General features: G+C 60.9%; 46 protein-coding genes (2 of these 46 cut by a window edge). 22 read left to right on the top strand and 24 right to left on the bottom strand.

Going from position 1 to position 57,671, the window contains the following annotated elements; genetic code table 11:
• On the top strand, nt 1–602 hold the 3' portion of the coding sequence (locus ACILSI_RS07245) for a hypothetical protein (RefSeq protein ID WP_395721193.1). Its footprint begins 937 nt before the window's first position; 602 of the gene's 1,539 nt are visible here — the last part of the coding sequence; its start codon lies off the left edge, out of view; the stop codon is at nt 600–602.
• 37 nt (nt 603–639) lie between these two features.
• On the opposite strand, the gene ACILSI_RS07240 is transcribed toward ACILSI_RS07245, so the two are convergent.
• From ACILSI_RS07240 to ACILSI_RS07155, 18 genes are all read right to left on the bottom strand, one after another.
• The gene (locus ACILSI_RS07240) at nt 640–1,008 is read right to left on the bottom strand and encodes a hypothetical protein (protein WP_395721192.1); all 369 of its coding nucleotides are present in this window, start codon (nt 1,006–1,008) and stop codon (nt 640–642) included.
• Nucleotides 1,009–1,074: 66 nt separating this feature from the next.
• On the bottom strand, nt 1,075–2,634 hold the full coding sequence (locus ACILSI_RS07235) for a glucose-6-phosphate isomerase (RefSeq protein ID WP_395721191.1): 1,560 nt from the start codon (nt 2,632–2,634) through the stop codon (nt 1,075–1,077).
• A 149-nt stretch (nt 2,635–2,783) separates the two neighbouring features.
• Complete coding sequence (locus tag ACILSI_RS07230; protein ID WP_395721190.1) at nt 2,784–4,553, bottom strand: hypothetical protein; 1,770 nt, start codon at nt 4,551–4,553, stop codon at nt 2,784–2,786.
• Between the two features lie 18 nt (nt 4,554–4,571).
• A complete protein-coding gene (locus tag ACILSI_RS07225; RefSeq protein ID WP_395721189.1) occupies nt 4,572–16,001 on the bottom strand; it encodes a filamentous haemagglutinin family protein in 11,430 nt (3,809 codons plus the stop codon).
• Nucleotides 16,002–16,009: 8 nt separating this feature from the next.
• Nucleotides 16,010–16,912 carry a peptidylprolyl isomerase gene (locus tag ACILSI_RS07220; RefSeq protein WP_395721188.1) on the bottom strand — a complete coding sequence of 301 codons (903 nt, stop codon included), beginning with the start codon at nt 16,910–16,912 and terminating at the stop codon, nt 16,010–16,012.
• Between the two features lies 1 nt (nt 16,913).
• On the bottom strand, nt 16,914–17,609 hold the full coding sequence (locus ACILSI_RS07215) for a hypothetical protein (RefSeq protein WP_395721187.1): 696 nt from the start codon (nt 17,607–17,609) through the stop codon (nt 16,914–16,916).
• A gap of 2 nt (nt 17,610–17,611) precedes the next feature.
• The gene (locus ACILSI_RS07210) at nt 17,612–19,552 is read right to left on the bottom strand and encodes a putative porin (protein WP_395721186.1); all 1,941 of its coding nucleotides are present in this window, start codon (nt 19,550–19,552) and stop codon (nt 17,612–17,614) included.
• 19 nt (nt 19,553–19,571) lie between these two features.
• Nucleotides 19,572–20,282: a TonB C-terminal domain-containing protein gene (locus ACILSI_RS07205; protein WP_395721185.1), complete on the bottom strand. Its 711-nt coding sequence runs from the start codon at nt 20,280–20,282 to the stop codon at nt 19,572–19,574.
• A gap of 16 nt (nt 20,283–20,298) precedes the next feature.
• Nucleotides 20,299–20,700: an ExbD/TolR family protein gene (locus ACILSI_RS07200; RefSeq protein ID WP_395721184.1), complete on the bottom strand. Its 402-nt coding sequence runs from the start codon at nt 20,698–20,700 to the stop codon at nt 20,299–20,301.
• Between the two features lie 9 nt (nt 20,701–20,709).
• Nucleotides 20,710–22,578 carry a DUF2341 domain-containing protein gene (locus tag ACILSI_RS07195; RefSeq protein WP_395721183.1) on the bottom strand — a complete coding sequence of 623 codons (1,869 nt, stop codon included), beginning with the start codon at nt 22,576–22,578 and terminating at the stop codon, nt 20,710–20,712.
• An 18-nt stretch (nt 22,579–22,596) separates the two neighbouring features.
• A complete protein-coding gene (locus tag ACILSI_RS07190; protein WP_395721182.1) occupies nt 22,597–24,273 on the bottom strand; it encodes a ShlB/FhaC/HecB family hemolysin secretion/activation protein in 1,677 nt (558 codons plus the stop codon).
• Nucleotides 24,274–24,459: 186 nt separating this feature from the next.
• Entirely contained in the window at nt 24,460–25,347 is an 888-nt protein-coding gene (locus ACILSI_RS07185; protein ID WP_395721181.1) for a hypothetical protein, read from the bottom strand.
• A gap of 91 nt (nt 25,348–25,438) precedes the next feature.
• Entirely contained in the window at nt 25,439–26,671 is a 1,233-nt protein-coding gene (locus ACILSI_RS07180) for a hypothetical protein (protein ID WP_395721180.1), read from the bottom strand.
• A gap of 62 nt (nt 26,672–26,733) precedes the next feature.
• Complete coding sequence (locus tag ACILSI_RS07175; RefSeq protein WP_395721179.1) at nt 26,734–27,582, bottom strand: PEP-CTERM sorting domain-containing protein; 849 nt, start codon at nt 27,580–27,582, stop codon at nt 26,734–26,736.
• 340 nt (nt 27,583–27,922) lie between these two features.
• A complete protein-coding gene (locus ACILSI_RS07170; RefSeq protein ID WP_395721178.1) occupies nt 27,923–28,435 on the bottom strand; it encodes a peroxiredoxin family protein in 513 nt (170 codons plus the stop codon).
• Between the two features lie 150 nt (nt 28,436–28,585).
• Complete coding sequence (locus tag ACILSI_RS07165) at nt 28,586–29,221, bottom strand: response regulator transcription factor (protein WP_395721177.1); 636 nt, start codon at nt 29,219–29,221, stop codon at nt 28,586–28,588.
• Nucleotides 29,218–31,425 carry an ATP-binding protein gene (locus ACILSI_RS07160; RefSeq protein ID WP_395721176.1) on the bottom strand — a complete coding sequence of 736 codons (2,208 nt, stop codon included), beginning with the start codon at nt 31,423–31,425 and terminating at the stop codon, nt 29,218–29,220. Before ACILSI_RS07160 ends, ACILSI_RS07165 begins: the two co-directional genes overlap by 4 nt.
• Nucleotides 31,426–31,531: 106 nt before the next feature.
• A complete protein-coding gene (locus ACILSI_RS07155) occupies nt 31,532–32,818 on the bottom strand; it encodes a sulfatase (RefSeq protein WP_395721175.1) in 1,287 nt (428 codons plus the stop codon).
• 69 nt (nt 32,819–32,887) lie between these two features.
• Between ACILSI_RS07155 and ACILSI_RS07150 the strand changes: the two genes are divergently transcribed.
• The 6 genes from ACILSI_RS07150 to ACILSI_RS07125 all read left to right on the top strand — a co-directional run bounded on the left by ACILSI_RS07150 (nt 32,888) and on the right by ACILSI_RS07125 (nt 38,063).
• A complete protein-coding gene (locus ACILSI_RS07150) occupies nt 32,888–33,193 on the top strand; it encodes a hypothetical protein (RefSeq protein WP_395721174.1) in 306 nt (101 codons plus the stop codon).
• Nucleotides 33,194–33,272: 79 nt separating this feature from the next.
• Entirely contained in the window at nt 33,273–33,581 is a 309-nt protein-coding gene (locus tag ACILSI_RS07145) for a hypothetical protein (RefSeq protein ID WP_395721173.1), read from the top strand.
• Nucleotides 33,578–34,921, top strand: coding sequence for a radical SAM protein (locus ACILSI_RS07140; protein ID WP_395721172.1), 1,344 nt, complete (start codon nt 33,578–33,580; stop codon nt 34,919–34,921). The genes ACILSI_RS07145 and ACILSI_RS07140 overlap by 4 nt, the downstream gene beginning before the upstream one ends.
• On the top strand, nt 34,918–35,658 hold the full coding sequence (locus tag ACILSI_RS07135) for a prolipoprotein diacylglyceryl transferase (protein ID WP_395721171.1): 741 nt from the start codon (nt 34,918–34,920) through the stop codon (nt 35,656–35,658). The genes ACILSI_RS07140 and ACILSI_RS07135 overlap by 4 nt, the downstream gene beginning before the upstream one ends.
• Nucleotides 35,659–35,661: 3 nt before the next feature.
• Complete coding sequence (locus tag ACILSI_RS07130; protein WP_395721170.1) at nt 35,662–36,453, top strand: hypothetical protein; 792 nt, start codon at nt 35,662–35,664, stop codon at nt 36,451–36,453.
• A 149-nt stretch (nt 36,454–36,602) separates the two neighbouring features.
• Nucleotides 36,603–38,063, top strand: a complete 1,461-nt coding sequence (locus ACILSI_RS07125) for a DUF1501 domain-containing protein (RefSeq protein WP_395721169.1) — start codon at nt 36,603–36,605, stop codon at nt 38,061–38,063.
• A 26-nt stretch (nt 38,064–38,089) separates the two neighbouring features.
• Here ACILSI_RS07125 and ACILSI_RS07120 read toward each other — a convergent pair whose 3' ends face one another.
• The gene (locus ACILSI_RS07120) at nt 38,090–38,965 is read right to left on the bottom strand and encodes an endonuclease/exonuclease/phosphatase family protein (RefSeq protein ID WP_395721168.1); all 876 of its coding nucleotides are present in this window, start codon (nt 38,963–38,965) and stop codon (nt 38,090–38,092) included.
• Between the two features lie 87 nt (nt 38,966–39,052).
• The gene (locus ACILSI_RS07115; protein ID WP_395721167.1) at nt 39,053–40,039 is read right to left on the bottom strand and encodes an endonuclease/exonuclease/phosphatase family protein; all 987 of its coding nucleotides are present in this window, start codon (nt 40,037–40,039) and stop codon (nt 39,053–39,055) included.
• Between the two features lie 83 nt (nt 40,040–40,122).
• Here ACILSI_RS07115 and fabG point away from each other — a divergent pair, with 83 nt between their 5' ends.
• Both fabG and ACILSI_RS07105 read left to right on the top strand, forming a co-directional pair.
• Nucleotides 40,123–40,869 carry a 3-oxoacyl-[acyl-carrier-protein] reductase gene (gene fabG, locus ACILSI_RS07110; protein WP_395721166.1) on the top strand — a complete coding sequence of 249 codons (747 nt, stop codon included), beginning with the start codon at nt 40,123–40,125 and terminating at the stop codon, nt 40,867–40,869.
• A gap of 42 nt (nt 40,870–40,911) precedes the next feature.
• Entirely contained in the window at nt 40,912–41,451 is a 540-nt protein-coding gene (locus ACILSI_RS07105) for a hypothetical protein (protein ID WP_395721165.1), read from the top strand.
• A 22-nt stretch (nt 41,452–41,473) separates the two neighbouring features.
• On the opposite strand, the gene ACILSI_RS07100 is transcribed toward ACILSI_RS07105, so the two are convergent.
• From ACILSI_RS07100 to ACILSI_RS07090, 3 genes are read right to left on the bottom strand one after another with little or no spacing between them, the layout of a single operon-like run.
• Nucleotides 41,474–42,133 (bottom strand): N-(5'-phosphoribosyl)anthranilate isomerase, encoded by a 660-nt coding sequence (locus ACILSI_RS07100; RefSeq protein ID WP_395721164.1) that lies wholly within the window; start codon nt 42,131–42,133, stop codon nt 41,474–41,476.
• The gene (locus tag ACILSI_RS07095) at nt 42,123–42,572 is read right to left on the bottom strand and encodes a hypothetical protein (RefSeq protein ID WP_395721163.1); all 450 of its coding nucleotides are present in this window, start codon (nt 42,570–42,572) and stop codon (nt 42,123–42,125) included. The genes ACILSI_RS07100 and ACILSI_RS07095 overlap by 11 nt, the downstream gene beginning before the upstream one ends.
• Before the next feature lie 10 nt (nt 42,573–42,582).
• Nucleotides 42,583–43,116: a hypothetical protein gene (locus ACILSI_RS07090; RefSeq protein WP_395721162.1), complete on the bottom strand. Its 534-nt coding sequence runs from the start codon at nt 43,114–43,116 to the stop codon at nt 42,583–42,585.
• Between the two features lie 760 nt (nt 43,117–43,876).
• On the opposite strand from ACILSI_RS07090, the gene ACILSI_RS07085 reads away from it, so the two are divergent.
• The 11 genes from ACILSI_RS07085 to ACILSI_RS07035 all read left to right on the top strand — a co-directional run bounded on the left by ACILSI_RS07085 (nt 43,877) and on the right by ACILSI_RS07035 (nt 52,931).
• Nucleotides 43,877–44,887 carry an NAD(P)-dependent alcohol dehydrogenase gene (locus ACILSI_RS07085; protein WP_395721161.1) on the top strand — a complete coding sequence of 337 codons (1,011 nt, stop codon included), beginning with the start codon at nt 43,877–43,879 and terminating at the stop codon, nt 44,885–44,887.
• Between the two features lie 70 nt (nt 44,888–44,957).
• Complete coding sequence (locus tag ACILSI_RS07080) at nt 44,958–45,368, top strand: hypothetical protein (RefSeq protein ID WP_395721160.1); 411 nt, start codon at nt 44,958–44,960, stop codon at nt 45,366–45,368.
• A 107-nt stretch (nt 45,369–45,475) separates the two neighbouring features.
• The gene (locus ACILSI_RS07075) at nt 45,476–46,069 is read left to right on the top strand and encodes a hypothetical protein (RefSeq protein WP_395721159.1); all 594 of its coding nucleotides are present in this window, start codon (nt 45,476–45,478) and stop codon (nt 46,067–46,069) included.
• A 67-nt stretch (nt 46,070–46,136) separates the two neighbouring features.
• Nucleotides 46,137–46,511: a hypothetical protein gene (locus ACILSI_RS07070; protein ID WP_395721158.1), complete on the top strand. Its 375-nt coding sequence runs from the start codon at nt 46,137–46,139 to the stop codon at nt 46,509–46,511.
• Nucleotides 46,512–46,534: 23 nt separating this feature from the next.
• On the top strand, nt 46,535–46,936 hold the full coding sequence (locus tag ACILSI_RS07065) for a phage holin family protein (RefSeq protein WP_395721157.1): 402 nt from the start codon (nt 46,535–46,537) through the stop codon (nt 46,934–46,936).
• Nucleotides 46,909–47,310 carry a hypothetical protein gene (locus ACILSI_RS07060; protein ID WP_395721156.1) on the top strand — a complete coding sequence of 134 codons (402 nt, stop codon included), beginning with the start codon at nt 46,909–46,911 and terminating at the stop codon, nt 47,308–47,310. The genes ACILSI_RS07065 and ACILSI_RS07060 overlap by 28 nt, the downstream gene beginning before the upstream one ends.
• A gap of 15 nt (nt 47,311–47,325) precedes the next feature.
• Nucleotides 47,326–48,429, top strand: coding sequence for a type IV pilus twitching motility protein PilT (locus ACILSI_RS07055; RefSeq protein ID WP_395721155.1), 1,104 nt, complete (start codon nt 47,326–47,328; stop codon nt 48,427–48,429).
• A 36-nt stretch (nt 48,430–48,465) separates the two neighbouring features.
• Complete coding sequence (locus ACILSI_RS07050) at nt 48,466–49,569, top strand: type IV pilus twitching motility protein PilT (protein ID WP_395721154.1); 1,104 nt, start codon at nt 48,466–48,468, stop codon at nt 49,567–49,569.
• Nucleotides 49,570–49,653: 84 nt separating this feature from the next.
• Nucleotides 49,654–50,778 (top strand): hypothetical protein, encoded by a 1,125-nt coding sequence (locus ACILSI_RS07045; protein WP_395721153.1) that lies wholly within the window; start codon nt 49,654–49,656, stop codon nt 50,776–50,778.
• 77 nt (nt 50,779–50,855) lie between these two features.
• The gene (locus tag ACILSI_RS07040) at nt 50,856–52,298 is read left to right on the top strand and encodes a phospholipase D-like domain-containing protein (protein ID WP_395721152.1); all 1,443 of its coding nucleotides are present in this window, start codon (nt 50,856–50,858) and stop codon (nt 52,296–52,298) included.
• Nucleotides 52,299–52,553: 255 nt separating this feature from the next.
• A complete protein-coding gene (locus ACILSI_RS07035; RefSeq protein ID WP_395721151.1) occupies nt 52,554–52,931 on the top strand; it encodes a rhodanese-like domain-containing protein in 378 nt (125 codons plus the stop codon).
• 76 nt (nt 52,932–53,007) lie between these two features.
• On the opposite strand, the gene ACILSI_RS07030 is transcribed toward ACILSI_RS07035, so the two are convergent.
• Nucleotides 53,008–54,159: an ROK family protein gene (locus ACILSI_RS07030; protein WP_395721150.1), complete on the bottom strand. Its 1,152-nt coding sequence runs from the start codon at nt 54,157–54,159 to the stop codon at nt 53,008–53,010.
• Nucleotides 54,160–54,336: 177 nt separating this feature from the next.
• On the opposite strand from ACILSI_RS07030, the gene ACILSI_RS07025 reads away from it, so the two are divergent.
• Both ACILSI_RS07025 and ACILSI_RS07020 read left to right on the top strand, forming a co-directional pair.
• A complete protein-coding gene (locus ACILSI_RS07025; RefSeq protein WP_395721149.1) occupies nt 54,337–57,411 on the top strand; it encodes a PSD1 and planctomycete cytochrome C domain-containing protein in 3,075 nt (1,024 codons plus the stop codon).
• Nucleotide 57,412: 1 nt separating this feature from the next.
• Nucleotides 57,413–57,671 carry the 5' portion of a DUF1501 domain-containing protein gene (locus ACILSI_RS07020; RefSeq protein ID WP_395721148.1) on the top strand. 1,157 nt of this gene lie beyond the right edge of the window, so the window shows 259 of its 1,416 coding nt (coding positions 1–259); the start codon lies at nt 57,413–57,415; the stop codon falls past the right edge of the window.

Below are 57,671 nucleotides of genomic sequence, written 5' to 3'. Positions count from 1 at the left end.
CCAAAATGCCGGCTCATCTTCTTCTCACCATTCTGACTGTTTGCTGGAGCCTGCCATGGGACTGTTTTTGCTGCAGCAAGATGGCGGCATCGGACAATTACTTTTTCTTCTCCATGGCGGCTTCTGCAATGTTGCTGTGGCAGTGTTTTCTCGGACGAGGACTTTGTTTTCAGCGGAATGAGACGACCACCAACCTGCTCACATGTCTTGTTCTGCTGCAAGGAATGGCCACACTGCTGCCGGTCTTGCATATTCGAGGAGAGACCAATCTGCTGGCATCTCATTCAGAGCTACAACATGCGCGTGAAATCCTGCGACAAGCTCCAGCGCCCGCTTTTGCCTCGCGGCCTGAGTGGAACCTGCCGTGGATCAACCCCTCGCCACCACATGCGGTGTTCACAGCATTGATTGACGAGGAATATATCGGCTCCACAGCCCTCAAAAAAACATCAGCAACGTTTAACGACTGGCTGGCATCGAATGTGTTTTCCTCGATTGTCCTGGATCGACGTCACCCAGGTCCCCTGGATGAAAAACAGCTTCGCACAGTCTTTCGTAAAGCATCGCAGTCAGGTTCGGTTGAAATGCACGTCCGAAACTGAGGGCGTCTTTTGTTTCTCCCGCCGAACGGGCTAAAACTCAGGGCAGCAGCCCTCCCCCTCGGCGGGCGGGCTCTGGATTGTTCCCCTGGATCTTGTTGATCTCGCTCATGCTTTCACGCTCCTGCTTCGACAAGGCTTTGGCGCGCTCACGAAACGGATGCGTCACACCCATCACGAAACAACTGACGTCTGCCACCAAGATGATCATGGCGATGACAATGCCGTACTTCTTCAGCGCCTCGTCGATGACCTTGTTTTTGTTCACGGAGAACTTCTCCGACTTCGAGAACATGGACTGGAACAACCGGCGCCATCCACGCGGCTCACGCGCGATGCTGAACGACCAGATGAACAAGGCGGTCAGGATCACGCAGGCGATCTGATACTGGATGGGAATCTCGCGCATGTGGCCGGGGGAAGTAGAGGGTGCGACGTATAGCGCCCGTGAAATACGTCTGCAAACAAGGATTTGTCACGGAGCTGTGAAACGATCCTCGGCTGGCGAACCGCCCAGTGAAAGCCTCGCCCCGCCATTAGCGGCAAGGTGAGTAAGCATGTGGAAGGCATCCTCGGCGTCGATGCCCAGTTGCGCGGTCACCTCTCCCGCACTCAAGCCATTCCCTGTCAGTGCATTGCGCACCTGGGCAAGCTGCTTGAGGAAATCTGTGGCGGCTTTCTTTCCCGCCTCCACGCCCGGCTGATGATAGGCGTTGATGTTCACGAGGCTGGCATAGAAACCAACAGCGCGCTCAAACAGGCCCACGAGCATGCCAAGGGTGAAGGCGCTGACCTCCTCAATGCTCAGCGTCACGCTTTCACGGCCTTTATCAGCCAGCGCCTTGCGTGTGCCACGCAGGAAGCCTTGCAAGTAATCGCCGCTGGTGAATCCGGGATCGACTTCGAGCGGAGCCGTGTCCCTTGCTTTCCGCACCTCGATGAAGGTGGCAAAGAAATTGTTCACGCCATCGCGGAGTTGCTGCACATAGGCATGCTGGTCCGTGCTGCCCTTGTTGCCATAGACGGCGATTCCCTGGTTCACCACCGCTCCATCGAGATCATGCTCTTTGCCCAGGCTCTCCATGACAAGCTGCTGGAGGTATTTGCTGAACAGCACCAGCCGGTCTTTGTAAGGCAGCACCACCATGTCTTTGAGGCCCTTGCCGCCACCGGCGTGATGCCACATCAGCGCCAGCAGCATCGCCGCGTTCTCAGAAGCGGGGCGTGCTCGCGTTTCCGCGTCCATCGCCGCAGCTCCGGCCAGGAACTGGCGCACATCCACGCCTTGCAGCGCTGCCGCCAGCGTGCCCACCGCGCTCATCACGCTCGTGCGGCCGCCGACCCAGTCCCACATGGGGAAACGAGTCATCCAGCCCTGCGCGATGGCATGTTTCTCCAGTTCGCTTCCCGCGCCAGTCACGGCCACCGCATGCTTTGCGAAGTCGATTCCCGCCTTCTTGTAGGCCGCCTCGGCCTCCAGCATGCCGTTGCGCGTCTCCTTGGTGCCGCCGGACTTGGAAATGACCAGCGTCAGCGTGGTGGCGAGCTCACTGCCGATCTCGGCCAGCACACGATCCATTCCATCGGGGTCCGTGTTGTCGAAAAATGAGATCGCCATCGGCGGATTGGCCGGGGTAATCGCCTGCGCCACCAATTGCGGCCCTAGGGCCGAACCGCCAATACCCACCACCAAAACGCGTGTGAATTTTTGCCCGTTCGCGGCCTTCACCACGCCCGCATGCACGTCTGCTGCGAATTTCAGCGTCGCTTCAAGTGTGCCGTCGATTTCCTTCTTCAATGCGGCATCCGGGGCCAGTTTCGAGTCCCGCAGCCAGTAGTGGCCCACCATGCGGTTTTCGTCGGGGTTGGCGATGCCTCCCGCCTCCAGTTCACGCATGTCCTGGAACGCGCGCTCAACTTTCTCAGACATGCGCGTGAAGAGTCCGTCGTCATGGCCCATGCGGCTGATGTCGATGGAAAAACCGAGGCCCGGATAACGGACGAAAGACTTCTGAAAGCGATCCCAGTGGCTCATATGATAACGAAGATGTGTGCGTTGATGGTTTGAGGTTTGGCGTGTTGCGGCTGGGCACGCGTGAGCGGTCAAAAAGCACTTCCCATGCCGCCCCGCAACCTCTTTGGCCGGGTTGTCATGCGTTCACCGGCCATGGGACGCTCAACAAATCAACGTGCTTTGTCGAGGAATGCGAGTTCCTCATGCAGCAGCAGGGTCGAAGGAATTTTTTCGGCGATCTGGTAAGCTCGGTCCGGTTTGCCTGTGAGTGAAAGCAGCCCGGCGACGACTGCACGCTGGCCTGGAGGCAACGAGGCGGTGTCGCCAATGTCGGCAAGGTGCTTCGGGATGGCGGAGAAATCTCCGATCCGGTAGGCGGCCAGAGCGCGCAGCAATCCGGGCGGCACACGTTCCAAGGTGATGGTGAACATGGCGCGCAGGTCGTTGGGCCCTTTGTGGCTTGTGACATCGACGGTTTCAATCTCCTCACCCAAAATCAGTCGCAGGTAAGCCAGACGGTCGGCATAGGCGGCGCTTGCAGGACGCAGTTCCAGCAGTTTGCGGCTCACCTTGAGCATGAGGGAGGAATCCTTGGCCAGCAGCGCGCATTCAAGGCTCTTTTGCAACAGGCCGATGGCATTCTCTGCGTCAGCCCTGAGGCCGGCTTCGCGGTAGGCGACAGCCGCGATGTCCGCCAGATTGAGTTTTGCAGCCAGGGATGCGGCGGCCGTGAAGGTTTCAGGGGTGCGATCACCCGCAGCAGCCTTGAGAGTGCCCTCGATCAACTGACGGGACTCCCGCAGGTCCGGTTGCAGATGACTTTGAACCTCAGCCATTGCCAAGTCCACGAGACTGCGTGAAACGGGCACCCTGGGAGCAGACAGGAGACTTTTCAGTTCATCCCATCGCCTTGCTTGAGCCATGGATTGCATGAGAATGGGATAAAGCTCACGGGATTTGACGGCCAGCTCCTGCGGCACCAACTGGAAGACCTGCTCCGACTGCCCTTCGGTCATCAGCCAGTAAGCGATCTGCTCCAGATTGCCGCCTTCGTCGGACTGAAAGCTTTTCACCTCCTGCGCCACCAATGCATCCCGCTGCCCTGGCAGCAGGCGCATGAGCGCGGAGATGATGCCCAGCCTGACCGGCAGCGTCTTGTGAGCGTGTGTCCCGACGAGTGCCAGTAACTCATGCGCCTCGGCGGCGGTAAGCAATGGATCGGCCGAGAGCCTTCGCACCGCATCCATCGCGATGGCAGTTTCGAGCCGGGCAAGCTCCCACAGTTGCGCATGGGCATGGCGGCGGATTTCGACAAACGGGCTTCTACCGTCTTGCTCCGCGATTTGCAGCCTTGCCTCGGGTGTGTCCGCCGTGTTTTCCTGCGTCGCACGACGAGACAGCTCCTGCGCCTCCTGCTCATGTCCCTCCGATTTCAAAATGACGGACAGCAGCTCAAGCGCAGGCTTCCGGGTGCTCACACTGAGAGGCAACTGCTCATACACCGTGCGCGCTTCGTCCGTTTTGCCGGTGTTGGCGAGAGTGCGGCCGAGCAGGAGGTTCTCTTCCTCGGTGAGCGTCGTTTTTTCCGCCAGTCTGCGCAACTGCTGCGCCAGACCGACGGGATCAGAGTTGGAGAGTTTCAAAAACTCCACCACGACACGAATAACCTCCACATCCTCCGGTGCCCAGCGCCGGGCCGCGATGGTCTGATCGGCGGCGCGGCCCCAATTCTTGGCCTCAAGCGCCACATGGGCCTCGCGGGCACAGCGGCGGCCGAGCGCGGCCTTCACGGCGGAGGCGGCAGGAGTCCAGGCAAACCAAACAAGGAGCAGTGTGACGAAGGCACCGAAGATGGCGATGCTGAACCGCCCGACGCGCTCCGGCGGCGGTGTCATCTCGGGGATCTGCTGCTGCTCGTCGGGATTGAATTGGAAGGCCATGGTGATTGTCAGGGCGGTTTATTCGCCGGGTTCGTTGCGCTTGCGCTCATCCTCACCAGACCCGCCGCCGTAGCCGATGACTTCGACAGAGATGATGGAGGGCATTTCCTGAGCGGTGGTCGGCTGCGCCTGATTCTGCTGCTCGGACTGGGTGGTGGCGGAAGTAGTGGCAGCACCGGCGGAAGCGGCACTGGCGAGGCCGCCCAGACTTGGTGAAGCGACGGCCGGGGCGGATGGTGTGCCCGCGCTGCTACCGCCGACCGAGATGTTCGACGAGTTCAAGACGATGGTGGCGGCGATGTTGAGATTGCCCGTGGCACGGATGCCCGCATCGCCCGCATCGACCGCGCCAAAAGGAGCGATGAGATCGACATTGCCGGGTGCCACGCCTGCCACGGTGGCAAGCACACCGATACCACCGCCCGTGGCGAGACCGGCCAAGTCAGTGCGGACACTAGCGCTCTGCGGGTCGATCAACACGCGGGTGGGCGGGGCGGACTGCACCGTCTTGGCGGAGGAACCGGCGGCGATGTCTCCCGAGGAAGACCAGATCATGATGTCCCCGCCGCGCAGAGTGAAAATACGCGAGATGCCGATGCTGACATCCCCTTCGGTGAAGATGGAGATGCTTCCGCCTGCCTCGGTGATGATTCCCGGCGGTGCCAACGTCTCGCCAATGAGGGTCGGGGCGAGTTGCAGGCCACCATTAGGAGCCAGGATGCTGATGTCACCGCCGCTCTTGGTGCGGATGTCACGCGCTTGGGTCTGGATGGTGCCCGGACTGGTCCTGGGGAAAAGCGCGGCTATGGCGGCAAAGCCCTCGGTGTAAGTGCCAGCGTTCGGACTGTCGGGGTCATTGTGATCACGCCCGGCGTCACGCAGAACGAGGTAAAAGAGCGCCAGTGCAAGCTGCTTCTGCTGCTCGGCGGTGAGGGCCGGATCATTCAAATTCACCGAAGAAACCCCAAGGATTCCCGCCAATTCCTGAAGATAGCGATCCCCGGCCGGGCTGGTGGCAAAGTTCGCGATGAAGGTGTTGAAGTCCGCACTGGTGCTGCCCAGGCCCGCCGCCGCAGCCCCCATGCCGGCACCGATGATGATGTCCGCGCCCTCGAATGGGAGATAAGGATTGCGGCCATTGCCAATGCTGGTGACGCCGACGCCGGTGCCATCCGAGTTGTTGGAGCCAGTGCCTAGATTGATGTCACGGCCGGCGAGCACCTGCAGTGTGCCAGGACCGTTGATCTGAATGTCTCCCGACTTTGGCGTCTCACCAATCGCGGTGAGGTTGTCTGTGCTGACCGCCTGGGAGCGGAGCACCGAGTTGGCGTTGTACGCAATGATGTCGCGCCCGGCTGAAACCACGCTCAGGTCGGTGGAGCGCACATTCTGGATGTAGAATTCGATGTCACTGATGTCACGACCCGAAAGGATGCGGGCGGATTTGGCCGAGAAGAGCGTGAAACCGGAGAGATCGCCACCCGCCGCGTAAAGACGCGCCGGCGAGGTGTCGGCGGCGTGAAGCAGACCGGACGCGTGCAAAGTCTGCTTTGCCTGGGTGGAGGCAAAGTTGCCGGTCGTGGAGCCGGATTCGTTGAACAGCGAGTTTAGGTTGTTAAGGAAGGTGCTGCTTGTCTCCCGGGCAGTGCTGTTGTTGAGCGGCACGGCCGGATTGAGGTAAGTCTGGTAGTAAGCAAACGGAGATAGCGCGCCAGGAACGGCGGAGGGCTTAACATCGGAAAGGTTCAACGTGGCCGCAGTCCAGACATTCGTCTGCCCACCTGGTATGATGGAAGAAGACACCCCCGAAGGCCTGAGACCGTTGAGAGAGCCACCGGCGAGCAACTCCAAGGTGCCGGTGGGCGAAGGTGAAAATGTCATGCGCCCCACCAGATTGATGTCACCCGAGTAAGCGCTGGCCCGAAGTGTTCCTGGCATGAGATTGGTAAGCGTGCCGAAGGGATCCACGTTGGTCTCGATCAAACGCAACCAGGGCTGGTAATTGGCGGCCGAACTGGAGCTTAGTAACAGCTCGTTTTTCATCCAGAGGCTGAGCATGGATTCCGGCGTGCTGGTCAGCGGCAGGGTGGCGGCCTGACGGAAGGTGATGTCCCCACCGAGCGAGGTGACACCCAGACCGCTGCCGGCCGTGTAGGTGGAGAAATAAGTTTTGTACCAGTGCTTGTTGTTCACGCCCTGTGGCAGCAGCATGGTGTTGGCCACGGGTCCCAGCAGGATGTCCCCACGGGCGCTGATGTCGAAGGTGCTATTGCCGACAAAGAGCGTGGTCGGCAGCCATGTGTCTTCCGGCAGGATGCTGGCAGAGCCCCCCAGCCTTCCGAGCGAGGGCGAGCGTGTCGAATTGGTGGTGATGGCACCGTCCGCCTGAAGGACTCCGGTTCCGCGTTCCACATAAAAAACACCGCCATCGATGTTGCGCCCCGCTCTGACCGTCAAATCACCACCACCGAGTTCCAACAAGTTCGCCACACTGGGCGTGCCGCGCACGGCACGGGCGTTGGTGGGCGTGTGGGCGCTGACGTTTTGCACATCGTTGCCAGCGGCGAGATTCACATGGCCGCCGCCGAGCGCGGCGATACCATCGAAGAAGTTGCTGAAATTGACCCACCAGGTGGTGGAAGCCGCGACGTCATTGACGCGCTGCAAAACCGTGGCTTGAACCAAGGTGGCACCGTACGCGCCCGTGCCGTCCACATAGCCTCTTCGCATCAACCAGTTGTTCGGAAGCTGGCGCTGTGAATCCAGGATCAGATTTCCGCCTGTGTCACGCGTGAGATGCACGATGTCTGCCTGCGCGTTCACACTCACATTGCCGCCGGCCATGCTGTACTGCGCCGGGTAAAGCTGCTGAACGGCACCGAGAGAGTCCCCCTGGGGAGGCGTGCTGCCAGATGAGGGCGTGACGATGGGAGCGACGAAATCTCCGGCGGTGAAGACGTTGGTCACACTCGGCACCGTCACACCGGCGGTGTAGATGGTGGCGAATTGATTGAGCAGTTGCACGTCGCGCCCGGAGAAGATTTCGATTTCTCCGGTGCCGGTGCGGATGACCTGAAACCGGTTGGAGACCGTGGGACTGCCAGTGGTGGCGGTGTTGTTGGTTGGATTGATGGCCAGGCGCGTCAGCGCGTTGGTGCCCGGCGCAGTGTTGATGCCCGCACTGGCTGGAGTGGCCTGCCCCGCGTCCTTGCCAAGCAGGAGCGAGCCAGTTCCGGCACCGAGACCGGCCAGCGGCGTGACTTCGCGGAAGTTTACCGCAGAAAAATCAGCCCCCGCAGCCATGCGGTAGCTCCATGACTGGCTGTTGACGGGCAGATTGTTGTTTCGTGCCGTCAACTGTGCCATCCACATGCGCTCAACGATGGGAATACTGCCGCTGGTGGCGACGGTGAAGCCATCGCTGAGCGTGTTGTAGAATTCGAGATTGCCTGCTGCACGCAGGGTCAGCACACCTGGAGCACTTTTGGCACCGTAGCGGAAGGTGGCAAGGTTCCAGTCGTTCGTGGCAGCAGAGGTGGTGGTGCCCAGCACGAGTCCGCCGGTTCGGTTCACGATCTCCGCGCCGGGAGCCAGGACCAACACGGACGCCAGCCCGGCGTTGTTGGCGAGCAGCCGGTTGGTCATCGCAGTGTAATTCGCGACGGTGGTACCGGCGGCCCCCATGAACGCTTGGGAGTTCGTGTGGATGCTGGTCTGGATCGCGGAGGTGATGGTGCCGCCTGAAGCGGTGAGATCGTAGAGGCGGTAACCTTCCACCAGAATGCTGGAGGCGTTGATGATGCTGCCATTGATCGGACTGACGAGCACATCGTTGAAAGCGGCGTTTTGCGGCGTGCGCAGGTGCAGCGTGCCGGTAAACTGGCCGCGCTGGGCGCTGCCCGCGTTCGCGGCAGCCACCGAGAGTTCAATCGTGGAGCCGGAGGCCACATTCAGCTCGGCGGAGGTGTTGATCGTGTTGCTGACATATGCTCCGGCCTCCAGCCGCACTGATCCGCCCTTGCCTGCGCTGTCAAAAAGCTGCGCGGCCACAGTAAGCTGTGAGCCGGAGACGAGCGTGACACTGTCTCGGGCGATCAAATCAATCCGCCCTCCGGTCTGGCCTGCGGCGTTGATGGTGCCGTTCACTGTGATCGATCCCTGATCCACGCCCAGCATGAAACGGCGGGCGTTGACGGTGCCGTCGATCACCACGCTGCCCGTGCGCACGCGTAAAGCACGCTCATGTGTGAAGGCACCGTTGTTGAGTTTGTCATTGAGCGCCGTGAACGAGGCAAGGCTGCCCACATCAAGCTCCACAGCTCCCCCCTGCCCTCCTTGCCCGCCCTGCCCCAGCAATGTGCCGTCGAGAGTGAGCACCCCTGTGGCGTTCACGATCAAACGCCCCGCGTCTCCGCCAGCGGCTGCCGCGGCCACATTGACCACCCCCTGCGTGCCGAGCGTCACCGCTCCGGCATCGGCCGAAAGCGTGATTCGTCCGGCATCGGTGTAACTCACGACATCAAAGAACGTCCGCGCCACTCCACCGACATCCAGCCTGCCACCGACATTGAGAGCACCGGTTCGTGCGCGCAACGAAAGGATGCCGCTGGGCAGATACACGTCCGTGTTGGCGGTGATGCTGGCCCCTTCAAACGCCACCTGCGCCCCCAGACCTGGACTTAAGGGTGTCAGCACTGATCCCACGGGACGTTCAAGACTCAGCGCACCATCTGCGGCGAGGGACTGCGTGGCACCGTTGCCAGCGTTGAAGAAGGGCGTGACGACATTCAAATCCCCGCGAACGCGGAAGGAACCGCTGCCCTGCATCCAAATGCCGCGCGCGGCGTTCAGGCCCACGGTGGTGTACTGGCTGACCACGAGCGCGTTCTGCCCGATGGTGAGCGTGTTGGCGGTGATTTGCAACGCACCGCTGACTCCGGCCACGACACCGGGGGCGACCCCATTCGCACGATTGTCGAGCAGGATGTCTGATGCGGCGATGCTGACCGTGCCGCCGCCGTGATTGAAGCCGCGAATCTCCCCGGCACGCAAGGCCAGCGACCCCGTGTTGGAAAACAGACCCGTGCCGTAGAAGTCCAGCGAGGAGTAGCTCAGCAGGGACAGCGCGGCGGTGTTTTGCAGGCCCGTGAGCACCGCACCGCCAAGCACCAGACCGGTGGTGGGCTGCAAAGCGCCGGGATTGGTCAGTTGCACACTGATCTGGCCGCTGCTGAGATTGATCGACTGGCCGAGCAAAAGCGCCGCAGGGTCCAGCGTGCTGGCGTTGGTAGAATCCAAGGTCAGGCTGGCCCCGTTCAGCAAAACTCCAGCACCCACGTTCAGCGCAGGCAGCACCGAGGCCGTGACACCGGTGCGGGAAAAAGCCGCAGAGGCCAGGCCGCTCACTCGCACGAGCGCTCCGTTGCCATTGACGGCGAGAGAATCCGCCGTGGCCGGCACACCGCTTTGCGTGATGACCGCTCCTGGCGCGAGCGTGATGACACCCGTGGCCGCGAGGATCACATCCTTGCCCGTCAGCGGGGCACCGGCGTTGTCGAGCGTAAGATTGCCGGTGCGCACGGTGATGGTGGCGCTACCGCCAGCCAGGGTGCGTTCACCACCGATGAGCAGACTTTCCGCGTCCCAACTACTCAGCAGCGTGGTGTTGAGCACCAGTTTGCCAGGCTGCAAGGCCGCGCCAGGAGCAGCCAGAATAATTTCCAGTGGACTGCTGACATCCACGAAACCACCACGGCCGTTCATCGAACCACCTGCGGCCAGATTGCCCGTCAGTTGCATGCTGGTCACAGCGCTGAGCACCGCCTGGCCTGCGTCCAAAGGCACACGAGTCACCGGCAGGCTCAGCCGCTGCTGCGCAGCCGGAATGAAACTGGAGGCCGTGAAATCCGTGAACTCAGAGCGCGCCCGAATGACCTGCTGCGGCGCGATCTCAAACTGCTGATAAACCGTGCTGGTCGCGGCAGCATTGAGTCCGTTAAAGCGGTAGCCCGAGGCCAATGCCGCGCCGTCAGGTTTCAACTGGGTGCCAACGGGCGTGATCGCATCCGGCGTCACGAGCATCGCTCCCGGGAGCAGCGCATAACGCGCTGGAAGCAACGTGTACACACCAGCGGGCAGCAGGTTGTTGCCTTTGAGAAAGATCTGATCCCCCACGGCCAGGCTCTCGTTCACATAACCGGGATCGCCGCCCAGGTTGTCCGCGAACAGTCCGACATCCGCAAAAGCTCCGTAGGGTGCAACGAGAGAATTGTAACCCGGCAGAATGGCAAAGCGGGTGGAACTGGCGAGGATGTCCTGCGTGCCGCCATTGCCCTGGACCCAGCGGTAGGCATACAACTCGCCCCCGCCACGGATGTCGATCAGCGATCCTGTCGCCGTGGTGACATTGCCGGCCGAAATCCGCACCGATTTGCCTGGCGCACCCGTGCTGGTGATGTCGAGACCGGTGGGATCAATCCAGTTGGTGCCATCCTTCACGATACCGTAAGGAAGCGTCACCCCCAGGCCCGTTTGCGGATCAATGGCAGACACCGACGTCACACTTCCCGCCGCCAAAGTGACCTGCTGCGTCACAGGCACGTTCGTGTTGGTGACCAGCCCCTTCGGAGCCGTGCCAGAACCATCCCATCCGAGCAGGATGCTTCCCAACGGAGCGCGAAGCGTGCCGCCCTGCGTGATCGTCGAGGCAAAAATGTTCAACCGTCCGCCGCCAGAGAGCGGAAACTCCGGTGTTTGTCCGGAGGACAAGATCGTGACCGAGCCGTTCGTTGGCACACCGCCATCGGTGTAGTTGTAAGCCGTGATGGTGAAGGTGGAGGCAGTCGTGGGGTAAACCTGTCCGGCAGTGACGGTCAAATGCCCGGCCATGTCGAAATAACCATTTCCACGCAGATCCTGCCGCGCCGTCAGACGGGCCCGACCGATGTTTTGCAAGGAGAGGAAACCGACGTCGATGTGATTTGCCGTCACTTCCAGTCTGCCGGTGCCAAAGGTGGGACTGAAGTTGCTGAACACCTCGCCAAAGCCCGGCACTGACAGGATGTAGGGATTGAGCAGTTCCTCGTCGCGGGTGGGTTTCATCAACGGACGTCCCAACGCCACATGGGATGCGCTGAGTTGTGTCAGCGCGTCCGCCGCCAGCACGCCGCCGTCAGCCACCTTCAAAGTTCCACGCGCGGAAACAGCCACCGCACCGCTAAACTGCACGTTTCCGGCCAGGGTGAGCGAGTCAAAGCCGCCGTTCTGGAAAGAATTCACACCGACATAACCCAGATTCACGATGCCAGCGCCGAGCGCCTGGCCCACCACGTCCTGTCCGGGCACAAAGACCGGCTGCGTGAACGCGCTGATGTCCTGCGCGACTCTGAGATTGATGTCTTTATCATCCCTCGTCGCTCCAGGAGCAATGAAGCGCCCGGATGACACCGCAAGCATGCCGCCCTGGCCGTTCGGACCTCCTGCCAAACCGAGCAAGGTGGCGGCGCTGAACAAAACCTCGCTGCCTTTGAGCGAGATGGATCCTGCGTTGCTGTCGCTGCGTGTGGCCACGGATGACCCCAAGGCCAGGCGTGGCGGCGCGGTCACACCCGTTGCGGGGAAAATCGATGCCTGGGTCAGCCCGGCGGCAAACACCGCCTCATTCACTCCTGCTTCCTGAAGCAGCAGGTCAAGCATGCCTGTGGTGCCGGAGACATTCAGCACCGCGCCCGCAGCGGCGACGATGTTGCCGCTCACACTGATCGAACCACCCTTGTGGACGGTGCCAACACGCCGGCCATAGGGATCATCCAGCAGCACCACCTTGCCAGCGGTGGAGATCCGCGCTGTCGCCCCCAGATGCACCGTGGCATACGCTGTCGCAGGAACCGTATTCGAGGGAAACTCACCCGCTCCGGTGATCGAGACCGAGCCACCCGGCGCGATGATGGTCCCCAGTACCTCCACCGTCTGCGCATTCAAGACCACACCACCCAGCGCGTCGAGTTCGATGGAGGAACCCTCGCCAAGCTTCACCCCGCCACGCAAAACCATGAGGCTGGTCACAAAGTCCAGCACACCCGGCGCCTCGAAATCCAGGCTTACCGGCGAGCGATAACCTTCCGTTTTCAAAAGCGTGTCCACCTGCATCGCCCCTCCCTGCGGATTCACCAAAACCTGCATGCTATGCGCCACTGGGCGAATGATCGTGCCTGCGCTGAGGATCACTCCTGGGGCAAAGATTTCCGTGCCGCCCGGAGGCGTGATGTCCACGCCGAGGCCCGTGAGTTTGTAGCTGGTGAATCCGCCGCTGCTGAAAAATTCCGGGGCCAGCAGCAACGTGTTCGCCACTGTGGCCGCTCCGCCGATCTGGATCACCGGGGCCAGCAGCGTCAGCGCACCGCCTTTCGCACCTGAAAGCCCCAATAAACGGCCGTCCAGTTGCAAGCTTCCGCCCAGCAAGGATCTGAGCATCGGATCACGGCCAGCCTGTACCGTGATGCCACCGGCGTTCGCATACTCGATGTCACCATTCTGGTCGATGTGGAACCCACCGCTGACCTCCAGCAGGCTGCCACTGAGAATCTGCGCCGTGTGCGCGGCAATGCTGATGGTGCCGCCGACCATGGTGCTGCGATGTGTGCCAGTGGCTGAAAGCGTCTCCAACGGCACCACAAAAGCGGTGGCGGATTCCATCCGGTCATCGACCACCAACCCCGCCGCGCTGAGCACGGCCGCACTGCCCACAGTCACCCGGCCCCGAGTGAGGTTCACGGGTGGAATCACAGCCCCAGGACCTGTGGCCCCGAGGATGGCGGTGGTGTAAGGCGAGACATTGTAGGCCGTGAGGCTGATCTGGCCTGCTGGAGCAAAGATGCGGCCCTGGATGTCCAGATTGGCGCCTCGCAGAGTGATCACACCCGTGGCCGGCGCGGCCAGCGTCACATTCAACGGAACCCGGATGTCACCATCGCTGTTGTCCACCGTCAGATTTCCAAAACCCTGCGTGGTGAGCAGCTCGGGAGAAAGCACCAGCCTGTCTCGACGCTCCTGGCGCAGCGCCACCGGGACACCGCCGCCAGTCAGTGCAAAGGGATTCGCCGCAGGCAGGCCGGAGGCACCTGAGCGGAACTCAATGGCCGGTGGCGTGGGGGAATAGAAAGGATACTCCAGCGGGGCGCGCAGAAGTTGCTGCGCGCGGAAAATGAGCGCCAGTGTGCTGCGTGCCGGCGCTTCTGACAATTGATGCGGCCCGGTCACGGTGTTGCCACGGAAGCTTCCATCCAGCGCCATGGCGGCGGCAGCGATCTGGACACCGCCCGCAGTGCGGGCACCATAAGTATGCGCCTCCTCGTAATGCGCTCCCGGCGTGAAGATTGCTCTCGAAGTGGTGGTCACACCCCAGCGAGCATCCGTAGTCGTGGTGACCGGGTCATACATCCCGTCGTACAACACATCCAGACGCGCGTCGGCGATGTCCACCAAAGTGTTCCCGACTCTCAGACGCGTGGTCTCAATCTGACCTGCTGGGAAGTCCAGATAGCCGCTCGACACATCCACCACCGCACCTTCCTGCATTACCATAGACTCCCCCGCGTTCATCGTCACCGTCCCGCCTGCCACGGTGAGCTGTCCCACGTTGCGCTCAATCACATTCAAATAGGCGTTCAGGTTGGCCAGAGGCGTGCCCACCCATTCCGTGCCGTCGGCGCGCGTGCCATGCTTGCGCAGATCCACCTTCACCTCCGCGCCACGAAGCTCGCCGTTGCGTTGCAGCGCCGAGTCCGCCAGCTCCGCCCCGCGCAAATTCACCGTGAGAATGTACTGGTCGATGGATGCGGCGATGCCAACCGATCCGGCCACGTTGACGACCGCGCCGCGATCCAGGTAAACCTGGCCGGAAGAGTTCACAAAAGTCTGGTCCGTGATGCCGGTGGTCAGCAGCAAATCCCAGACACCTGCGCTGATGACCACATTCGCGTTGGGAGCCAGCACCACCGAGCCCTGGCCCAAATAAACACCGAGCCCCAGCATGTTGACCTGGGACTTCAGCGCCAGCTCTGTTCCCACGACCTTCAACGCGCTGCTATACTCAGGCAAAATCTGGACTACCGATCCCGCCCCGGTTCTCACCACGCCGGTGGAGATGCTGGCTTGATAAACAAACGGCCGGCCAAAGGTGGCATCGGACGGCGTGTAGTTCGTGTTGGGGATGGCGTTGTATTCCGCCAGCAGGTCCACACGACCATTCAGCGCCGCCGAAGTGGTGCTGTTGATGAAGCCGTCCTGGTTTACGTTTTTGCCAGTGATCACCACACTGCCGCGCGGAGCCTCAATCAGCCCCGTGTTGGTGGCCGTGCCGCCGTAAGCTCCCACATCACCCACAAACACATCCAGGCCGCGCAGGGAAGGATCATCCGAACTATGAGCGTCAAATCCGACCTGCATGCCGGCAGCAAGCACCGTCTGACCGTCCGGCGTGCTGATCGTGCCCGCGTTCGTCACATTCGGGCCGATGAGCGCCACACGTCCGCCCACATTGGCCGAGGAAGTCGGCGCGGTGATGCGCGCCCCGGCCTGCACCGTCACGTTGCCGATGCGGCCAAAGGCCGGCACCGCAGGCGGCGTGTAAGCCGGTGTCGGGCCCTTGGTTCCGGCCGGCTGGGCATTGGCGGAGAAGAGGAATTGCGCGTCAGGATTGTTCAACAATCCGCGTGTGACCAAGTTTTCGTTCAGAGGCAGTGCCGAGGCCACCAGCGACCCCGTGTTCACCACGCTCGTGCCGCCGAAGATGATGCCGTTCTGATTGATGATGTACACCTGCCCCTGAGCCTCGATGGAACCCAGGATCTGCGTCGGGTTGCCCGAAGGGTCAGTGACGCGGTTGAAGGCGATCCAGGTGGCCGCGTCAGCTCCGCCCGCGCTTTGATCGAAGCGCACCGTGGTCTCCCTTCCCACATTGAACGTCTTCCAATCCAGCAGCGCCTGCTGCTGCGTCTGCTGGATGCTCACAATGGCGCGGGCATTTTCCAGAGACTGCTGAGGAGTCGTGGCCCCGACCGGCGTGCCTGTGATCTCCAGGCCACCGGCTCCGAGGCCGTTCGGCACGTCCGGCAAAGTTTGACCAGGAAAGTTGGGATTGGCTCCCAGATTGTTCGAGGTGGCCGCCAGCGCACGCGCGGCCTCCTGCATCGCCGTCACCGCCTGCAGGGCCATCGTGTTGCGCGCCAGCATGTCATTCGCGTTCGCGCGTGCCTGGGCGGCTGCGGCGGCGGTGTTGATGGCGTTCGCATCCGCCGCGCCTGCGGCTCCCGGAACGGCGGCAGAGCCACCACCCGCACTCGCGTTCATGCGCAGAATGTCTCCCGCCTGCGTGGTCGGCGTCAGCAAAAGCAGCACCACCAGCGTGTGGGCAAAGAACGATTGCAGCAGGGATAAAAAGCGCGTCATGAGCATGGTCAGGGTTTGATGACGGAGTCCCGTGGCGGGATTTCCTGGAGCAGCTTAGACAGCGCGACCTCGTTGATAGCCACAGGGTGCTTTTGCAACGTTTCCGCCACATAAGCCTGCATGTCGGCCCGGATCTTCTCCGCCCGGAGACGCTGCGACAGTTGCACACGCACCTGGTCAAAGATGGGAGTGAAGGGCTCACGCGCGTCGAGCACCTTGAGGATGTGCCAGCCGTCCTTGAGCCGCACCGGCTCGGAAACCACGTTCAAACGCAGTTTGGGCAGCGCCGCGAGGATTTCGGGCTGGATCTGCTTTTCGCTGAGCCAGCCGATCTCACCATCGCGCGCGGCGCTCTCCTTTTCCTCGCTCATCTCACGCGCCACTTGGCCAAAGTCCGCCTCCGCAGCCTTCAAACGCTTGAGAATCGCCTCAAGCCGCGCCTTGGCGGTCTTTTCAGCGCCCTCTTCTGGCGCGGCGATGAAAACCTGCGCAAGACGATAAGAGCGCGGCACGGTCAGCGCCTCACGGCTTGCTGTGTAAGCGGTGCGCAGCTCGCTTTCACTCGGATACCCCTCCGGTGGTCGGCAGAGAGACTTCAAGTAACTGTCGGTGATGGCCGCCTCCCGTGTGCTCTTGAGCAGGGGTTGGATGGCAGGCTCCACATCCCACTTTTTCTCCAGTGCCTCTTGGTAAATCACCCGCTGCACCAGCATGGAACATACCAGCTTGTTCAAAGCGGCTGGCTCGCTCGCCAGCGCCTCCTTGTCCATCGTGCCGAGGCCGCCGAGCGATTCCAAAACCTCGCGCTCTCTCAATTCAACGCCCCCAATGCTGCCGATGACCGGATCAGTGTCGTCTGCGGCACAAACAAGGCCGCAGGCGAAGATTAGACTGGTGTGCAGCAGTTTCATCTTAGCGTTGGGTTGTCGGCGCGGGCTTCTCTACCTTCGCGGCCTGTTCCTTGGAGACGGTTTTTGCCTCGGGGTTGATCTTGCTGTCCACGAGCTTGTCTCCGTAATCCTGAATCAGCGTCTCCAGCTTCACCCGCATGTTGCGCGTGAAAGGCTCGCGCGCGGCGATGGCCGTGCCGAGGCCGAAGCCCTCGTATTTGGACAACACCTCGCTGCCGATCTTGAACAACTCGTCGTTCTTACGCCGCTGGTCGGCGATGGTGCGATCCTGCAGGATGACACGCGCAGCCAGCTCAGCCCGCTGCGCCTCGATTTTTTTGGCCGCGTCCGTGATCTCCTGATGGCCTTTTTTCCAACTGGCCAGCGATGCCTGCAAACGCGCCTGCTCACCCTCCTGCGCCATGATCTTTGCCTTCAAGTCCCCAATAGTCTTGGCATCGACGTCCTTCTGCGCATTGCTTTCCTTGGCGAGCGTCTTGAACTTGGCATCGAGACTTTTGAGCTGTGCTTCGAGGTCCACATTCGCGGCCTGGAGCGTGGCGCGCTCGGCCTCGGTCTTCTGCTGCTGGATCATGACGGTGCGGAGCTGCTCGCGCATGCGCTTGAGCACGGCCATGGCCGGATCGGCTTCTTCTGCGGCATGAGCGGGCACGACGGCTAAGAGGGCTGCAATGATGAGTGAGTTGATGGGTTTCATGATTAGAATTTGGCCATGAAGTCGATGAGGAAGACGTCGGTCTGAAGCGGCGGGCCACCGATCTGCGTGGCGCTCATGTAGGCCAGGCGCATGAAGGTGCGCTTGGAGAGCGCCATGGCGGCGTTGAGGGTGTAGCCTTCCATGTTGGTGCCACCGCCGCCGAAGACGGAATCGGTGAAGCCATCGACCACGGCGTCGGACTCGACATGGCGGTAACCCAGGCCCACCGCCCAGTCGCCACGCTTGTCAAAAGCGGGGATCGACTTGCCCACGTTCACGCCCATGTACCAGGCGGTGTCACCGCCATCAAACGCGCCTGCACCACCACCGCCACGATTGTTGATCGCCACCGAACCGATAGCGTTCCGGTCAAAGGCCATATTTTTGATGTACTCGCCCAGCAACGAAACCTGCACCGGCTCGAAGTGATTGAAGTCCACACGTCCAGACCACGCGATCTGGCGGAACTGACTGGCAAGGCCGAAGTATTGAAACTGGTTGGTGGTGCCGAATCCGTTGAGCGCCGTTGGCGTGATGTTGCGGATCGGGCGGTAGGTGTTGCCCTTTTGCGCGAAGAGCGGGCGTGTGTCATCGGTATTGCCAGCAGTCGAGGTATTCAGCGGCACGAAGGGATCGGACAGGCGACCCTCAATGTTGTCCCACTGGTAGTAAGCCAGGCCCATCTTGACGTCGATGTCCTTGGTGATCTTGAACTCCACCCCAAACTGCGCCGCCATCAGGTACTTGCTCTGGCTCTGAAACTTGGTGGGGCTGTTAGAGGCATAGTTGAAGTCGCTGTTGAACACTGGAAAAGCGCCACCGGAGAGGAAGGTCTTGAAGCTCCGCGTCCACGCGCGGTCCACCTTCAGATAAATGCCGTCCAGGCCCACATCCTCGTCCCACATGATCTGGCTCGAAGTCATGAAGGGATTGTCAAAGCGGCCCAGCAACACCGTCACATTGGCATACTCCAGAAGGGAGGCCTCATATTTGATGAAGGCGCGGTCGAGCCACAGCTCGTACTTGGAAAAGTTGCCGCCCTGCCCCCCAGCACCGGCGGAGCCGAGCGTCTGGTTGGTGGAAACCGGAGAATTGTTCGCACCAGTGGCCATGCGAATGCCGGCGGTGAATCCATCCTCCAGATCAATATCAAAGCCAATGCGCGTGCGCAGGCGGGTGCGTTCACGGTTCTGGTCCACGTTCAACTGCGGGGAGAACACAGCGCCGGAGACATCGAAAGGCGCTCCGGTGTTGATGGCATTGAAATTGGGAAAGACACCGGTGTTATTGTTGCTATCCGCGAACATGTACTGGTCGTAGCGCATGCGGATGTCTCCAAACATGCGGATGCGCTGGGTCCATTCGGGCGCGGAATTGGGAGCGGCCCACTTTTGCTCTCGTGCCTGGGCGAAGACCTCGGCGCGGAGCTGGTCACGAATCTCGGCTTTGACCGATTCCGGGATGTAAGTCACACGAACCTCGTCAGGATCGGGCTCAACGGGCGGCATGGTGCCCTGCGCCATGACGGCGGCCTGGGTGTCCGCCAGCGCCTGGGCCTGAGCCTTGGCGAAAGTGGCGTCTGCTTCCGCGCCTTGGATCAAATCAGCGGCCTCGGCCTGCGAGAGCACGCCCTTTTGCACGAGACGGTTGATGAGGTTCAAGGTCACGTTCTGCGAAGGCGTGGCCAGCAACGGCTGCGGCGCGGGCGCGTTGGGATCTGGCAGCACGGGCGCGGTTGCCGCTGGATCGACGGAGATGGGCGTGGTCACGGGGCCTGAAGGCGCTGGAGATGCTGCGGCAGGAGCAGGCGCGGCATTTTCCGCCAGCAATGGCAGGGGCAGGGCGGGTTCCTGCGCATGCATCAGCACAGGCTGCATGGCGGCGCACAGAGAGGCGGTGAAACAGGCGAACTGGCGTCGCCAAACTTGGGAGTTGTTGAGCATGAGGGGGCTTGAGAAAACTTCAGTTCGGTTTGCGCGCGCTGATGCGCAGATTGATGGGCATGGGCATGTCGTTCGGCGGCGGTTCGGTGAGCACGAGGCCGTTGAGCACCTCGTTTTCGATGGCGGTATCAACAGCGCGGTCTCCGGTGCTGCTGCTGAGCCTCACACGCGTGATGCGGCCGGTGGCATCGCTCCAAATTTTGACGGTGTTGGTGAATCCGGCGCGCTTGGTCAGGGGATGCTGACGCAAGGCCTCGGCGATGCGTGTCTGCACCGTGCCCGCGTACCAGCCCCACTTGCTGCCGCCTTTGCCGGTGCCTCCGCCGATCATGCCACGGCCACCGCCGCTGCCGCCGCCAAGAGCGAGGCCACTACCTTCACCACCACCGATGGCGGTGCCAATGGGCTCGTCCTTCGGTTCGTCCGCAGGCTTGTCATCCGGCTTCTCGGCGATTTCTTCGGGAGCCTGCTCGATCATCTCCTCCTCTTTCTCCTCCTCGGGTGGCGGCTCCTCTTTCGGAGGGGGCGGCGGAGGCGGGGGCGGTGGCGGCGGGAGCACCGGCATGACCATGACCATCTCCATTTTCTTTTTTGACGTGGACTTGGAGGGCTTGTGATTGGCGTACATGTAACCGCCTCCGGCGAGCACGAGTCCGCCGATGATGATCAGCACGAGGTTGCGCTTGAAAAAGCCCGGCTCGTCCTCGTCTTCGATGTCCTTGGTTTTCATGATCCTGTGGGGTGATTTATTTCCGGGCCTGTGTCGCCAGGCCGATCTGCGTGATGCCAATCCGTCCGACGACGTTGAGCACGTCCATGATGCCCTGGTACTGCGAGGCGCTGTCGCCACGGATGACGACGGGAAACTCCGGTGTGCTGGATTTGAGCGCCTCCAGCTTGCTGGAGAGTTCGTCGAGTGTGACCGGCAGGGTGTTGAGGAAGATCTTGCCCTCGTTGTTGACGGTGATGGCCTGCATCTTCGGCCCTTCGATGGGTTTGGAGGAGGCCGGCCCGCCACGCGGCAGGTTCACCTTCACCCCCTGCACGCCCGCCGTCGTCATGATGATGAAAATCAGCAGCAGCACGAGGTAGAGGTCCACCATCGGCGTGACGTTGATGTCGTCGTAGGATTTGTTGTCGGCGTCCATGGCGTGCGCTTACTCCTTGTAGTGTTCGGCCATCTTGGTGACGAACTCGTCGATGAAGGTCTCCATGTTGGAGACCACGTCCTTGATGCGTGAGCTAAGATAGCTGTAGATAAACAGCGCGGGAATGGCGACGGCGAGACCGGCCACGGTGGCGAGCAGCGCGCCCGCGATGCCAGGTGCGATCGAGTTCACCTCCACCTCGCCAGATTTGGCGATCACGGCGAAGGTGATCATCACCCCGATGACGGTGCCGAGCAGGCCGAGGTAGGGACCACCGGCAATGCCGATGGTGAGGAAGACGAGCTTGCCATTGAGCTTCTGCACCTCGCGCACCATGCCGCCATGCAGCACGGCCTTGATGGCTTGGATGGAGCGGCCGGAGAGACCCATGATCTGACGCTCCTTCTTTTCCTTCGGGTCCAGGGTGATCTCACGCACGGATTTCATGCGATGGCTGATTTCCTCCGACCCCAGGTGGTAAAGCTGATACAGCGGCGACTGCCGCATGAGCTTCTGCATCTTGTTGCTCACGGTGCCGCCGATGTTTTTGACGCTGTCCGAATCCTCATGGTCGATGGCGGTGAGGTCGGAGGAAATCTTCTCCCAGCGCTTCATGAACTCCTTCGACGCCTTCTCAATCGTGTTGAGATACATGATTTTCCCGGCGGCGATGATCCAGCCGACGATGGCGAGGAGGGTGCAGAGGAAGATCACCACCCAGCCGTCGAAGGTCAGATCTTTGGAGATGTCCGTGATGAGCGTGAGATGCTTCATAATCTCGCTCTCCTCCTCGTGATCAGAGGCGACATCCGAACCGACGACGAGCAGCTTTGCCGCGTCCGCGCTCGTTCCCTGGTTCGTGGCGGCAAACTGGATGAAACCGGCCGGACGCGCCGTCTTGGCGATCTGGAGTTCGTCCAGTTCACCGGTGAAGCCAGCGAGGCTGGCTGCCGCAGGAGAGGAGTCTTTGTCGATCTCCACCGGAGTCTTCAGTGAAGGCATCGCAGCAGTGACCGCGCCGTAGGATTTGCCATCGAGATACACAGTGATTGTTCCCGCGTCCACCACAGCGGCCACATGATGCCAGCCACCAGCGGCGATGGGCGCGCCCGCGCTGCTGCGCTGCTTGTTGACCTCCACAAACGGCACGCCGTTGTCCAGCCCCAGGATGAAGGCGTTCGCGCCATCACGACGGCTGAGAATGACCGCGTTAGGTTGCAAGGCGCTCGGCTTCACCCACACGGACACGGTCAGCGGCGCTCCCGGTGCCCATTCTGGCAGCGGCGGTGCGTTCACCTTGATCGGCGTCTGACCGAACACGCGCAAACCGCCGCCAATGAGCGATCCTGCGGCAGGTGGCGGAGTGCCTTCAGCGTTCGCGCCGGTGGCGGAGGAGTCCGTGCCTGCTTTCGAGGCATCCGCGAAGTGATAGGCCAACACGGTGTTCTCATCGTAGATTTCCTTGGCTGGATCGACGGCCACGGCCTCGGTGGTGTTGCCGTAGTAGAGCCAGATCGCGGTGGTAGCGGCAGGTTTGAGGTCTGGCACATTCACCCAGACGTAGGCCTCGTTCAAAAGAGAGTCCCACTTCTCGACGTGATGTTTGAGCACGGTCTTGTGATCGTCGGCGGTGAACCGCAGGTCGCTGCCATCCTCCTTCGATGACATGAAGTTGAAGACACCCTCATGCAGCCGCACCAGCACGGTCGTGGTGCCGATGGGATCAGTGATGGCGACGCCTTTGCCACTGGTGTCGATGTCGATCTTCTTGCGGATCGTCCATTTGGCGTCCCACCAGTTTTTTTCCTCCGCGTAAGCAGAGGTGATGAGGGCAAGGCCGAGCAGCAGAGCAGAGAACAGATGGTTTTTCTTGGTCATGATCAGGAAGCGGGGAAATCAGAAATCGACGCCGAGGCGGAAGGTGAAGTAGAGGTCGTGTGCGATGGCATTGGGCTGCGTCACGAGCGGCACGCCCATGTCGAGCGAGCCGGTGATGTGGTCGAGATAGCGAAAGCGCGTGCCAATGCCGACGCTGGCCAGATCGTGCGTGCGTCGCTCGCCCGGCAGCGGGCTGTTGACGTAAAGCTGGCCGCCTTCGACGAAGCCGTACACCCGCCACTCGTTGGCCTTCTCTTTGGCGGAGCCGATGAAGGACGGGCTGCGCAGTTCGAGCGAGCCAAAGACGCCGGAGTCCCCGAGCTGGGTGGCGATGAGGTAACCACGCACGGTGTTGAGACCACCACCGGCGATCTGTTCAGTGTTGATTAGCGGCTGCGCCGCCGCCTGGCCCTGGACGTGTGCGTAGGCTTGGAATCCACCGGGCAGATCCTGAGTGTGGGCCATGTCACCACGGACGTAGAAAAAATTGTCCTTCGCACCGAAACGCCGCGCCGCGAACTCGCTTTGAGAGCCTCCCATGCTGGCAAAATGGAACACCGCCGCCGCATTGAACTCGGTGAATGAATTGTCACCCACATGACCGGCTGAATACGAAAGCGTGAATGGATAGTAGCTAATCGGAGAGGAGATGACCGCGCCGCCTGCGTTCACGTCCTGCACGAAGTCCTTGTAATCGAGGCCAAAGCTCAGCGAGTGGAAGTAGCCAGTCTCGGCGGGCAGCGTCTTCATGAGACGCAGGCCGATGATCTTCCCCTTCCCGATCACCGCGCCGCCGCCCAGCGTCGAGATGTTGCTGTCCTGCACCGCACCGGTGAGCATGACACTCAGGCCTTCGACACTTTCGACCGGCATTTGGTAAAAGCCGGAATAGACCGTGCCATCGGATGGCTTCTCCGGCGCCACCTGGAAGCTCAGGCCCAGCGTGTGACCGAGCTGCCAGAGATTGCTGTAACTGAGCGAGCCGCTGAGACGCAACGGCACGGTGTTGGCATTGTATTGGTTGTTCAGCTCCAGGCTGCCATGCAGCGGCAGCTTGTCCTCCACGTTGAGGTCGATGTCCACCGTGCCGGGCACCACACCCGCCCGCAGTTCCGGGGTGATCTTGCGGTCACGCCAGCGGTTCAGCGCCTGGATGTCCTTGGTGATCTCATTGAAGTTCGGCACCATGCCCTCCGCCATCGAGTCTGCTTGAGCCTTGATCTTGCTGGGCAGGAAATAACGCGAGCCTTTGACGCGCAGTCGGCCCACCGGAGCCTCCACCACGTTCAGGTAAATGATGCCACGCGCTCCGGTCTGCTGCGGCACCTCGACGTACACCGTCTGGTAGCCTTTATCCTTGTAAACCTTCTCCAGCCCCAGCCGCGCCTGCTCGATGTCATTCTCCGAGCGCCCCGATCCCATGAAAGGATACACCGCCTTCTCGATCTCGATGGGTTTCAGAATGTGATTCCCTTTCACGCGATACTCACGCACATAAAGATTGCCGAGCTGAGACACGGCCGTCTGTGGCTGGGCCTGCGTGGCATTTGGAGAAGTGGCGGGAGGCTCCACCGCCGCCATGGCCCAGGTGCTGATTCCCGCCCAGCACAGCGCCGCAGACCACCGCCGACCACCTGCCAGAAGGGTGTGAGTCAGGCTGTCTGAGGCTTGGGAGTGATGCTTCTTTTGAATCATGCGCGCCGGTTCCGAACCGGGCTAGCCTTTCCATTGCGCACGCTCTTTCCTCAAGTCAGCCACGGTTACGAATGCGTCACATGACGGAGGCAAACATGCCTTCAGGCACTGCCTTTGAGCCTTTTTGGGCAACGATTTTGACTGAATCGCCCTCCTCAGACATCGCTCTTTGCTTCAATCCGCCCGTCACTTGCCAGTCACCGCCTTCTGCGTCGCCTCCAACTGCACGCGCACGAACACATCCCCACCATACATGGAGGAGAAGAACTCATCCTGGTCCCGCTGGAGTTTAAACCAACGCTGACGGTACAAGGGGCTGGCCGCATCTTGGCCCGCCGCTTCTTGTTGCAGTGCCTCCGCAAACTGGGCGCGCATTTGATTCAGTTGCGCCGCGGTGCCTGCGTCGAGCGTGGGATCGGTGACCGTCATCGGCAGCGTGCCCGGTTCTGTGTCGGCCTCGGGCGCGTTGCCCACCAAAAACGCGGCTGGAATGCCCGCGGTGGGATGGTTCGCAGTCCCTGGGGCTGCTGCGGCAGCGGACTTGCTTTCAGAATCTTCACCGGAAGCCGCTGTTCTGGGCGCGAGTCCTCCGCTGAGAGATAAAGCATGGTCGGCGCTGCCATTGGCAGCAGGCGCTGACACTAGTCGGACCAGCAGTTGTTCCTTCTCCGTGTCGAGTCGCTTCCATTCGGCCTGCAACGCATGCTTTTCGCCGGGCTGAAGCATGCGCTCCATCTGCTGTCGCTTCGTGGTGTAAATTTCTGTCAGTTCACCGGCCACGATGTCTCGAATCGTCGCCTCCGGGCAGCCGATGCCGCGCAGGTTCTTCACAAAAGTGTCAAAATCGGGCGCGTCCAGCTGACTCCACTGAAACGGCTGAGTTTTGAAGATGGGTGCTGCCTGCTTCTTCTCTGCTGAGGGCGCTGGTGCGACCATCAGCACGGATTTCATCTGTGCCCGATTGGACTGCTGCCACGGGCCGAGCGCCAGCCCTCCAAGTATCAGGTTCAAGACCAGCGAGGCCGTGAGCAGCGGGCTGGAGCGGAAAAGAGGAAACAAAGTCGTGCTTTTCATGAGAGGGTGAAAAAGAAAACTGGAGCTGACGACATTCGTCAGCTCCAGCGTGGATTTCAGATCAGGTTTTCACCTGGGTGAGTTTGAGCGATCAAGGTCCGACGGTGGCACCGTCAGACTGACGGCCCACATGCATCTGCGAGACACGCAGACCTGCCGCGCCCAGCACAGAGGCGTTGTCGAGCTGAGTGGCCAGGTTCGTCTTAAACTGGGTTTCATCTGTGTTCAGACCACCAGGGGTGTAGAGGTGGAGATACCCCCAGGCAGTGTAGTTGCCTTCATAGATGAGATTCGCGTTGGAGCCGTCATACAGCACTCCTTCATAAGACAGACGCACTGCGCCGTTGCTGACAGCAGTGGCAACGTCGGTGACGCCCATCCAGGCGACCAGCGAAACCGGCAGCCCGTTGGTGACTTCATCTCCAAATTCGTCCAGCAAAATGATCGACGAGGAGGTCATGCTCATGAAGTTACGGATGGTGCTGCCGCTGGAGTAGCCACCATTGCCTGCGGTGGTTGAACCCACACCGTCTCCCACGGGCCAGAGCTGCGCCGAAACAATGCTGCCAGATCCCACCGCGCCAGTGCTGACGAGTTTGAACTGCTGCACCGGGGTGAAGACTCCATACTTGGTTTCCGCAAGCTGAGTGATGCGTGTGCCGGAGCCATTGTCACGCCCGACAGCCATCACCAGATCCGTGTGAGCCGGATTGCCAGTGAGGATTCTTCTGGGCTGGGTGCCATTGGCATACAGAGCGCGGCCCGCCTGCTGCGTCATGTTGGTGAAGCCCACCGTGCCTTTGTTCGCGACCCAACTGAACGGAATGATGGCCAGGTTCGCATTGACCAGAGCCGGGGCCGGAGTCGGGGTGGCAGCCTGGAACACGTCGGAAAACGCGTATTTGGCCGTGGCGCTCTCTGTCGGGGTCTGGCTGACTGCGGCATTGGCGTAGCCATTGCTGCCAGGCAACGCCGAGGCAGGAATGAAACTGAGGCTGTTGCCTTCAGCCACATCTTTGACACCCGTGGCGGAACCGGTCCAGGTGCACTGCACCGTGGTGACACCAGAGATGCCTGAGGCTGTGCCCTGAACTATGGTGTAATCTGAATTCTCATAGCCAGTCTGGGTGGCGGCGGTGAGACCGACGATAGCACCATGGGCGATCTTGCAGTTGGCCTCACCGCCCATCATGGCGATGATGGCCTTGTGCGTACCTGCACGAAAGGCGGTGGAACCGGTGAGACGAACAGTCACGTCGGCAGAGGCCTGCTGGGCCAGGGAAAGGGCCACAGCGATGGCGGCGGTTTTGAAGTACGATTTCATTGATGAGTAAGAGATAAAAAGATGAATTTGAATGGATGAGTTGAGGAAAACAGCGGGTCGCATCAGGCCTTCACGCTGCGACGACGGCGGAGCAGCAGACCACCCAGGCCAAGCGCGGCCAGAACGGCACGGCTGGGCTCAGGAACAGCCGCAGGTGAGTCGAAGCTGACCACACCCGCGCTGCTGATTTTGAACGTGCCCTCGTAAGTGCCGAGTCCAACGGGGCCCGTTGGATTGGCGTAGGTGTTGGTGCCGACCGCGCCACCCGAGGAGTTCAAGATGCGATAGAGATCCAAGGCCGTTCCCGAGGCCCCGGAACCGAAGCTGCCTTCGATGCTGCCACCCACTCGGAACGAGTCCGAGCCAGTGTTGTTGATCGACCAGCTTCCTGCCGATGCGGAATTAAGCACCGCGCTGGTGGTGCCAGTCGCAGCGGCATAGGCGGTTCTCAAACCTTGGATGTCATTGGCGGTGTCGCCACGCGCCGTTTCGGTTCCGATGGTCCATGGGGTGGAGGTCTGAGTTCCCGGATTGTAGCTCGTTTGAGCCGCCGAGAGGTAGTTTGTCCTTCCAGGATCGCCATCAACCGAAACGCCAAGAGTGCTGGCGGTTCTCACGCCAACAACACCCCAGAACAAGTCGGAACGCGTGTCCCAGCCAGCACCATAAGTGTTTGTCAGCTCAGTGCCGATGTTGATGATGGAGGCGATGCTCGAGGTGGCATCACGATAAATCGTGTCAGCCTGACCAAGATTGACGATCAGGTTGGAGGTGGAACCGGTGCCGCCTGTGGCACGGAAGCCGAGGAGAAGGTCCCCGGCGACAAAGGTGGCGGCGTTGGCTGGCAGCGCCGCCGCTGTGATCCCAGCCACGGCGAGCGCGGTGAGAAGGTGTTTGGTTTGTTTCAGCATGTGGGTGTGTGTGTGTCGGTAGTTTGAAAAAATGATCATCTTCAGTGGAACCGAAGCCATCATCGCCATTGACCGGCGTGAGCTTGGTAGCCGGAGCCGGCAGCCGCTGCCAGCAGTCGAGGGTGACGATTTGGTAACTTCCCTGCGCTTCGCACAGCCCATGATTCTCCCGTTATAGGAAGCCGGCTTGTCCCACCGTGTCTGAGAAGAGAGCGGGACATGATCAAGAAGCAAAAGCGGATACGCAGCCGCAGGCGTGCGGTGCGTGAAGCACGCCGTTTTCATATCTTGAGCGCCTCGTTGCCGAAGCTCTTTGTCGTGAAGAAATCGTCACAATCCCTCACCGCGTCCGGGCCGCCGCCAGCTCGCGCGCCAGCACTTCCTGTAGTCTGAGCACTCCCTCATAATCCGCTCCGCTGGCCTGGTAGGCGATGCTGCCGTCCCAGCGCAAGACCACGATGCGTGGCACATACTTGCTAAAGTAGCGCGTGTAGATTTCCTGCTTTGGATCAGCGGCCAGCGGGAAGGTCAGCCTGTGCTCACCGCCGATTTGAACCAGTTCTTCACGCGCATGACCACGGCCAAGCGCGATCATCTGAAAATCATCGCGCCTGCGAAGTTTCTGAAACACCTCGTTCTCCAGGTATTTCATCTGCGCAAAGCAGGCAGGGTTGCTGGAGGAGAAGAAATAAAGCAGCACCACCCTGCCCATCTGCGCGGAGAGCTTAAATTCGCGCGAATCCGTCGTGCGGCAGGAAAAATCCGGCGCGGCATCTCCCACGCTGTGCAGCGTGGTGGACTTCACATCTTTGTCCAGATTGGACGCATCCACAGCTTGCCCGAAGGAATTCATCAACCAGTTGGACAACAGAAAAAGGACAACAAGCAAGGCGGGCGGAAATTTCATCACCCCTCTGCCTGAGCATTCTCAGACCTGTCCGTCAAAGACGGAACCGTGAACAATCCGACACTCAACCACAGTGCATCCAGAATAACCCGCCTCCTAGGCGTCAGCATCCTGCCCGGCAGGCAGGACACCGAGCCGGGCGGTGGCATGCACCAGCTCGGCCACGGAGGCGATGCCCATCTTCTCGGTGATGTGCATGCGGTGAACCTTGATGGTCTGCTCACTGGTGCCGAGATCGGCGGCGATCTGCTTGTTCAACTGGCCTTTGATGACGTGCCGCAACACCTCCAGCTCACGTGGGGTGAGCAGCGCCAGCCGCGCCCGTTCCTCCGCCAGCTCGGCCTCCTTGGCGCGGCGGAGCGCCCCCTCGGTCAAGGCCACGCGCAGAGCAGCCAGCAGTTCGGCACGCTCCACCGGCTTGGTGAGAAAATTCACCGCGCCGGCTTTGATGGCGCGCACACTCGTCGGGATGTCTCCCCGGCCGGTCAGAAAAATCACCGGAAGGACCGCGCCGGCTTGATTCAGGCGCTCCTGCACGTCCAAGCCGCCCAGCCCTGGCATCGAAACATCCAGTACCACACAATCCAAAGACGCCGTGGTGAATTGCTGGAGGAAGTCTTCCGCTGACCCAAACGTGCGGACGTGAAACCCCTCCCCGAGCAAGAGGCGGCGCAGCGCCCGCAGCATTTCAGGCTCGTCATCCACGAGACCGATGGTCGGAATGTGTGTCATACGGCTCCTTTCAATGCGGGAAAGAGGACATGAAATGTCGCGCCTCCATCCGCATTCGGTTCGGCCCACAAACGGCCCTCGTGCGCGGTGACGAGCTTGCGGCAAATCGCCAGCCCCATGCCAAGCCCGTTCGCCTTGCTGGTGTGAAAGGGCTTGAAGATCTGATCCACATCCGCAGGCAGGCCACAACCCCGGTCCTGCACGGTGAGGTGGACGTGGTCTCCCTCCTTCGCGCTGGTCAGCGTCAGCACCCGGTCTTCGTGCGGAGTTCCTTCCATGGCGTCACGCGCGTTGACGATGAGATTGAGCAGCACCTGCTGGACTTGAACACGGTCTGCCAGCACCTGCGGAAGAGGATCCTCAAGCTTCAAGCTCACCGTGATGTCATGCTCGATGAGGTCACTGCGGGTGAGGCGCAGCACCTCCTGGACATTCTCGTTGATATCCACCGGCTGGCGTGTCGTTTTCCCGCGCTCCAGCAGGGCGCGCAGCCGCTTGATCACATCCCCAGCACGGCAGTCCGCGCTTACGATGTCCGCCAGAATGTCGCTCACCTCGGCCAGATCCGGCGGGTCATGGGCCAGCAGGCTCTGCGCGGCCTGCGCGTTGCTCAGGATGATGCCCAGTGGCTGGTTCAGCTCATGCGCGAGCGAGCCCGACAGCTCCCCAAGCGAGGCCACACGCGAAAAATGGGCCAGTTGCTCGCGCTGATGGGTCACTTCACTCTCAATGCGCCTCTGCTCACTCATGTCGATGCCAATGCCGATCATGTGCGGCTTTCCAGCCATCTCCACCCGCACGCCAGTGAACAGATAGGGCACCTTGCGCCCGCCCTTGACGATAAGGTCGAGTTCGACCGTTGCCTGCCCCGCCGTGAAAACCCGCTCCCATTCACGAGTCATCCTTTCCAAATCCGCTCCATCAAACCATTGGGCCACATGGACATTCCGCAATTCGTCATAGGTGTAACCCGTCAGAAATTCAAAATTCTTGTTCCAACGCAGCAGCCGCCCCTCGGCATTGTAGAGATAAATCATGCCAGGAACGCTGTCGAAAATCGCCTCCAGCAGCGCCTTCTTCTGCAGCAAGTCATTCTCCACCAGTTTGTGGTCCGTGATCTCCAGCGTCACACCGGTCAGCCCGATGATGCCGCCCTTTTCGTTGGCCTGGCTGCGCCCCACAGACAAAAACCAGCGCACGCTGCCATCCGCGCTCAGCATCCGGTATTCCACCCGGAACAAGCGGGCCACTTCCAACGCCTGTTCAAGGGTTTGCCGCACTTTGGAGCGGTCCCCTGCATGCATTCTGCTCAGGACATGCTCCAAACTCAGATCCTTGCCATGAAACTCACCGAACAGCGCCAGCGTCGAGGGCGCGACCCAGTAAGTGAGCGATTTCTTGTCCAGGCTCCAAACTCCGATGCTCGCAGCTTTCGTGGCCAGGCTTAGGCGCTCCTCGCTGAGACGCAACTGCCTCTCGTTCTGCTGCAACTGCTGGGAGAGCCCGTGTGCCTGCACCAGGCGGGAACTCAGCTCGTAACCGATCATCGCCACCATCCCCAAGAAGAACACGCTCGCCATGACCGGCGTCTGGACACTCCCCGCCAACACCAGGTGGACATGCACCACTGCCGTGATCCCGATAAAAAGGGTGCTGACGCCCACCAGGAGCACGGTGCGCCGCTTTCCCCGCCGCCATTCAGAGACACAGACATCCGCGACAAAGGCCAGCAACACCACGAGGCTGAACTGACCAAACCGCGACCATGCGCTGGGCTCCCCCACCGCCACCGAGGCCTGTCCACCCAGGAACTCCACCCTCTTCACCGCAGAGATCGTCACATAGTTGAAATTCACCGGAGTGAGGAAATTCACGACCAGCACCAGCGTCCGCAGACCACAAGACAGCCAAGCCAGCCACGGACGCCCCACGCGGTAATAAAAATGGATGAATCCCACCAGGGAGACAAATACCCCCCACACCGGCACATGACACCAACGCAACCACTGCCCATAGGCGACCGCCGACACCTCCCGTGCCATCGCCAGCTCAATGGCCGCCATTCCCGCCGTGCTCGTCACCAGCAGGGCAAACATCAGGTTCGCCCAAGCATCCCGCTGCCGGAACCAGACCAAGTAATGCACGGCCGCCAGCGTCAGACACGCGGAGGCAACCATCGAAAAAATGACCGTGATCCAATCCATGCAGGGGGTGAGTCAGCTTAAGCGAGGATCATATCAGGGCTGCCAGCCGATTGTCACTCTTCTCTCCATTCCTGCCACTGAACCCAAGGAAAGGATCAGGCTTCGGTCAAGGCTTCCACCATGCATCCAGCTTGGCAGACAACTCCTTCACTTTCTCAGCACTCCCTGCGGCCAGATTCTTCTCCTCGGTCGGATCGGCCTTCAAATCGTAGAGTTCCACGACGTCATCGGGCTGGTTGGCTTGGTTCGGCACAATGAGCTTGGTGCTGCCCTCGACGATCCAGCGCCATCTCAGGCTGGAGGCGGGGACGTTCAGATCCACGAAGTTGTGGGTGAAGCACTCGCCGTAGATGGCCTTGCGGGCGGTCACGGCGGCGGCGTCCAGCAGATTGATGCCCGGCATGGCCTTCGTCGGCTCCAACCCGGCGGCCTTGAGCAGCGTGGGCGCGAGATCAATCGACTGCGCGAGATCGTCCGACATCTTCGGTGTTACCTTGCCAGGCCAGCGGATCATGATGGGCGAGCGCAGGCCGCCGTCATATTGACTCTGCTTCGATTTTTCAGCGTAGCGGCCGGTCTTCGGGTTCGTGATCCAGCCGTTGTCACTGACATAGACGAAGATCGTGTTCTCCTTCATCCCGTTGTCGTCGATGTGCTTCACCAGAGCGCCGCAGGTCTCGTCAAACCAGTCCACCATGGCCCAGTACTTCGCCACATGCTCGCTGGGGGCCTTGTCCTTGTATTTGTCGAGCAAGCGCTGCGGCGGCGTGTGCGGATCATGCGGCATCATCGGCGCATACCAGACGAAGAACGGTTTCTGCTGCTGTTTGGCCTCGCCGATGAAGTCATAGATCGGCTGCATCGTCTTGCGGCCAATGTCGAGCCCCTTGTCGCCGTGGCGACCGCCTTCCGTCATGCCATGCGTAAATCCACCGCGTGAGTAGTGTTTCTGCCACCACTTGCCGGTTTGCAGGCTCAGGTAGCCTTTCTGCGCCAGCATCTTTGGCAGCGTGCCGGCCTCTTCGAGGTGCTTGCTCATCACCTCGCGCCCCGCCTCAAACTCCGGCCCCTTGGCCTGGCCCTTTTTCTTTCCGGCGCCGGGCATGAGCGGCGGGTCGTTGCTCGTCACCTTGTGCTGATGCGGATACAGCCCCGTGACGATCGTCGCTAGGCTCGGGCAGCACAGGCTGCTGGTCACATAACCACGGCGAAAGGTCAGGCTCTCGCTTGCGAGGCGATCCAGATTCGGTGTCTGGATGGTTTTGTGTCCCATGAAGCCGTAATCACTCCACAAGTGGTCATCCGAGATGATCATCACAATGTTCGGCGGCGCATCTGCGGCAAAAACGAACAACGGCAGGGCCAGCAGGGAGAGAAGAAGTCGGCGGATCATGGGCGCAGATGAACGATAGCGTGAGAAAGCATCTTGCCATTCAATTCGGTTCGCGATTGAATCGCAGCCATGGAAAGCAACAACCGCCCGCTAATCTCCCAGAGCCGTCGTTGGTGGTGCCTGTGGCTGCTGGCCACGGTGATCCTGCCTGCCGCCGCAGGGGTCGTCTATCCGTTTATGGCTCTCGCCGCCATGAGTGAAGTCTGGGCGCTTGTAGCGCTAATTATTTTGGTGCTGCACTTGGCCACGAGCACCAAGCTCGATGACCGGGGCTCTGGCTGGGCGGCGGGACTTCTCATTCTGGGCGGCTGGATCATGATTCCCACGTCATTCTTCCTCGGCTGCGCCGCCTTTGTTGGGGTTCATTCTCGATGATCCCCTCAACCAACATGCGGCTACGATTCCATCTCAAAGCATCTTGCCAGCGCGAGCGATTCGCGATTGAATCAAGATCATGACTGAATCCACGCCACCACCCCTGCCAGCCAAAAGCTCCTGGTGGTCTGCCTGGATTCTCGCCACGGCGGTCATTCCTGGCCTCACCCTGGCTGTGCTGCCGTTGCTGCCAGAGAATAACAGCCTGCCACAGACGATCATGGCTCTGGGAGGCATCAGCGCTTTAGTCCTGCACATCGTCTCCAGCATCAAACTGGGCAAAGGCCGTTCCGCAGGTCTCGTCGTCGGTCTGATCTTCGGTGGCTGGGCACTTATGCTGGCTTCCTTTTTTGCTGGCTGCCTCGTGCTTGTGACCATTAGCGGATGAACGCCACACTTCTCAAACGCACCACCTCGCGCTGCCCGCAATGCCACCAACCCTGCCCGGCCACGGTGGAGCAAGTGGGTGGCAAGGTGTTCATGAAACGCCGCTGCATTGCGCATGGTGAGTTCAGCTCCTGCATTGCCAGTGATGCGCGGTTTTACTGGCTGGCGCAGGGCAAGGAGGAGAACCGCTGCTGCTCCGGTGGTGCGTGTTGCGATGCGACCGGCAGTAACGCTGGAACCTTGGGCCGCAATGCGGAAGGACGTGGCACCAATCCCATCGAGACGCTGTCCACCTGCCTCGCGCTGATCGAGATCGTCAACTCCTGCAATCTCTCCTGCCCGACTTGCTACGCGGACTCTCCCATCGGCATCGGTTCGAAGGTGGATGCTATCCAAATGGCCGACATTCAAGCGCGGGTGAACGGCGTGATCGCCCGCAAGGGCAAGATCGAAATCCTTCAGCTCTCCGGCGGCGAGCCCACGCTGCATCCGCAACTGGCGGACCTCTGCCGCTGGGCCAAGGCACATGCGCAGATCGACTTCTTGCTGATCAACACGAACGGCGTCCGTTTTGCCAAAGAACCCGCGCTGTGTCACGAACTCGGCGAAATCTTTCGCGACGGTGGCTTGCAGGTCTATTTACAGTTCGATGGCCTACAGGAAGCTGGGCACACCGCGCTGCGTGGTGCTGATTTGCGCGAAGTGAAGCAGCGGGCGCTCGCCAATCTCGCAGCGGCGAACATTCCCGTCACGCTGGCGATGACGGTGACGCACGACAACCTGCCGCATCTCTGGCAGACGATTCGTTTCGGCCTCGATGATGCCAACATCCACGGCGTGACCTTCCAGCCGGAGTTTTTGAGCGGACGCAACGAAGCGGCCAACGCCAAGCAGCGCCTCAACACCGCTGACATTCTCATGGCCGCTGTCGAGCAATCGCAGGAGCAACTCCGCTTTGAAGACTTCACCCCCCTGCCCTGCGGCGATCCGAATTGCGCCACCATCGGCTACCTCATCCGCCGTGACGACCAAGTCTGGCACGTCAGCGACTTCCTCGACTTCACCAAGCTGCAAGGCTTCCTCCAAGACAAAATCCACTACACGCTCGCGGATCTCGCCAAATGCGGCTGCGAGAACGAACCACTCGGCGAACTGCTCAAGACGATGGAACAAACGCGCAGCATGGCCTTTCGCCTGATGGTGAAGCCGTTCATGGATGCGTGGACATGGGACGAAGACCGCATCGACCGCTGCTGCACCCACGTCATCCGGCCGGATGGCAAGCTGGACTCCTTCTGCCGCTACTATTCCGGCTTTCCTGACACAAAAGCAGCTTTGTGAACCCATCGCCCCAGCATCAGCTCATTCCCGGCAGCGCCGCGTATGCCGCGCTCATGACGGCGGGCATTCTCATCGGTGCCGTCTTTTGGTATCGCCGTTCCAAAGGTCAAAGCGACCTGCTGCTCATCTATCTCGGTGCCCTTGTCGGCGGCTTCGCGGGTGCGAAGGTCGCGTATCTGGTCGCGGAAGGCTGGCTCGAATGGCAGCAGCCGGACCGCTGGCTGCGCTGGGCCACGGGCAAGTCCGTGCTCGGCGGTTTACTCGGCGCTTATGCGGGAGTGGAGATCACGAAGCGCCTCGTTGGTCACAAACAGCCCACCGGTGATGCTTTCGCGGTGATCGTGCCCGTGGGCATCCTGCTCGGACGCGTCGGCTGCTATTTGAACGGCTGCTGCCTCGGCAAACCGACCGCTGGAGCGTTTGCGGCTCGCGATGCCGCAGGAATCATGCGCTGGCCTGCGCCAGCCGTCGAAGGTGCATTCCAGATAATCATGCTCATCACGATTATGCTGCTGCAACGTTGTGGTCTGCTGCGTGACCGGCTGTTCTTCCTGTATCTCACCGCCTACGGCCTGTTTCGCTTCTTCCACGAGTTCATGCGCGACACGCCGAAGGTTTTCCTCGGCCTCAGCGGCTACCAAGGCATCGCCCTGGCGATGAGCGTGCTGGGGCTCGTGATGCTGCGGCGGCGCAGCCAATCCATGCTTGCGCACGAGGCCACAAACCGTCAGCCTTGAGCCATGAAACGGGAAAAACTCCGTCGTGCCGCGTTTATGGGCGCTGCTTGCCTGCTCTCCTTTCCCTGGCTCACGCCATGTGTCGGCATCTGGTCGGCGGCGGCGGTGAACGGCGTGCATGACTCGGTGACGAAGCGCTACGAGCCGCTGAACCGCCTGCCTGATGCGAAGCTCAAAGAATGGGCGGCCAAACCGCTGCCGAGGATCGCGATTCTGGACAGTCAGCCGGTTCCCGCCCATCTGCGGGTCACGGATGAAGAATTGTCATTCGACAAGGGGGGCCGAAAGGCGCCACGACCCGGCACGCTCGTCGGCAAAGGAGCCTCCGCGCTGGTGGATGGCGTGACCTACACGCTGACATGGGCGGACCCGTTCACCTGGGTTTCAGGCAATTCGCTGGATGTGGGACCGACGAAGCCGCAGCGGCGGCTGGTACTGTGTGAATCGCCATTTGTGATGATCGAGGCCGGGGACATCCGCTATGTGCGCGAAGGCAAAACGGGCGGAGTCCGTGTTGCGAAGGCCTCGAATGCCAAGGTGACCGTGATCACACCCGATGGCTCCTATTTTGCCGGCGCGAAGCACATTCATTTCCGTGCGCCCACGCAGGAGGTGCTGCTGGAACAGCCTTGGGGGGTGTATTCCGGTACGCAAAACCTCACCCCTGCAAAACCCGGCTCCGTGATGAGTTTGAATTTTGTGAAACGAGGTGTTTCGAGCATCGGCGGGGTGATCGACCGGAAAAGAAGTCGGATCGATTCGATCTTCGTGCAAAAGCATCCGACTGCCCGGTGAGAGGGCTGATGGTGCGCATGGAGAAATGTGGAATGGAGAATGGGTGGGATGCGAAGATCATTCCGGGCCAATCCGCCATTTTCAGTTATCCATTCCTCCATCTCTGAAACCGCAAGCTCCCGCCCCTGCCTGACGTTCTTTTCCGCATCATGGACCCTTTCCTCGAATTTCATCGCAGCCAGACCCGCCGCCAGTTCTTCGGCCAGACCGGCCTGCGCGCGGGCAACATCGCGCTCGCCAGCATGCTCGGCTCGGAACTGGCGCAGGCCGCCAGCACCGCCGTGCATCCTTCCCTGCCCGCGCTGCCGCATTTCGCCCCGAAGGCCAAACGCATCATCTACCTGCACATGAACGGCGCGCCCTCGCAGCTCGATCTGTGGGATTACAAGCCGCAGCTCGCACAACACTTCGACAAAGATCTGCCGGAGAGCATTCGCAAGGGGCAGCGCATCACCACGATGACCAGCGGCCAGGCGCGGCTGCCGGTGGCACCGAGCATGTTCAAATTCGCGCAGCACGGCCAGTGCGGACGCTTTGTGAGCGAGCTGCTGCCGCACACGGCGAAGATCGTCGATGAGATCGCCGTCATCAAAAGCGTCCACACCAGTGCCATCAACCACGACCCGGCCTGCACCTTCGTCATGACCGGTAGCGAGGTGCCGGGCAAGCCGAGCATCGGCTCCTGGCTCGCCTACGGCCTCGGCAGCGAAAGCAACGACCTGCCGGCCTTCGTCGTCTTCACACCGAGCTTCCCGTCCACCGGCAACGCGCAGGCGCTGTTCAGCCGCATGTGGGCCAGCGGTTTCCTGCCCACCAAATACAGTGGCGTGGCCCTGCGTGGCCAGGGCGACCCCGTGTTGTATGTGAAGAACCCGCCCGGCGTCGATCCCACCGACCGCCGCACGATGCTCGACGCGCTCAACAAGCTCAATCAGATCAACCACTCGCGTGTGGGCGACCCTGAAATTCAAACACGCATCGCCCAATACGAAATGGCCTTTCGCATGCAGACCAGCGTTCCCGAACTCACCGACCTGAGCAAAGAGAGCAAGGCCACGCTCGAAATGTATGGCGAGGACGTGCATCGCAGCGGCAGTTTCACCCACAGCGCCATCATGGCCCGCCGCCTCATCGAGCGCGGCACGCGCGTCGTGCAGATCCTGCATCGCGGCTGGGACCAGCACAGCGGTCTGCCGAAGAACATCGCCGCGCAGGTCAAGGACACCGAGCAGGCCTGCGCCGCGCTCGTCATGGATTTGAAACAACGTGGCCTTTTGCAGGACACGCTCGTCGTCTGGGGCGGTGAATTCGGGCGCACGGTTTATTCGCAAGGCACACTGACCAAGGACAACTACGGCCGCGACCACCACCCGCGCAATTTCACCATGTGGATGGCCGGCGGTGGCGTGAAAGGCGGCGTGGAGCACGGCGAGACCGACGACTTCAGCTACAACATCGTCAAAGACCCCGTTCACATCAACGACCTCAACGCCACGATCCTCCACCTCATGGGCATCGACCACCGCAAGTTCAGCTTCAAGTTCCAAGGCTTGGATCAACGGCTCACCGGCGTCGAGGAACATCATCCCGTGAAAGCGGTGCTGGCTTAGAGCAGTCATCACGCCCCGCGTGATGACTACCGCGTGATCTCCACCAGCACGGGCCGGTGATCCGATCCCAAATCCGGCCCGACCTCGCGCTTTCGCACCATCAAGCCGCCTTTCACCAGCACATGGTCGATGGGAATCATGAGAGGGCCGTCGCGTCCCCATGTCGGCACCCACACGGGAGGCACGGAGTTAAACGCCATGCCGCTCTGCTCCATCAGCAGCCGCATGCCCTCGCACCAGGGCGTTGAGTTTAAATCGCAGGCCAGGATGACCTCTCCATCCAGCGGCTTCAGCAGCGCCGCCAGTTCTCGGATGTGCCGCATTCTCTCGTGGAAGTTCTGCTCGCCAAAAGGACGCGGCGGATGCGCCCCGATGAATGTGAGCGGCCTTCCCTCGTGCTCCAGATGCACCATCAACGTCGGCACATCCAAAATCTCAAACCGCTCCATCGGCAGACGTGTGAAGCAGGCCACGCTGAAGTTTCCGAAATTGAGACCGTCGGCATGCTGCGGATACTTGCGGTAGAGCGGCTCCAAATCCTTCCGCCACGACTGGTCCACTTCTACCAGGCAGACGATGTCGGCGTCTGTGCTCAAAACGTGCTCCACCACAGCTTTGCGCTGCAAATTGGTGATGAGGACGTTGAAGGTCAGAACCCGCAGGGGCTTCTGAGCCTGCATCACTTCAACCGGAGCAAAACCGCTGCCAGGGATCGAAACGATCAGCCAGACATTCCAAACACAGGATACGCCCGCAAACACCGCCGTCCGTGAATGACGGCACAGCCAGGCAGTGAAACCGATGGCGACACAGCCGAGCACATATTGCAGACGGAAATGGGCCAGCAGGTCAAACAGCCACCAGAAACGTCCCAGGCTGCCCAGCCAAGTGATCAGAAGCATCAGGCCAAGAATGGCCGGAAGAATGTTTCGAGCACGAGTCGGGTTCATCGGCATAGGCGGACGGCTGAACATAGCATGGCAAAACAGTCAAAGTGCTCGAACTCTTGCCAGCTCCACCACGACCGAGCGGTGATCCGATCCCATCTCCGGCCCGACCGTACGCTTTTGCACGCTCAGACCACCTTTGACCAGCACATGGTCGATGGGAATCATCATGGGCAGATTGAGACCCCAGGTGGGCGGCCAGACGGGATCGACGGAGCGAAATTGCAGGCCGCTTTTCTCGCACAGCAAGCGCATGCCCTCGCACCAAGGGGTGGCGTTGAAATCACCGGCCACGATCACTTCACCAGCGATGCCGTCAACGATGGAGCCGATCTGCGAGAGTTGTAAACGCCACTGCTGCGCTTTCAAACCGCCCATCGGCGCGTCGGGGTGGATGCCTATGAAGGTCAACGGTGCGCCGAGATGATCGAGATTGAGCAGCACGGTCGGCAGTTCCCAGACGGTGAAGCGCCGCACCTCGCTGCTTTTCAGCGGCAGCCGGGTATAACAGGCGATGCTGAAGTAACCGTGGTCGAGCTGCTCCAACCGATGCGGATACTTCACGCGCAGGGGCTCCAGGCTCAGACGCCACGTCTCGTCTGTCTCTAGCAAACACACAATGTCCGCGTCCACCTTCAGCACATGTTCGATGGCGGCGACGTGGTTGTGGTTTGGCGACAAGACATTGAAAACCATCAACCGCAGCGGCTTTTCTCCCTTGGCCTCGATCCTTTCCGCCGTCTGGTGAAACGCATGAATGATCTGCGCATTCCAAAGCAACGAGATCAGCGCCGCGAAGACCATCCATGAGCGCCGCCGGAACAACGCGAAGACCAGCACCACCGCACAAGCGACCAGGTGTTGCAGCCGGAAGTGGGACACCAAGTCGAACGTCCAGTGATACCGCCCCAGACTGCCAAGCCAGGTGAAGGTCAGCGCCAGAACCGCGATGATCTCGCAAATGCCGCCGAACGAGACGGGCATTTTCAAAACAGAAGGTTTGTCGGCAGAAAGGGCTTCGTCACTCATCAGCAAGTCACAATCATGAACGCGGTCCGCGTTGGACGCACCTTCTTCTTGCACGCGGATGACCGCCGTTCATGGATGAAGGCATGGGTAAACTTCAAGACAAGATCGCAGTCGTCACCGGAGCCGGACGCGGCATCGGCAAAGCCATCGCTGAAACCTTCGCCGCCGAGGGCGCGAAAGTCGCCATCATCAGCCGCACGCAGACAAATGCGCAAAGCGCCGCCGATGCCATCAACGCCGCGCACCCCGGCGCCGCCAAGGCTTACGCCGTCGATGTGGCGGACGGCCCGGCCTGCGCCGAGATCGGCAAGCAGATCCTGGCTGATTTTGACCATGTGGACATCCTGGTGAACAACGCGGGTGTGACCAAAGACGGCCTGCTCCTGCGCATGAGCGAGGAGGACTGGGACGCCGTGCTCGACACCAACCTCAAAGGTGCCTTCAACATGCTGAAGGCCGTGCAGCGCAGCATCCTGAAGCAAAAAGGTGCCCGCATCATCAACATCAGCTCCGTCATCGGCCTCATCGGCAACGCGGGCCAGGCCAACTACGCCGCCAGCAAGGCAGGCCTCATCGGCTTCACCAAATCACTCGCCCGCGAGTTCGCCGGCCGCGGTGTCACCGCCAACTGCATCTGCCCCGGCTTCATCGCCACGGACATGACGCACGGGCTCAATGACCAGTTGAAGGAGGAGATCCTGAAGAAAATCCCGCTCGGTGATCTCGGCTCTGCCGAGGACATCTCCGCCGCCGCCCTCTACCTCGCCAGCCCGCAGGCCCGTTACGTCACCGGCCAGGTGCTGACCGTCGATGGCGGCATGGTGATGTGAGGCGGTGTGAAAAGTTCAAAGTTACAAGCCCCTCCTCCTTTGATGAAACGCCCCCACTCCCTGCTGCTGTTGCTGACCGCCCTTCTCCTGGCGAGCTGCGCGAGCACCACCGCCCTGAAAATCACGCCGACTCAAGAAGGCGAACGGGTGACGATCCCCAAGCATCACCTGTCCGTCACGCTGACGCCGGGCTGGAGGATTGCGAAGACCGCCCCCGCCAACACGCTGCTCTTTGCCTCCGCCGCCAACGGGAATCTGCGCTTCGTCATCGTCGGTCCATTGGGCGACAATTCCGGCCCCAAGGACGCGCTCGTCGCCAACGCCGCTTATCAGAAAGGCATCCAGCAGACGCTGGCGGACGGAGGCTTCAGCAAAGTGGACCGCGCCGGCATGTTCCGCGTGGCCGGGGTGAGCGCCTTCCGCTGCGACGCCTCCACGCGGAACAAGTCCCAGTCGATCATGCAGGTGCATGTGCCCTACAACAACCGTGTCTGGGTGCTCTCCTTTTACTCAACGGGGGAGCAAGTCTCCCGCTTCACGGCGGTGCCAAAGATTCTCCAATCACTCCAGTTTTTGCCCTGAGGCGAATGGATGCCGGGGCAATTCACCGCGTGAACCACCCGGTGCGCGCTTCAGTGATGAAGCGGGCGACTTGCGCGAGATCCTTGATCCCCGGCTGCGATTCGACGCCGCTGGCGACATCAACGGCAATGGGATGCGTCTGCTGCACAGCTTGACGCACGTTGTCAGCATTAAGACCACCGGAGAGCAGAATACGCTTGTCGGGAAACATCTCCTGGGCACGAACCGCCAGTTCCCAAGGGAAAGCATGCCCGCCGCCTCCGTAGGTGTCGGGATTGTAGGCGTCGAGCAGGATGGCGGTGCAAGGAAACTCGCCGATCTGCGGCAGCGAGGCGGCATCGCGCACTTGCAGGGCTTTGATGACGTTCACGCCACGATTCATGAGCCGCTCGACATCGTGCGGTGTTTCATCGCCGTGGAGTTGCAGCGCTTGGAACAAGCCGCTGGTGATGGCGGCATCGAGCAACGCGTCATCGGGATTCACCAGCACGGCGACGAGTGCGTTTTTCGCCGCAATATCATGCAATGAAGTCTCTGCGACGGACAAAGGCATGTGGCGCTTGGATTTAGGCCAAAGATTGATGCCCACCGCGTCCGCACCGAGCGCGAAGATCTCCTCCGCCTGTTCCGGGCGCGTGATGCCGCAGATTTTCACGCTGTGACGGGCAGGATCAGGGAACATGAGGCGGGAAAACGGAATTGGTGCGCTCGGGGAGCAATTTGGCGGTGACGCTGAGCAGCACATCGAGCTTGGGCGGCAGCGGCATGCTGCCGCGCACGCGCACATCGCGCTTCAACTCCTCAAATCGCGGCGTGTCGGTGGGGCGGATGAGAAAAATGACCGGCGGAGCGGCATGGGAGCCGGGATGCACCAGCGGATAGGCCGTGCTGAGCAGGCGGTCAAGCATGTCCCCCATCATGTCCGGCAGCGGCAGGGAAAACAGGAAGAGCGAGTATTCGCGCCGCAGCGCCATTTCAAAGGCGCGTTCGGCACTGGGCGCGTCATCGACCTCGCACACACGGAAAGCGGTCAGTGCCTCGCGGATGACACGGCGGAAGGGCAGACTCTCCTCGGCCAAAAGGACACGCGGAACCGCGAGTGGGACGGGATCAGGCGTCATGGAAAGCATGTCAGCTTTCAGGATACACCGCGACAGCCATGACGCCCTCATTGGGCAGCCAGCCGACGACTTCGGCGCGCTTGAGCGGCTTGGAGGCGGTGCCCATGCCTTTGCGCACGGTTTCGAGCACTTTTTTCTGAGTGTCCGCAGAAACGGTGGAGCCGAAATATCCGGCGAGGTCGGTCAAAACGGGCGAGGGGGCATTCACCCCGCCCAGCGTGGTCACCGGCGTGCGGGACTGCCCGCAGGCAATGATGGCCTCGCGGATGGCCTCCGGCGTCATATCACCCGTGACAACCACGAGGCGGCGCAGGCGAGTCTCGGCGGTCGGAGTCTGAACAATCGAAGGCGGCGCTGCGATGGCGGTCCCAGGACTCGCAGGCGGCTTGATCGACTTGGAGGGCTTCAGGAAGCCGCGCGGGCCACTGCTGGATGTGTTAAAATCAAGCCCAGCTCCAAGCGTCTGCGGCAGCATCGGCTCCTCGGCGCGGAGCGCGGTGGCAGACAAGACGAAAACAATGGCGGGAAGGACGGGAAATTTCACGAAGGGGCGGGTTTTATCACGCCGCCTTCCAAGTGACAATCACAAAGATTGGGCAGTCGTTTCGAAAAGTGAGCCAGTGGGTGAATAGCGGCCTCACGGACAGAGCGGTAATCACAACCGCTTGTTCGCATTTTTTCCCTTCGTAAACCGCACTTCTTGACAGGTTGTTCACAAGCGGTTGCGAATTCTCATTCTTGCGGCATCCCATCATTGCAAGCCCTGCGAAAGCCCTACCCCCGAAGACTCATTTAAGGGGAAGATGCTGATTGTGGAACGCTTGTTTTTGAATCGTGGAACGCTCTTCAGAGCACTCAAAAAGTGACCATTTCGTCACACGAGCCCAGTAGGGGGGACCAAGATGCCTCCACTCAAAGAGATGACTCCCGTTGATCACCATTACATAACTGTATTTCAACAAATTAACGCACATAAACCCACCATTGATGAAACCTCAATTAAAGAGCTTGCTAGCGATACTCAGTAACTCTCCAGTTAGCCCCCCAGTGGTCAAAAAGGGCACTCTGGAGCCACGCCGATATTTTTTCTCGCATCCGCATATTCCCTATCCCCCCTGGCCACTGAAACTGCCACGAGCAAGGACTGCAAAGTTTTCATTTTCGACACATCCACAGTGTTTTGGCTCCAAGTGCGAATGCTTTGCGCCCCTGAGAGCAGGTTTGTTCACACCTACTTCATGAGGGGGATGGAACAGACCAGATCCGCCTTGTTCAGCAGCGGACAAACGCTAGCCTTCCGGCTCATGAAAGCGTATCAAATCACCGGTGCCGACGGCTTGCAGTCCTTGAAATCTGTGAGCCTCGCAGACCCGAATCCCGGCCACGGCGAGGTTTTGATCCGCATTCGCGCGGTGAGCCTCAACTTCCGCGATCATATGAATGTCATGGGCATTCGCGGTGTGACTGGGCCCGTGCCGCGCATCCCGTGCTCGGATGGCGCGGGCGAGGTGGTGAGCGTGGGCGAGGGGGTGGCCCCTTGGAAAGCTGGAGACCGGGTGGTGATCCCGTTCATGCCGAGCTGGATGGATGGAGAGTTCAGCCAGACCCATGCCTCGCAGGCGCTCGGCGGCGCGGTGGACGGACTGCTGCGTGAGCTGGTGGTCATCCGTGCCGAGGCCTTGCTGACAGTGCCAGCGCATCTGTCTCTTGAAGAAGCCGCCACCCTGCCCTGCGCGGCGGTCACGGCCTGGGACGCGCTGCATTCGCGTGGTGGTTTGAGAGCGGGTGAAACGGTGCTCGTGCTCGGGACGGGCGGAGTCTCGATTTTCGCGCTCCAGTTTGCCAAACTGGCTGGCGCGCGGGTGCTGGCCACGACGAGCAGCGATGAAAAAGCCCGCCACCTGCTCGAATTCGGCGCGGATGCCGTGCATAACTACAAGACCGATCCCGCGTGGGATGAGTGGGCGCTGGCGCAGACTGGCGGACGCGGGGTGGACAAGGTGATCGAGATCGGCGGCCCCGAAACACTCAACCGCTCCATCAAGGCGACGCGGTTTGGAGGCCACATCGCGCTGATCGGGGTGCTCACAGGCACCAGTGGCGAGATACAAACCGTGCAGATTCTGCGCAAGGGCATCCGGCTGGACGGCATTTATGTAGGATCGCGGGCGATGTTTGCGAAGATGCTTGGCGAAATGGAAAGGCGGCAAATGAAGCCAGTGATTGACTCGACGTTTGAGTTTGCGGATGCTGCGGCAGCCTTCCAGCGGATCGAAAGCGGACGGCATTTTGGCAAGATCGTGATCCGGGTGTGATAAAGACGCGGCGTGAACAATGCCGGTGAGCAGGATTGATATTGGAACGAGAAGTGCTCACAATTCCCCTATGAGCCTGCCACAAATCACATTCGACCTGCCCATGTTGAAGTTAGTCCTGTCCATTGTTGGAGGTCTGCTTCTGATCTCGATGATTCGGATCTTGTTCCTTCTTCGTACCAACAAACGCCTGCGTGAGGACACTGAAAAGATGGAGAAGCAGGTGCTCGCCCAACATAATCAAATTCTCTCCGTGCGTCAGGACTCCAATGCTTGGCGTGGTGACATCCAGCGCATGTTTGACGCGTTCCGCGCCGAGTTTTCCAAACGCCTTGAGGAATCAGAACAGCGCTATCAGGACATCCAGCAGCGCATCACAGACGTCGCCACCCCCAAGCCCCCGCCCGCCGCCGTCTTGGCTAAAGAAGCAGAAGAGGAGGAGTCTGTTGTCGCGCCAGTGCCGGCGCTGGCGATCTCCTGATATTTTTCACCCATCACTGATTCTCTTCGTGGCGTTAATTTTTCGTCAAAGCGAAGAACTACATGCTTGTTTGATTTGGAACGATGCTTGCTGCATTTAACCAGCCTATGCTCAACGGTATTTTTCAAGATGCGTCGTTCCTGCAGCTTCTGCTCTGGATCAGCGGCGCTTTGTTTTTCATCTCGCTGGTGCGCATTTTCCTGCTGAGGAGGCAAAACCGCCGCATGCTGCAGGAGACTTTGAAAATGGAAAAGCTGGCCGCCGAGCAGCAGGCAGGAATCATTACCAGCCACCATGACACGGCCTCATGGCGGGCCAAAATGCAGCGTCAGTTCGACGCGCTGCGGGCAGAACTTGCCGTGCGACTCGACCAGTCCGAGCGAAGCAACGAGCACGCGCAGAAAAAACTGGATGAATCCTGGCAGCAGGAACTGGACGCCGCGCGTGCCAAAATCCGCAAGCTGGAGGCCGCCCTCAGTGCCGCGCCGAAGCCGGAGGCCATCGCCAAGCCCGTCATACCGACCTTGCCCGCCATGGAGACTCTGCGCATTGAGGCTCTTGAGGCCGAACTGACAGCGGCCAGGGCCGCGCTCACAACCGCCCGCCAGCAAAATGCCGCGCTACGGCTGTCCAGTTTGATGGCTCGCCGTCGGCAGTCCGCGCCGCGCCGCAGCAGCATGCGCACGGCTCGCCACGGTTGAACGCGGAAATCATCTTCTGCTTTTTCCTCTCGCCAAGGCGACGAGGCTGTCTTTAATTCGAGTTACCATGACTGAAAATCCCACCGCAGAGACCGCCTTCGGCGCCAGCGCGCCACACGATCCCTTCCAGGCCGCAAAAGCCAGCGCCATGAAGGCCGCCGAGGAACTGCGCGCCGCAGCCGCTCAAAAGGCCGCCGAGTTTCGGACCGCCGCTGAAAGCCGCGCACAGAACTTCCGCGCCACGGCCGAGGCCAAGGCTGCCGACATCAAGGAGAAAGCCGGCGAGTTTCGTGAATACGCTGATGAGACCCTGGGTGAGGCGCGTGAGCGCTTTGCCGACCTGCGCGTCGAGGCTGAAAAATTTGCACGGGAAAAGCCTCTGCAGGCCCTGCTGGCCGCATTCGGCATCGGCTTCATCGTCGGCAATATACTGCGCCGTTGATTCCAACACCGCACGAACGCCCCATGGACCCAGGCTCGCCCCCCGCCGCCGAGGAACGCGCCAGCGCCTCCGGGTTGCTGCGTTCCCTGGCGCTTTACGCCGAGGCACGGGGACGACTGCTGCACATCGAAGGCCAGGAGGCCGGCGCGCGCCTGTCGAGCCTCACCGGCTGGTTCATGCTTGCGCTCACCGCGCTCATCATCGGCTGGATGCTGGCGGCCCCGGCCCTGGTTTGGATCATCGCCGAGTTCAATGGCTGGCATTGGACACGGGTCGCCTTGGCCGGAGCCGGAGCGCATCTTTTTCTTGCCCTGCTTTTCCTGGCCGGATTCAAAAACCGGTTGCGCGGCCTGCGCCTTTTTGAGGAAACCTTCAATCAATTCCGCCGCGATCGCGAATGGCTCAACCGCAACAAGAAAGACTGACCGCAAAGCAGCAGGCTTTGCGCGACCTGGAGGAAGCCCGCTTCTCCCTGGACTGGCATGCCGCGCATGCGGTGGAAGAATGGAGTCCGCGCGCGCTTCTGGCGCGCAGCATGCAGAAAAACCGCCTGCTCTGGATCGGTGGCGCGGCGCTGGGCGGTTTGGCGTTGATGCAGCTTCTGCGATTCTCCGTCAGTGCCAATAACAGGCGTGACAATCTGAACGCTCCCGCTAAAAATCTTGGCCGGCTCGCGTTGCTGCTCGGTCCGCTTGTCACTCTCGGGCGTAAGACCATTCTGAACCACGCCGCCCAGTTGTTTGAATCCTATCTGCATCAGAAAATTTCTCCGAACGCCACCACCACAGACAGAGTCTAGCGTCATCTCTCTTTCATGTCCGATCCCAACCAACCCTCTCAAGATCTTCTTCCTGTTTTAGGCTCCGTGGACGACTACCTGCGCTTCTGCATGGAGTATGATGCGTCCGACCTCCACCTGGCCACGGGTGCGCAGCCCACCTGGCGGCGTTATGGCAACCTGCAGCCGATCTGGAACAACGCGGCTATCCTAACTCCCGAGGACACCCGCCGTCTGGCCTATGGATTCCTTGGCGAGGCACAGACGAAGCAGCTCGAATCACGCGGCGACGTTGATTTCGCCTACTCGCCCAATTACGGCCGCTTCCGCTCCTCTGTCGTGCAGCAGCGCCTCGGCATCGACATGGTTTTCCGCGTCATCAAAACGCAGATCAAGTCTGTCGAAGAACTGGGCCTTCCAGACACGGTGAAAACGCTCACACGCTTTCACAACGGTCTCATCCTCGTCACCGGCCCCGTCGGCTGCGGCAAATCGACCACACTCGCCGCCCTCGTGGACTCGATCAACGCCGAGCGCCAAGATCACATCATCACGCTCGAAGACCCAATCGAGTACGTCATCGAGCCGAAAGGCTGCCATGTGAACCAGCGCGAGGTTCACACCCACACCGCCTCGTTTGCCGCAGCGCTTCGCGGTGCGCTGCGTGAAGACCCGGATGTCATCATGGTCGGTGAAATGCGCGACCTCGAAACGATCTCGCTCGCCATCACCGCCGCTGAAACGGGCCATTTGGTGCTTGGGACGCTCCACACCGGCAGCGCAGCGCGCACACTGGACCGCGTGCTCGACGTGTTCCCTATCGACCAGCGCGAGCAGATCCGCATCATGGTCTCCGAATCTCTGCGCGGCATCCTCTCCCAGCAGCTCGTGCCGAAGATAGACGGCAATGGCCGCGTCATGGCACTCGAAATCCTGGTGAACACGCCCGCTGTAGGCAACTGCATCCGTGAAGGCAAGACTTACATGCTCGGCGGCGTCATGCAGACCGGGAAAAACGTCGGCATGATTCCCATGGATGACTCCCTGCGCAATCTCTACGCCAGCGGCCAGATCAGCCGTGAGGAGTGTGAATCCCGCGCCGAGGACAAGATCCTCATGCGCAAATACTTCGAGTCCTGATTTCCCGCCAGCAACACCTGCGAACAGCGCCCTTCCATGCCAATCATCGACCAATTTTTCCAGAAGCTCATCGAACTGGGCGGATCAGATCTTCATCTCAGCCAGAACCAGCCGCCGAAAGTGCGCGTGCATGGCAGCATCAAGCCCATTTCAGACCAGATCCTCGACGAGCGCATCATGGAGACCATGATGCGCGAGATCTGCGAGCCGCGCGCCTGGGATCGCTACAAGGAAAAAGGTGATCTCGACTTCGCCTACGAGATGGACGCGGACAACCGCTTCCGCTGCAACTATCTGCGCCAGCAGCATGGCTACGCAGCCGTGTTTCGTATCATTCCCACGAAAATCGCCTCGCTGGAGCAGCTTGGCATTCCGCCGGTGGTCAAAGAGTTTGGTCACATGCGCAGTGGCCTCGTGCTCGTCACCGGCCCCACCGGCTCAGGCAAATCAACGACGTTGGCGGCGCTGCTTGACTACATCAACACCAACTTCCGCCGCCACATCATCACCATCGAGGAACCGATCGAATTCGTGCATCGGAATAAGAAAAGCATCATCACTCAGCGGGAGGTGCCCATTCAGACCCCTTCCTTCGCTGACGGCCTCCGCGCCGCGCTGCGCGAGGACGCCGACATCGTGCTCGTGGGTGAAATGCGCGACCTTGAGACGATTTCTCTCGCGCTGACCGCCGCAGAAACCGGCCTGCTCGTCTTCGGCACGCTGCATACCAACAACGCCCGCAAGACCGTTGACCGTATCATCGACGTCTTCCCCTCCGACCAGCAGAGCCAGGTGCGCACCATGCTCGCCGCCTCGCTCAAAGGCGTCGTGGCCCAGCTCCTCATGAAAAAATCGGACGGCAAAGGCCGCGCCGCTGTGAACGAGATCATGGTGTCCAATCCAGCCGTCGGCGCGATCATTCGTGAAGGCGCCACGCAGAAGCTTTACGACGTGATCATCGGCGGCAAGGCCCAGGGCATGCAGTTCATGGACGAGGCCATCTGGCAGAAGCTGCGCGACGGCTACGTCAGCCCGATGGAGGCCTACATGAAGGCCATCGACAAAAACCGCTTCAAAGCCTTCCTGCCACCCGAAGACGCCGGCGTCGCCGTTGCCGGCGGGGGCGACTCCAACAAATAAAAGTCAACCCGTGCCACGCCGCAGCGCCATAGATGATTCTTGCCGCACCTGCCGCGCTGAAGTAGCCTCATCCTCAAATCACGGATGAGCACGCCAACCAAGGGTATTTCTGGTGAGCCAGACTCGCCACGCGGCAGCAGCCCGCCCGGTGCGCTGGCCCTGCTGGGGGCCACCGCTCTCGGCGGTGTCATTGGGTCACGCATGGGCGGCGCTCCGCTCATGCTTGCAGCAGGCGCCACGGCGCTTGCCCTGATGCGCAAGAAGCCCGTCTCGCCTGTGGTCGTTATTCCAGTGCCGCCGCCTCAGGAAAACCAGCCACAAAACTTGGTCAAACAGTGGCTGGAGCAGCAAACCGAACGCGAACTGCAGGCTCCTTTCATGCCTCTGCCCCATGCGCCCGATGCAGAGGACGATTACACACCCGTGTCGCTGATGGTCGATGATTCCACCGAAACTGCCGTAATGAATCTGCGGCAGGAGGTGTTTGCCCATCTCACCGAGCCCGTCATTCCAGCCACGCGGGCCGTGGCCGAACGGCAGGCGGAACCTGCCATCATGCCCGCTGCCTCGGGATGGATTCCAGGCATTGATCCGCTGCCAAGCTGGAGCGAGTCCCCCGATATTCCCGCTTTCAGCGGGGCAGACGCGCCTGCATCCGAAAACATGCCGCTTGAGGCTGTTGTCAGCGCCCCGGTCTTTGCCGGAGGTTCGTTGCCGGATGAGATCGAGCTCACACAGCCACCGGAATCAGTGACCTCGGACACGCCTCCGCAGCCAGAGGCTGAAAAGTCACTCTTCAAACTGTTCACCCCCGCAGAAATGCCGCCTCCAGCGGAACAACCTGCTGCGGAGACGGAACGTGCCCCCGAAATCCCCGTGCAGCTCGCCAAACCAGGAGAGGCATCCTTCGACGCCCCCATCATGCTCAGCAGCACCTGGCCCGCTCCTGAAAAAGTAACCTCCCCGCAGTCAGCACCTGTGGTGGTTGAGGCAGAGATCATCCTCCGCCCGCGTGCCCCGATGCACAACACCGTCACTTCCAAGAACGTGCCCGCCGCGCCACCGTTTATCCCCGCCGGTGCCACATCCAGCCCCGCTACCCCCGAATCCGCCGCCCAGGAGGCAGGTCAGCTTCCACGCGCCCCTGTGCAATCCCCGCGCGAACAGCGTGCCCGCAGCACTTGGCGTTCCTGGTGGCGTGGTGACTGAGGCACAAGGCTGGACATTCGATTGTCTTTGGCGTTCCGTGTTGGTTGTTCAGTCCCTCCTGTTTCAATGTGCCTACCATGAACCCGCCTGAACTCACCCTCTGGACGGGCGCGCTCGCCCTCATCTCCATCGTCGCGGCGCTCGTCGCCCTGGCTCATTTGCTTCTGCGGCATCGAGATCACCGCTCCGCCGCATTTTGGACAGCGCTGGTCGTGTTTTCGCCACTCGCCGGACCTCTCTTATATGTGTTCTTCGGTATCAACATCCTCAGAAGGCGCGGGAAGCAGTACCGCCGTGGCATTCATGAGCCCTGGCATGACCCGGTGCCGGAGCATCCCCTGCCCTTTCCAGCGGAATGCGCTGACGCGCATGAGCATCAGCAACTGGCCAGAACGCTCGACCGCATCTCACGCTTCTGCTTCATGCTCGGCAACAAGGTCACCCCGCTTCACAACGGTGATGAGGCCATGCCCCGCATGCTGGAGGCGATTCGCGGCGCGCAGCACAGCATCGCCTTGGCGAGCTATATTTTTGAGTCCATCGGCATCGGCGCTGACTTTGTCACGGAGCTTTCAAACGCGGTCAAACGCGGTGTGCAGGTGCGGGTGATGGTGGATGACGCCGGCACGCGCTACTCCTGGCCGCCAGTGGTCGATGCGCTGAACACTGCCGGTGTGAACACGCGCCGCTTCATGCCCAACCGGATGATCCTGCGCCTCATCACCATGAACCTGCGCAACCATCGCAAAATCATGGTCGTCGATGGTGCCACCGCCTTCACCGGTGGCATGAACATCCGCGAGGGCAACATGCTGGCCCACAAGCCCGCCCATCCCGTGCATGACCTGCACTTCGAGGTCGCCGGCCCCATCGTGTCGCAGATCCAGCGTGTGTTTGCCGAGGACTGGGCTTTCTGCACGGGTGAGACCCTGGAAGGCCCGGCCTGGTTCCCTGCCCTGTCCTCCGCAGGCCAGACCAGCGCCATCGGCATCGTTGATGGTCCGGATGAGGACCTCGAGGTCATGCCTGCGGCCTTCTTCGCAGCCCTGAACGCCGCCCGCGAGGAGGTGAGCATCATCACACCCTATTTTCTACCCACCCCCATCCTCATGGCCGCGCTGCGGCTCTGCGCGATTCGCGGCGTCAAAGTCACCATTTTGACTCCGGCTCAGAACAACATCCCCTTTGTCGCCTGGGCGGCACAGACGCTCTACCCTGAACTTTTGGCGGTCGGCTGCCGCATCTTCGAATCCCCTCCGCCCTTCGATCACTCCAAATTCTTCCTCATCGACGGCGTCTGGTCTTTCCTCGGCTCCACCAACTGGGATCCGCGCAGCCTGCGGCTGAATTTCGAGTTCAACCTCGCCTGTCATGACGCGGCCCTCGCCCGGTGCCTCCGCACCGAGATGGACGCCAAACTGGCCGTCAGCCGCGAGATCACCCAGGAGATGCTCGAATCTGCCCCCGTGTTCCAGCGTCTGCGCAACGGTTTTGCCCGGCTCTTCATCCCCGTCCTGTAAATGGATGCAGCATTTGGCTAAAGCAAACGTATCTAGCTTCGTTACTGACCCAGCCATGACGAACACGGAAACCAGCCGCAAAGCACCACGCATTTTTGTCGGGAATAATTCCACGGCCTGCGACGTCACAAAAGACCTGCTCATGCCGTTCTTGTCTGAAGACCGCTTTTTATGAACCCTTTGCCCCGGAAAACGGGGCCGCTGCCGCGCACAGCCTCCCGCGTACACCCTAACCCAAACCATCCATACCAAATCATGAAGAAAATCATCGCTCTCGTCTTCGCGCTCGTCGCTTCCTCCGTCTTCGCCGCCGAGTTCCCGGACATCAGCATCGCCGACCTCAAGCAGGCCATCGCAGACAAGAAGGTCACCGTCATCGACGTGAACGGCGCCGCCTCCTACGCCAAAGGCCACGTTCCTGGCGCAATTGACTTCGCCTCCAAGGGCGCGGATCTCGCCTCCGTCCTTCCTGCTGACAAAGGCGCGCTCGTCGTCGCCTATTGTGGCGGCCCGCAGTGCAGCGCCTACAAGGCCGCCGCCAAGAAGGCTGCTGAACTCGGCTACACCAACGTGAAGCACCTCTCCGCTGGCAAGTCCGGCTGGCTGGCCGCTGGTGAGGCCGTCGAGAAGTAATCCCCTTCTCTCTCATCGCCGGGTGTGTTGGAAAGATCCAGCCACCCGGCTTTTTCATGCACTCGTCCGGCGCTCATCATACCGGTGCCCAAGATTCCATCGCCAAGCTTGCCGCGCCCAGCGCTCCGGCCTCGTCCCCCAACTGAGAGGGCACCAACCTGGGCGGCGCATCCGCCAGCGATGGAAACAACCCCCGCACAGCGATCGTGATCGATTCACAAAAGCGCACGCCCAATTCTGTGAGCGGTCCGTGCAGGATGAACAACTCCGTGTCCGTGACCAATTGCACGCAGCCAACCACCCTCGCGTAATCCTCACACACCGCCTCCCACTCCGGCCCGGCAGTCTGGGCAAGTGCTGCCACCGCCGAGCGCAAATCCTCAGGCAAAGGTGCGTGGGCAGGAAGTCCTGAGAGCCGCCGCCATGTCGCAGGCGCGCTCAACGCGTGGTGCAGCTCCTGACTGTCGGCCTTGCCACCTCCCAGCGGCCAAGGCCAGCGCCCCACCTCGCCTGCGGCATGATGCGCCCCCTCCACCACACGACCTTGCTGAACCATCGCGATACCAAATCCACTGCGCGGCCCAAGAATCACATAATCGTTCAGATCGTGCCCGAGGCCGAACCAACGCTCCGCCAGCGCAATCACTCTCAGGCTGCCCTGCAGGATCACCGGCACGCCAAGCTTTGCGGCCACTCGTTCCACCACGGGAATTTGTTTCCAGTCTGGAATGAAGGTGAAAAGAATGCCAAGCCCGGCCTGTGGGTCCACCAAGCCCGGAACCCCCAGCCCCACAGAAATCAGGGGCCCGCTCATCGACTCTGCCAGCTTCAACACGCTCATCAGGATGGTTTGAATCACAATGTTGGCGGTCACCTCCGCTGGCAGCGTCCGTGTCAGCACCGCCACCACACGGCCGGAAAAATCCACGCCCACGGCCTGCACCCGCTGGGCGCTGAACTCAACCCCGGCAAACCACCCCGCCTCGGAACGCGTTTTTAGAATCCGCCGCGGCCGTCCCATCGGCCCCTGGTTGATGCCCGACTCGTCCAACAATCGCTCAGCAATCAAACGGTCCACGTACTGGCCGGTGGTGGAGGGTGAGATGCCCAACTCCCTAGCCAGCGTGGTCCTGGAGGTGGCACGTCCGCTACGCACATGCAAAACAGCAGCACCAAGCACTTCTCGTTGGAAAATAGGTTTTTTGCGCACTTGTGGCACCAGAACCATCACCTTCAGCCATCGTCCAGAAAGATTCCCACTCCCAGGCAAGGAATCTTCAAAAACTCGCTGCCTTGTGTTGAATCAGGAGAACACGCATCACTCCCTGAAAACACGTTGCCTGAGCACGATTCACCATGCCAGACGGCGTAATGTCACGCCAGACTAAGCGTATAAGTTTTTGCAATGCGCCCCCACCTGCTTCTGCTCATCACGCTGCCGTCCTTCGCCCCTGCCGCCGAGAAGATCGTCTTCAACCGCGACATCCGTCCGATCCTCTCGGACAAATGCTTTCACTGTCATGGACCGGATGAAAAGGAGCGCAAAAGCGGGCTGAGGCTTGATGTGCGGGACGCGGCGCTCAAACCAGCCGAGTCAGGGGCCATCGCCATCGTCCCCGGCACTCCCAAGCAGAGCGAGCTCATCGCCCGCTGCTTCACCAGCAACGAGGACGACCTCATGCCGCCCTCGAAAATGGGCAAACCGCTGACGGAACGTGAAAAAGCGCTGCTTCAACAGTGGGTAACCGAAGGGGCCGAGTATCAAGGGCACTGGGCCTTCCTGTCGCCGGTCAAACCAGCCGTCGCCGGACCCGATGCCATCGACAGCCTCATCACCGCCCGCCTTGCCAAGGAAGGCCTCAAACCTTCACCCGAAGCGGACCGCGCCACGCTGATTCGACGTGTCTCGCTCGACCTGACCGGCCTGCCGCCGACTCCGGCGGAGGTCGATGCGTTTGAAAAAGACCCAGCGACGAACGCCTATGAAAAGGTGGTGGACCGCCTGCTGCAATCACCTCATTACGGCGAACGCATGGCGATGCAGTGGCTCGATTTCGCCCGCTACGCCGACAGTCATGGCTTCCAAAGCGACAGCAGCCGCAGCATGTCCCCATGGCGCGACTGGTTGATCCGTGCCTTCAACCAGAACAGGCCCTTCGACCAGTTCACCATCGAGCAAATCGCCGGTGACATGCTGCCGAACGCCACGCTCGATCAAAAAATCGCCACCGGCTTCAACCGCAACCATCGTATCAACGGCGAAGGCGGCATCATCGGCGAGGAGTGGCGCATCGAGAACGTCATCGACCGCGTCGAAACCACCGGTTTTACCTGGCTGGCACTGAGCCTAAACTGCTGCCGCTGCCACGACCACAAATACGATCCCATCAGCCAGAAGGAGTTTTACCAGCTTTTCTCGTTCTTCAACAACACCACCGACCGCGGCACCATCACTGGCGGCTCGAATCGCGCCGGCGGCAACGAACCACCGCTCGTCACCGTCACTGATCCAGCTTCAGAGGCCAGACTGGCCTCGATGCAGAAGGAAATCGACACGACAAAGCAGCAAGCAGCCGCCGCTCGGAAAGACCTCGCCAAACTCATCGCCAATTGGGAGCCGCAGGCGTTGAAGAATCTCTCTCAGGCGCAAAACGCCTGGGTGCCGCTGCAACCAACACAGGTCGTCTCCAAACTCGCCGACAAAGGCGCGAAGCTCACACGTCAAGCCGACGGCTCGTATCTCGCCAGCGGACCGAACCCGACCAACGACACCTACATCATCGACGCGCCACTGCCGAAGGAAGGCGTGACCGCCCTCATGCTCGAATGTCTTCCCGATCTTTCACTGCCGAATCAAAGCCTGGGACGCTACTCCAACGGCAATTTTGTGCTCACTGACTTCGATGTCTTCATGCAAAAGCCCGGCGGCAAACCGGAGAAGCAAACGCTCGCCCGCGTGTCCGCCGATTACTCGCAGAAAGGCTACGAGATCGACAAAGTGCTCAAGCGTGACAAGGGCAAGGGCTGGGCCATCGACGGCAACAGCAAGAAAGACCCGCGCCGCGCCATGTTTGTGCTGCAACAACCGCTGCAAGCCCCGCAGGGCACGCTGCTGATGCTGCGCCTGCGCCATGAGGCCATCGGCGGCCACAACATCGGGCGCTTCCGCATCTCGTCGGCCAGCACGCCTGCCGAAACGCTTAAACTCAATGGCGACACGCAGCTTGCCGCAGTGAAAGGCATTCTCGAAGTCCCCGCCGCCAAACGCACAGCGCAGCAGAAGGCAGAGATACAAAAGTTCTTCACCACCAACGTGGACAGCCCGATCAAACGTGCCAACGACCTCGTGGTAGCGAAACAAAAGGCGCTGGAAGATGCCACGAGCAAACTGCCGAATGTCATGGTGATGGAGGAGATGCCGCAACCTCGCGAGGCCTTCATTCTCAGCCGTGGCGAATACGACAAACCGACCGTCAAAGTCGGCATGGGCCTGCCCGCCGTGCTGCCGCCCTTGCCCAAAGGTGCGCCGCTCAATCGTCTCGGCCTTGCTAAGTGGCTCGTCGATCCTGCCAATCCACTCACGGCACGTGTGTGGGTCAATCGTGCCTGGGAGAAGTTCTTTGGTTACGGCTTGTGCAAGACCACTGAGAATCTCGGCTCACAGGCCGAATACCCGGTGCATCCCGAACTGCTCGACTGGCTTGCAGTGGAGTTCATGCGCAGCGGCTGGGACATGAAGGCGCTGCAAAAACAGCTCGTCATGAGCCAGACCTATCGCCAGCAAAGCAAGGTCACGCCTGAACTCGTCGCGAAAGATCCTGACAATCGTCTCCTCGCACGCGGACCGCGTTTCCGCCTCGCGGGTGAGCTAGTGCGCGATCAGGCGCTCGCCTTGAGCGGCCTGCTCGTGCCAAAGATCGGCGGAGACAGCGTGCGGCCTTACATGCCGGAAGGTGTGTGGGACGAAACGAGCAAGTACGGCAACCTGCGTGGCTACAAGGCCGATTCGGGCGAGGGTTTGTATCGGCGCACGATGTACACCGTTTGGAAACGCACCGCCGCACCACCCACGATGCTGCTGTTTGACTCCCCTTCCCGCGAACTTTGCACCGTGAAGCGCTCCCGTACCAACACGCCGCTGCAAGCACTCGCGTTGTTGAATGAAGTCACCTTCGTTGAAGCTGCGCGCTCGTTGGCGCAGCGTCTCATAAAGGAAGGTGGCGCCACGGCTGAGTCGCGCATCGCGTATGGCTATCGCCTGGTCACCGCTCGTGCACCCGATGCCGATGCCAAGCGCATCCTGCTCGCAGGATTGAATCAGCGCCTCACAGAATTCAAAGCCTCACCCGAAGCCGCCTCCAAGCTCATCACCACCGGTGCCTCGAAGCCCGACGCCTCGCTCAATCCTTCTGAACTCGCCGCCTACACCCTGACGGCCAGCGTTCTGCTCAATCTTGACCGCACTATCACCCGCGACTGACATGATCTCCTCCACGCTTCAACTGCAAGACCGGCTCAACCGCCGCGCCTTCCTCAAGCACAGCGGCCTGGCGCTCGGTTCCACCGCGCTGGCCTCGCAACTCGCGGCCGTGCCCACGCATTTCGCGCCGAAAGCAAAACGCATCATCTACCTGTTCCAAAGCGGTGCCCCATCGCAGATGGACCTGTTTGATCCGAAGCCACAGATGGAAAAACGGCGCGCAGAAGACCTCCCAGCCTCGATTCGCCAGGGACAACGGC

The organism is Prosthecobacter sp., from assembly GCF_044232965.1.
GTDB lineage: Bacteria > Verrucomicrobiota > Verrucomicrobiia > Verrucomicrobiales > Verrucomicrobiaceae > Prosthecobacter.
The sequence above is the reverse complement of the archived record's forward strand: the minus strand, read 5'-3'. Positions and strand labels throughout refer to the sequence as shown.

Coding starts and splice junctions, on each gene's coding strand:
- ACILSI_RS07240 (WP_395721192.1), bottom strand. CDS start 1,008: ATGCGCGAGATTCCCATCCAGTATCAGATCGCCTGCGTGATCCTGACC.
- ACILSI_RS07235 (WP_395721191.1), bottom strand. CDS start 2,634: ATGAGCCACTGGGATCGCTTTCAGAAGTCTTTCGTCCGTTATCCGGGC.
- ACILSI_RS07230 (WP_395721190.1), bottom strand. CDS start 4,553: ATGGCCTTCCAATTCAATCCCGACGAGCAGCAGCAGATCCCCGAGATG.
- ACILSI_RS07225 (WP_395721189.1), bottom strand. CDS start 16,001: ATGACGCGCTTTTTATCCCTGCTGCAATCGTTCTTTGCCCACACGCTG.
- ACILSI_RS07220 (WP_395721188.1), bottom strand. CDS start 16,912: ATGAAACTGCTGCACACCAGTCTAATCTTCGCCTGCGGCCTTGTTTGT.
- ACILSI_RS07215 (WP_395721187.1), bottom strand. CDS start 17,609: ATGAAACCCATCAACTCACTCATCATTGCAGCCCTCTTAGCCGTCGTG.
- ACILSI_RS07210 (WP_395721186.1), bottom strand. CDS start 19,552: ATGCTCAACAACTCCCAAGTTTGGCGACGCCAGTTCGCCTGTTTCACC.
- ACILSI_RS07205 (WP_395721185.1), bottom strand. CDS start 20,282: ATGAAAACCAAGGACATCGAAGACGAGGACGAGCCGGGCTTTTTCAAG.
- ACILSI_RS07200 (WP_395721184.1), bottom strand. CDS start 20,700: ATGGACGCCGACAACAAATCCTACGACGACATCAACGTCACGCCGATG.
- ACILSI_RS07195 (WP_395721183.1), bottom strand. CDS start 22,578: ATGACCAAGAAAAACCATCTGTTCTCTGCTCTGCTGCTCGGCCTTGCC.
- ACILSI_RS07190 (WP_395721182.1), bottom strand. CDS start 24,273: ATGATTCAAAAGAAGCATCACTCCCAAGCCTCAGACAGCCTGACTCAC.
- ACILSI_RS07185 (WP_395721181.1), bottom strand. CDS start 25,347: ATGAAAAGCACGACTTTGTTTCCTCTTTTCCGCTCCAGCCCGCTGCTC.
- ACILSI_RS07180 (WP_395721180.1), bottom strand. CDS start 26,671: ATGAAATCGTACTTCAAAACCGCCGCCATCGCTGTGGCCCTTTCCCTG.
- ACILSI_RS07175 (WP_395721179.1), bottom strand. CDS start 27,582: ATGCTGAAACAAACCAAACACCTTCTCACCGCGCTCGCCGTGGCTGGG.
- ACILSI_RS07170 (WP_395721178.1), bottom strand. CDS start 28,435: ATGAATTCCTTCGGGCAAGCTGTGGATGCGTCCAATCTGGACAAAGAT.
- ACILSI_RS07165 (WP_395721177.1), bottom strand. CDS start 29,221: ATGACACACATTCCGACCATCGGTCTCGTGGATGACGAGCCTGAAATG.
- ACILSI_RS07160 (WP_395721176.1), bottom strand. CDS start 31,425: ATGGATTGGATCACGGTCATTTTTTCGATGGTTGCCTCCGCGTGTCTG.
- ACILSI_RS07155 (WP_395721175.1), bottom strand. CDS start 32,818: ATGATCCGCCGACTTCTTCTCTCCCTGCTGGCCCTGCCGTTGTTCGTT.
- ACILSI_RS07150 (WP_395721174.1), top strand. CDS start 32,888: ATGGAAAGCAACAACCGCCCGCTAATCTCCCAGAGCCGTCGTTGGTGG.
- ACILSI_RS07145 (WP_395721173.1), top strand. CDS start 33,273: ATGACTGAATCCACGCCACCACCCCTGCCAGCCAAAAGCTCCTGGTGG.
- ACILSI_RS07140 (WP_395721172.1), top strand. CDS start 33,578: ATGAACGCCACACTTCTCAAACGCACCACCTCGCGCTGCCCGCAATGC.
- ACILSI_RS07130 (WP_395721170.1), top strand. CDS start 35,662: ATGAAACGGGAAAAACTCCGTCGTGCCGCGTTTATGGGCGCTGCTTGC.
- ACILSI_RS07125 (WP_395721169.1), top strand. CDS start 36,603: ATGGACCCTTTCCTCGAATTTCATCGCAGCCAGACCCGCCGCCAGTTC.
- ACILSI_RS07120 (WP_395721168.1), bottom strand. CDS start 38,965: ATGCTTCTGATCACTTGGCTGGGCAGCCTGGGACGTTTCTGGTGGCTG.
- ACILSI_RS07115 (WP_395721167.1), bottom strand. CDS start 40,039: ATGAGTGACGAAGCCCTTTCTGCCGACAAACCTTCTGTTTTGAAAATG.
- fabG (WP_395721166.1), top strand. CDS start 40,123: ATGGGTAAACTTCAAGACAAGATCGCAGTCGTCACCGGAGCCGGACGC.
- ACILSI_RS07105 (WP_395721165.1), top strand. CDS start 40,912: ATGAAACGCCCCCACTCCCTGCTGCTGTTGCTGACCGCCCTTCTCCTG.
- ACILSI_RS07100 (WP_395721164.1), bottom strand. CDS start 42,133: ATGTTCCCTGATCCTGCCCGTCACAGCGTGAAAATCTGCGGCATCACG.
- ACILSI_RS07095 (WP_395721163.1), bottom strand. CDS start 42,572: ATGACGCCTGATCCCGTCCCACTCGCGGTTCCGCGTGTCCTTTTGGCC.
- ACILSI_RS07085 (WP_395721161.1), top strand. CDS start 43,877: ATGAAAGCGTATCAAATCACCGGTGCCGACGGCTTGCAGTCCTTGAAA.
- ACILSI_RS07080 (WP_395721160.1), top strand. CDS start 44,958: ATGAGCCTGCCACAAATCACATTCGACCTGCCCATGTTGAAGTTAGTC.
- ACILSI_RS07075 (WP_395721159.1), top strand. CDS start 45,476: ATGCTCAACGGTATTTTTCAAGATGCGTCGTTCCTGCAGCTTCTGCTC.
- ACILSI_RS07070 (WP_395721158.1), top strand. CDS start 46,137: ATGACTGAAAATCCCACCGCAGAGACCGCCTTCGGCGCCAGCGCGCCA.
- ACILSI_RS07065 (WP_395721157.1), top strand. CDS start 46,535: ATGGACCCAGGCTCGCCCCCCGCCGCCGAGGAACGCGCCAGCGCCTCC.
- ACILSI_RS07060 (WP_395721156.1), top strand. CDS start 46,909: ATGGCTCAACCGCAACAAGAAAGACTGACCGCAAAGCAGCAGGCTTTG.
- ACILSI_RS07055 (WP_395721155.1), top strand. CDS start 47,326: ATGTCCGATCCCAACCAACCCTCTCAAGATCTTCTTCCTGTTTTAGGC.
- ACILSI_RS07050 (WP_395721154.1), top strand. CDS start 48,466: ATGCCAATCATCGACCAATTTTTCCAGAAGCTCATCGAACTGGGCGGA.
- ACILSI_RS07045 (WP_395721153.1), top strand. CDS start 49,654: ATGAGCACGCCAACCAAGGGTATTTCTGGTGAGCCAGACTCGCCACGC.
- ACILSI_RS07040 (WP_395721152.1), top strand. CDS start 50,856: ATGAACCCGCCTGAACTCACCCTCTGGACGGGCGCGCTCGCCCTCATC.
- ACILSI_RS07035 (WP_395721151.1), top strand. CDS start 52,554: ATGAAGAAAATCATCGCTCTCGTCTTCGCGCTCGTCGCTTCCTCCGTC.
- ACILSI_RS07030 (WP_395721150.1), bottom strand. CDS start 54,159: ATGGTTCTGGTGCCACAAGTGCGCAAAAAACCTATTTTCCAACGAGAA.
- ACILSI_RS07025 (WP_395721149.1), top strand. CDS start 54,337: ATGCGCCCCCACCTGCTTCTGCTCATCACGCTGCCGTCCTTCGCCCCT.